This window comes from Desulfomicrobium aestuarii, assembly GCF_055385525.1.
Window position 1 is genome coordinate 905,368 of the sequence record NZ_AP042427.1, and the last position, 57,411, is coordinate 962,778.

49 protein-coding genes, 1 tRNA gene and 1 riboswitch (2 of these 51 cut by a window edge) are annotated in these 57,411 nt (G+C 61.7%); of the genes, 33 read left to right on the forward strand and 17 right to left on the reverse strand.

The genetic code is table 11. The annotated features are described in order from the left end of the window. From ACZ5AC_RS04170 to ACZ5AC_RS04230, 13 genes are all read left to right on the forward strand, one after another. Window positions 1-254, forward strand: the final stretch of a protein-coding gene (locus ACZ5AC_RS04170) for a Crp/Fnr family transcriptional regulator (protein WP_464249697.1). The gene continues 451 nt to the left of window position 1, outside the view; the window shows 254 of its 705 coding nt (coding positions 452-705); the start codon falls outside the window, past its left edge; its stop codon occupies window positions 252-254. A gap of 403 nt (window positions 255-657) precedes the next feature. Further along, window positions 658-2,106, forward strand: coding sequence for an aryl-sulfate sulfotransferase (locus ACZ5AC_RS04175; RefSeq protein ID WP_464249698.1), 1,449 nt, complete (start codon window positions 658-660; stop codon window positions 2,104-2,106). Between the two features lie 54 nt (window positions 2,107-2,160). Beyond that, window positions 2,161-2,982: a thioredoxin domain-containing protein gene (locus ACZ5AC_RS04180; protein WP_464249699.1), complete on the forward strand. Its 822-nt coding sequence runs from the start codon at window positions 2,161-2,163 to the stop codon at window positions 2,980-2,982. A 25-nt stretch (window positions 2,983-3,007) separates the two neighbouring features. After that, complete coding sequence (gene gcvH / locus ACZ5AC_RS04185) at window positions 3,008-3,394, forward strand: glycine cleavage system protein GcvH (protein WP_464249700.1); 387 nt, start codon at window positions 3,008-3,010, stop codon at window positions 3,392-3,394. A 123-nt stretch (window positions 3,395-3,517) separates the two neighbouring features. Continuing rightward, entirely contained in the window at window positions 3,518-4,930 is a 1,413-nt protein-coding gene (gene lpdA / locus ACZ5AC_RS04190; RefSeq protein ID WP_464249701.1) for a dihydrolipoyl dehydrogenase, read from the forward strand. 341 nt (window positions 4,931-5,271) lie between these two features. Then, entirely contained in the window at window positions 5,272-5,832 is a 561-nt protein-coding gene (locus ACZ5AC_RS04195; protein WP_464249702.1) for a 4Fe-4S dicluster domain-containing protein, read from the forward strand. Next, entirely contained in the window at window positions 5,825-6,709 is an 885-nt protein-coding gene (locus ACZ5AC_RS04200; RefSeq protein ID WP_464249703.1) for a CoB--CoM heterodisulfide reductase iron-sulfur subunit B family protein, read from the forward strand. The genes ACZ5AC_RS04195 and ACZ5AC_RS04200 overlap by 8 nt, the downstream gene beginning before the upstream one ends. 10 nt (window positions 6,710-6,719) lie before the next feature. Further along, window positions 6,720-8,702 carry a 4Fe-4S binding protein gene (locus ACZ5AC_RS04205; RefSeq protein ID WP_464249704.1) on the forward strand — a complete coding sequence of 661 codons (1,983 nt, stop codon included), beginning with the start codon at window positions 6,720-6,722 and terminating at the stop codon, window positions 8,700-8,702. Beyond that, on the forward strand, window positions 8,669-9,172 hold the full coding sequence (locus tag ACZ5AC_RS04210) for a hydrogenase iron-sulfur subunit (protein ID WP_028577380.1): 504 nt from the start codon (window positions 8,669-8,671) through the stop codon (window positions 9,170-9,172). The genes ACZ5AC_RS04205 and ACZ5AC_RS04210 overlap by 34 nt, the downstream gene beginning before the upstream one ends. Before the next feature lie 8 nt (window positions 9,173-9,180). After that, the gene (locus ACZ5AC_RS04215; RefSeq protein WP_464249705.1) at window positions 9,181-10,137 is read left to right on the forward strand and encodes a 4Fe-4S dicluster domain-containing protein; all 957 of its coding nucleotides are present in this window, start codon (window positions 9,181-9,183) and stop codon (window positions 10,135-10,137) included. Next, window positions 10,137-11,165 (forward strand): 4Fe-4S dicluster domain-containing protein, encoded by a 1,029-nt coding sequence (locus ACZ5AC_RS04220; protein ID WP_464249706.1) that lies wholly within the window; start codon window positions 10,137-10,139, stop codon window positions 11,163-11,165. The genes ACZ5AC_RS04215 and ACZ5AC_RS04220 overlap by 1 nt, the downstream gene beginning before the upstream one ends. Continuing rightward, on the forward strand, window positions 11,162-11,992 hold the full coding sequence (locus ACZ5AC_RS04225; RefSeq protein ID WP_464249707.1) for an FAD/NAD(P)-binding protein: 831 nt from the start codon (window positions 11,162-11,164) through the stop codon (window positions 11,990-11,992). Before ACZ5AC_RS04220 ends, ACZ5AC_RS04225 begins: the two co-directional genes overlap by 4 nt. An 8-nt stretch (window positions 11,993-12,000) precedes the next feature. Next, a complete protein-coding gene (locus ACZ5AC_RS04230) occupies window positions 12,001-12,477 on the forward strand; it encodes a ferritin-like domain-containing protein (protein ID WP_464249708.1) in 477 nt (158 codons plus the stop codon). A gap of 47 nt (window positions 12,478-12,524) precedes the next feature. Here ACZ5AC_RS04230 and ACZ5AC_RS04235 read toward each other — a convergent pair whose 3' ends face one another. From ACZ5AC_RS04235 to ribB, 5 genes are all read right to left on the reverse strand, one after another. Continuing rightward, window positions 12,525-12,881 (reverse strand): type II toxin-antitoxin system PemK/MazF family toxin, encoded by a 357-nt coding sequence (locus tag ACZ5AC_RS04235; RefSeq protein ID WP_464249709.1) that lies wholly within the window; start codon window positions 12,879-12,881, stop codon window positions 12,525-12,527. Next, window positions 12,871-13,101, reverse strand: coding sequence for an AbrB/MazE/SpoVT family DNA-binding domain-containing protein (locus ACZ5AC_RS04240; RefSeq protein WP_464249710.1), 231 nt, complete (start codon window positions 13,099-13,101; stop codon window positions 12,871-12,873). The genes ACZ5AC_RS04235 and ACZ5AC_RS04240 overlap by 11 nt, the downstream gene beginning before the upstream one ends. A gap of 288 nt (window positions 13,102-13,389) precedes the next feature. Next, window positions 13,390-14,988: an NERD domain-containing protein gene (locus ACZ5AC_RS04245; protein ID WP_464249711.1), complete on the reverse strand. Its 1,599-nt coding sequence runs from the start codon at window positions 14,986-14,988 to the stop codon at window positions 13,390-13,392. 304 nt (window positions 14,989-15,292) lie between these two features. Beyond that, the gene (gene ybaK, locus ACZ5AC_RS04250) at window positions 15,293-15,757 is read right to left on the reverse strand and encodes a Cys-tRNA(Pro) deacylase (protein WP_464249712.1); all 465 of its coding nucleotides are present in this window, start codon (window positions 15,755-15,757) and stop codon (window positions 15,293-15,295) included. Window positions 15,758-15,844: 87 nt separating this feature from the next. Then, window positions 15,845-16,501, reverse strand: a complete 657-nt coding sequence (gene ribB / locus ACZ5AC_RS04255; RefSeq protein ID WP_464249713.1) for a 3,4-dihydroxy-2-butanone-4-phosphate synthase — start codon at window positions 16,499-16,501, stop codon at window positions 15,845-15,847. A gap of 73 nt (window positions 16,502-16,574) precedes the next feature. Then, window positions 16,575-16,723, reverse strand: a riboswitch (FMN riboswitch). Window positions 16,724-16,893: 170 nt separating this feature from the next. On the opposite strand from ribB, the gene ACZ5AC_RS04260 reads away from it, so the two are divergent. From ACZ5AC_RS04260 to ACZ5AC_RS04320, 13 genes are all read left to right on the forward strand, one after another. After that, window positions 16,894-17,391, forward strand: coding sequence for a hypothetical protein (locus ACZ5AC_RS04260; protein WP_464249714.1), 498 nt, complete (start codon window positions 16,894-16,896; stop codon window positions 17,389-17,391). 194 nt (window positions 17,392-17,585) lie between these two features. Next, window positions 17,586-19,427 carry a translational GTPase TypA gene (typA, locus tag ACZ5AC_RS04265; RefSeq protein WP_464249715.1) on the forward strand — a complete coding sequence of 614 codons (1,842 nt, stop codon included), beginning with the start codon at window positions 17,586-17,588 and terminating at the stop codon, window positions 19,425-19,427. Window positions 19,428-19,429: 2 nt separating this feature from the next. Beyond that, window positions 19,430-20,812, forward strand: coding sequence for an NAD(P)/FAD-dependent oxidoreductase (locus tag ACZ5AC_RS04270; RefSeq protein ID WP_464249716.1), 1,383 nt, complete (start codon window positions 19,430-19,432; stop codon window positions 20,810-20,812). Between the two features lie 333 nt (window positions 20,813-21,145). Then, complete coding sequence (locus tag ACZ5AC_RS04275; protein WP_464249717.1) at window positions 21,146-21,448, forward strand: STAS domain-containing protein; 303 nt, start codon at window positions 21,146-21,148, stop codon at window positions 21,446-21,448. A 192-nt stretch (window positions 21,449-21,640) separates the two neighbouring features. Beyond that, window positions 21,641-24,793, forward strand: a complete 3,153-nt coding sequence (locus ACZ5AC_RS04280) for a hybrid sensor histidine kinase/response regulator (protein WP_464249718.1) — start codon at window positions 21,641-21,643, stop codon at window positions 24,791-24,793. Between the two features lie 78 nt (window positions 24,794-24,871). Continuing rightward, window positions 24,872-25,324 (forward strand): chemotaxis protein CheW, encoded by a 453-nt coding sequence (locus ACZ5AC_RS04285; RefSeq protein WP_464249719.1) that lies wholly within the window; start codon window positions 24,872-24,874, stop codon window positions 25,322-25,324. Window positions 25,325-25,343: 19 nt separating this feature from the next. Further along, a complete protein-coding gene (locus ACZ5AC_RS04290; protein ID WP_464249720.1) occupies window positions 25,344-26,423 on the forward strand; it encodes a protein-glutamate methylesterase/protein-glutamine glutaminase in 1,080 nt (359 codons plus the stop codon). 28 nt (window positions 26,424-26,451) lie between these two features. Then, window positions 26,452-27,690: a CheR family methyltransferase gene (locus tag ACZ5AC_RS04295; protein ID WP_464249721.1), complete on the forward strand. Its 1,239-nt coding sequence runs from the start codon at window positions 26,452-26,454 to the stop codon at window positions 27,688-27,690. A 15-nt stretch (window positions 27,691-27,705) separates the two neighbouring features. After that, window positions 27,706-28,536: a biotin--[acetyl-CoA-carboxylase] ligase gene (locus ACZ5AC_RS04300; RefSeq protein WP_464249722.1), complete on the forward strand. Its 831-nt coding sequence runs from the start codon at window positions 27,706-27,708 to the stop codon at window positions 28,534-28,536. Between the two features lie 35 nt (window positions 28,537-28,571). Then, on the forward strand, window positions 28,572-32,261 hold the full coding sequence (locus ACZ5AC_RS04305) for a pyruvate carboxylase (RefSeq protein ID WP_464249723.1): 3,690 nt from the start codon (window positions 28,572-28,574) through the stop codon (window positions 32,259-32,261). A gap of 163 nt (window positions 32,262-32,424) precedes the next feature. Continuing rightward, a complete protein-coding gene (locus ACZ5AC_RS04310) occupies window positions 32,425-36,018 on the forward strand; it encodes a PEP/pyruvate-binding domain-containing protein (protein WP_464249724.1) in 3,594 nt (1,197 codons plus the stop codon). Between the two features lie 33 nt (window positions 36,019-36,051). Beyond that, window positions 36,052-36,774: a M48 family metallopeptidase gene (locus ACZ5AC_RS04315; protein WP_464249725.1), complete on the forward strand. Its 723-nt coding sequence runs from the start codon at window positions 36,052-36,054 to the stop codon at window positions 36,772-36,774. Between the two features lie 36 nt (window positions 36,775-36,810). Then, on the forward strand, window positions 36,811-37,137 hold the full coding sequence (locus ACZ5AC_RS04320) for a hypothetical protein (protein WP_464249726.1): 327 nt from the start codon (window positions 36,811-36,813) through the stop codon (window positions 37,135-37,137). A gap of 431 nt (window positions 37,138-37,568) precedes the next feature. On the opposite strand, the gene ACZ5AC_RS04325 is transcribed toward ACZ5AC_RS04320, so the two are convergent. After that, a complete protein-coding gene (locus tag ACZ5AC_RS04325) occupies window positions 37,569-38,735 on the reverse strand; it encodes a M20 metallopeptidase family protein (protein WP_464249727.1) in 1,167 nt (388 codons plus the stop codon). Then, window positions 38,732-39,169 carry a GNAT family N-acetyltransferase gene (locus tag ACZ5AC_RS04330; protein WP_464249728.1) on the reverse strand — a complete coding sequence of 146 codons (438 nt, stop codon included), beginning with the start codon at window positions 39,167-39,169 and terminating at the stop codon, window positions 38,732-38,734. Before ACZ5AC_RS04330 ends, ACZ5AC_RS04325 begins: the two co-directional genes overlap by 4 nt. 199 nt (window positions 39,170-39,368) lie before the next feature. Here ACZ5AC_RS04330 and ACZ5AC_RS04335 point away from each other — a divergent pair, with 199 nt between their 5' ends. The 5 genes from ACZ5AC_RS04335 (at window position 39,369) to ACZ5AC_RS04355 (ending at window position 42,472) form a co-directional block, all read left to right on the forward strand. After that, window positions 39,369-40,550: a phosphoglycerate kinase gene (locus ACZ5AC_RS04335; protein ID WP_464249729.1), complete on the forward strand. Its 1,182-nt coding sequence runs from the start codon at window positions 39,369-39,371 to the stop codon at window positions 40,548-40,550. Then, the gene (gene tpiA, locus ACZ5AC_RS04340; RefSeq protein ID WP_464249730.1) at window positions 40,547-41,302 is read left to right on the forward strand and encodes a triose-phosphate isomerase; all 756 of its coding nucleotides are present in this window, start codon (window positions 40,547-40,549) and stop codon (window positions 41,300-41,302) included. The genes ACZ5AC_RS04335 and tpiA overlap by 4 nt, the downstream gene beginning before the upstream one ends. Before the next feature lie 18 nt (window positions 41,303-41,320). After that, window positions 41,321-41,665, forward strand: coding sequence for a preprotein translocase subunit SecG (gene secG / locus ACZ5AC_RS04345; protein WP_464249731.1), 345 nt, complete (start codon window positions 41,321-41,323; stop codon window positions 41,663-41,665). An 88-nt stretch (window positions 41,666-41,753) separates the two neighbouring features. Further along, window positions 41,754-41,838, forward strand: a tRNA-Leu gene (locus ACZ5AC_RS04350). 403 nt (window positions 41,839-42,241) lie between these two features. Then, on the forward strand, window positions 42,242-42,472 hold the full coding sequence (locus ACZ5AC_RS04355) for a DUF6538 domain-containing protein (RefSeq protein WP_464250595.1): 231 nt from the start codon (window positions 42,242-42,244) through the stop codon (window positions 42,470-42,472). A gap of 134 nt (window positions 42,473-42,606) precedes the next feature. Here the strand turns inward: ACZ5AC_RS04355 and xsc are convergent, their stop codons facing one another. The 3 genes from xsc to ACZ5AC_RS04370 all read right to left on the reverse strand — a co-directional run bounded on the left by xsc (window position 42,607) and on the right by ACZ5AC_RS04370 (window position 46,741). Beyond that, window positions 42,607-44,379 carry a sulfoacetaldehyde acetyltransferase gene (xsc, locus tag ACZ5AC_RS04360; protein WP_464249732.1) on the reverse strand — a complete coding sequence of 591 codons (1,773 nt, stop codon included), beginning with the start codon at window positions 44,377-44,379 and terminating at the stop codon, window positions 42,607-42,609. A 57-nt stretch (window positions 44,380-44,436) separates the two neighbouring features. Further along, window positions 44,437-46,200, reverse strand: a complete 1,764-nt coding sequence (locus ACZ5AC_RS04365; protein ID WP_464249733.1) for an aldehyde ferredoxin oxidoreductase family protein — start codon at window positions 46,198-46,200, stop codon at window positions 44,437-44,439. Between the two features lie 232 nt (window positions 46,201-46,432). Further along, window positions 46,433-46,741: a tripartite tricarboxylate transporter substrate-binding protein gene (locus ACZ5AC_RS04370; RefSeq protein ID WP_464249734.1), complete on the reverse strand. Its 309-nt coding sequence runs from the start codon at window positions 46,739-46,741 to the stop codon at window positions 46,433-46,435. Window positions 46,742-47,242: 501 nt separating this feature from the next. Between ACZ5AC_RS04370 and ACZ5AC_RS04375 the strand changes: the two genes are divergently transcribed. Together ACZ5AC_RS04375 and ACZ5AC_RS04380 are read left to right on the forward strand one after the other, a co-directional pair. After that, complete coding sequence (locus ACZ5AC_RS04375) at window positions 47,243-48,373, forward strand: ADP-ribosylglycohydrolase family protein (RefSeq protein ID WP_464249735.1); 1,131 nt, start codon at window positions 47,243-47,245, stop codon at window positions 48,371-48,373. A 137-nt stretch (window positions 48,374-48,510) separates the two neighbouring features. Further along, window positions 48,511-49,296 carry a class I SAM-dependent methyltransferase gene (locus tag ACZ5AC_RS04380; protein WP_464249736.1) on the forward strand — a complete coding sequence of 262 codons (786 nt, stop codon included), beginning with the start codon at window positions 48,511-48,513 and terminating at the stop codon, window positions 49,294-49,296. Between the two features lie 157 nt (window positions 49,297-49,453). On the opposite strand, the gene ACZ5AC_RS04385 is transcribed toward ACZ5AC_RS04380, so the two are convergent. The 7 genes from ACZ5AC_RS04385 to ACZ5AC_RS04415 form a co-directional block, all read right to left on the reverse strand. After that, the gene (locus tag ACZ5AC_RS04385; RefSeq protein WP_464249737.1) at window positions 49,454-52,267 is read right to left on the reverse strand and encodes an HAD-IC family P-type ATPase; all 2,814 of its coding nucleotides are present in this window, start codon (window positions 52,265-52,267) and stop codon (window positions 49,454-49,456) included. Window positions 52,268-52,322: 55 nt separating this feature from the next. Next, window positions 52,323-52,712 (reverse strand): diacylglycerol kinase, encoded by a 390-nt coding sequence (locus tag ACZ5AC_RS04390; protein ID WP_464249738.1) that lies wholly within the window; start codon window positions 52,710-52,712, stop codon window positions 52,323-52,325. Between the two features lie 64 nt (window positions 52,713-52,776). Continuing rightward, window positions 52,777-53,265 carry a phosphatase PAP2 family protein gene (locus ACZ5AC_RS04395; RefSeq protein ID WP_464249739.1) on the reverse strand — a complete coding sequence of 163 codons (489 nt, stop codon included), beginning with the start codon at window positions 53,263-53,265 and terminating at the stop codon, window positions 52,777-52,779. Window positions 53,266-53,455: 190 nt separating this feature from the next. Beyond that, on the reverse strand, window positions 53,456-54,130 hold the full coding sequence (locus ACZ5AC_RS04400; RefSeq protein ID WP_464249740.1) for a GntR family transcriptional regulator: 675 nt from the start codon (window positions 54,128-54,130) through the stop codon (window positions 53,456-53,458). 277 nt (window positions 54,131-54,407) lie between these two features. Further along, window positions 54,408-55,640: a hypothetical protein gene (locus tag ACZ5AC_RS04405; RefSeq protein WP_464249741.1), complete on the reverse strand. Its 1,233-nt coding sequence runs from the start codon at window positions 55,638-55,640 to the stop codon at window positions 54,408-54,410. 62 nt (window positions 55,641-55,702) lie between these two features. Beyond that, complete coding sequence (locus ACZ5AC_RS04410; RefSeq protein WP_464249742.1) at window positions 55,703-56,983, reverse strand: TRAP transporter large permease; 1,281 nt, start codon at window positions 56,981-56,983, stop codon at window positions 55,703-55,705. A 12-nt stretch (window positions 56,984-56,995) separates the two neighbouring features. Continuing rightward, on the reverse strand, window positions 56,996-57,411 hold the 3' portion of the coding sequence (locus ACZ5AC_RS04415) for a TRAP transporter small permease (RefSeq protein WP_464249743.1). The gene runs 85 nt beyond the window's last position; only the last 416 of its 501 coding nucleotides appear in the window; its start codon lies beyond the right edge, outside the window; it ends in the stop codon at window positions 56,996-56,998.

Consider the following 57,411-nt stretch of genomic DNA (forward strand, 5'->3'; position numbering starts at 1 on the left):
ACGACCTGCCGTCCCGCATCTGCAAGTACCTGCATCTGCGTCAGAAGGACGATATCTCGGAAAAGGCCCCCCTGGTGGTCTCTCCCGGCCTCAACCAGCAGGACCTTGCCAACCTCCTGGGCGTCCACCGGGTCACGCTGAACAAATCCCTCCGCGAACTGGAGAAGTCCGGCGTCCTTGGCCCGTATTCCCGCGACGAGGTCTACATTCTGGACAGGAAACGGTTCAATGAGTTGGTACGCCAAAACGAGTAGAGCGCGTGAGGATCGGTCTCCCCGTTTCCCGTCTTTCCGCCAGTCCGTATCATTAGATCGCTGACAGCGTCCAACGATGCCCCCTTTCGCGCCTGCGACGGGGAGGCGAAATCCCGCCGCCCCCTTCTTCGCCCCCTGTTCCGCGTCCGTCGTGGAACACGAACCCGAGTCCTCCGGTTTTTGTGCCCCAAGGGCTGCGAAAAAAGAGCCCAATGCGAGGCATCACCTCAAAACATAAGGGTTTTTCGAATGTGAGAAAAAGAACTCTTTTTTTGCCGGAGTGTAATGAACGCAACAGAAGGCCGATTCGTATCGTGAGAGAAAGCTTCTCACGACAGGATCAACACAGGCTTCCGCCGGAGCGTCCCGGCCAGTCCTACACTCAACGAAAAAGGAGTACATCATGGGTCACCCAACCATCTATCCCACCGGCGTCACGGTTTACGATCCCGAAAAGTGCTGGAACGGTCTCACCATTTTTCAGGCCCAGGAAGTGGGCGCCGTGCTCATGGACATGAACGGCCGCGAGCACAACGTCTGGAAGGGCGTGCTCGGCATGCCCAACAAGATTTTCCCCGGCGGCTACCTCATGTCCAGCCGAGGCCGCCGCGACGGCAAGTTCAGCGTCCAGGACGGCGTCGACGTGGTCCAGATCGACTGGGAAGGCAAGGTCGTCTGGAAATTCGACCAGAACGAGTTCATCGAGGACCCGGGCTATGAAGGCCGCTGGATGGCGCGCTACCATCACGATTTCCAGCGCGAGGGCAACCCTGTCGGCTACTACGCCCCTGGCATGGAGCCCAAGACCGACTCGGGCAACACCCTGGTCCTGGCCCACCGCAACGCCCGCAATTCGGACATTTCCGACAAGCTGCTCCTGGACGACCTGATCCTTGAAGTGAACTGGGAAGGCGAGATCGTCTGGGAATGGAACTGCCACGAGCATTTCGAGGAGTTCGGCTTCCGCGAGGGTCCCAAGAACACCCTGGCCCGCAACCCCAACTACCGCCCGACCAAGCCCGAGGGCATGGGCGACTGGATGCACATCAACTCCATGTCCGTCCTCGGCCCCAACAAGTGGTACGACGCGGGCGATCAGCGCTTCCACCCGGACAACATCATCGTCGACGGCCGCGAAGCCAACATCACCTTCATCATCGACAAGAAGAGCGGCAAGGTCGTCTGGAAGCTGGGCCCCGACTACGACTCCACGCCCGAGCTCAAGGCCATCGGCTGGATCATCGGCCAGCACCACTGCCACATGATCCCGGCCGGGCTGCCCGGCGCCGGCAACATCCTCATCTTCGACAACGGCGGGTGGGGCGGCTACGACGTGCCAAACCCCGGCGCCCCCACGGGCGTGAAGGCCGCCCTGCGCGACTACTCCCGGGTGCTCGAGATCGACCCAGTGGCCATGAAGATCGTCTGGCAGTACACGCCCAGCGAAGCCGGCTTCCTCTTCCCCATGGACAGCAACCGCTTCTACAGCCCCTTCATCAGCGGCATGCAGCGCCTGCCCAACGGCAACACCCTGATCACCGAGGGCTCCGACGGCCGCGTCTTCGAGGTCACGGCGGACCACAAGATCGTGTGGGAATTCATTTCTCCCTACAAGGGCAAGCACGTCCCCATGAACATGACGTACCGCGCCTACCGCGTGCCCTACGAGTGGGTTCCGCAGGTCAAGAAGCCCGTGGAGACGGCCATAAGGCCCCTGGACGTGTTCTCCTTCCGCGTTCCCGGCGCGGCGGCCCTGGGCGACCGCGCCAAGGAAGTGACCGTCGACGGCTGCGTGCCCTACGGCGGCAGCAACGCCCTGTGCGTGGCTTCCATTGAAGACGACGACAAATAACCCGGCAGCGGGGGAGGGGTCGACCTCTCCCGCGCCTCTTTCGGAGAAACGACCATGAGCATCACCCTTTACACCGCCCCCGACTGCCTGCGCTGCAAGATCGTCAAGGAGTTCCTGGCCGAACGCGGACAGGAGTACACGGCCTTCGACTTCAAGGCCGACAAGGACATCTTCAACGCCTACTACCGCGCCAACCGTTCCGCCATCTACCGTAACCCCGAGGGCGTGGAATTTCCCATTTTCGACGACGGCACGGTCATCAGGCAGGGCACGGGCGAGATCCTGGCCTACCTGCTGTCCGGCCGCGTCCTGGAAGCCTGCGTGACGCGCAGCGAATTGCTGCACGGCTGGATTTCCGGCCTCAACGTCTCGGCCTGCCCCGCAGGGCAGGAGGACAACTTCGTCACCTTGGTGCGCCTGCTGGCCAAGGGCGGCCTGACCGTGGAACTGCATGCCGACGGCCGACGCGCCGACCTCCTGAAACGCGTGCTGGACGAAGGGCACGTCAGCCGCATGGTCCTCGACGTGGTCGGCCCGGCCGGCCTGTACCCGGCCGTGGCCGGAGGCGAGCTGGCCCTCGATGACCTGAAGCAGAGCATCGCCCTGACTCGGGGGCACAAGGAACACCTGATCCGCCTTGTCGTGTCCGCCTATGCGGGAGAGGGCGGCGCCCTGGCCCGCGTCACGCCGGCCGAGGCCGCCGAGGCCGCGAAGATGGTCTTCGAGGCCTGCGGCGACCGCATGCTGCCCGTGTTCATCGAGGCGCAGCAGGTTCAGGGGCTGGAGAAGCTCGAGGACCAGGCGCTGCTGCCGTACCGCTCCAAGGTGCGCGCGACCCTGGTCAAGGCCGAGATCCGCAAGCCCGAGGCGCATTGATCTTTCCACCCAAGGAGGAACCGACATGTCCGCACTGAACTATCCCGACGACCGCCGCTACCACGCCGAACATCTCTGGGCCAAGGAGGCCGGCGACGGCTCCTTCGTCATCGGCATCACCGATTTCGCCCAGGACCAGTTGGGTGAGGTCATCTTCATCGACCTGCCCGAAGCGGGCGCGCATTTCACCCAGGGCGTGTCCTGCGCCGAGATCGAGTCGGCCAAGGTCGTGTCCCCGGCCATCATCCCCCTCTCAGGGACCGTGGTGGAAGTGAACACGGCCCTGAGCGACACGCCCGAACTGGTCAACTCCGATCCTTATGGAGCAGGCTGGCTGGTGCGCATCACGGCCGACGACCCGGCCGAAGCGTCCATCACGGCGGCGCAGTACGCGCAGCTCGTCTCGGCCTGATTCTTTCTATCACCCTCCCGGTTTCCGCGTCGGCCGCGGTTCTGTCCGGCCGGCGCGGAAACTCTCCCATGACGGGAACAGGCCCGGCCATCCGGGCGCATCGCATACGCAAAGGAGGTTGCCATGTCGCAACGCATCACCATCATCGGCGGCGGCCCGGGCGGCTACACCGCCGCATTTTCCGCGGCCAAGGCCGGGGCGCAGGTCACCCTTGTCGAAGCGGCCCACATGGGCGGGACCTGCCTGAACTGGGGCTGCATCCCGACCAAGACCCTCAAGGCCTCGGTCGAGGCCCTGGAGACGGCCCACCGCCTGGCCGAGTTCGGCATCGCGGGGGGCGGCGAGGCCCGGCCCGACATGCCGGCCATCGTGGCCCGCAAGAACAAGGTTTCGGAGATTCTGCGCGGCGGTCTGGAGAAGACCTGTGCCAAGCTCAAGGTCACGCTGCTGCGCGGCCGGGGCGAGGTCGCGAGCGCGGGCCTGGTGCGCGTGCACGGCGCGGACGGCGCGGTGCGGGAGGTGGCGGGGGACAAGGTCATCATCGCCACGGGATCGAGCACCCTCAACCTGCCGACCCTGCCCGTGGACCACACGCACATCATCACCAGCGACGACGCGTTGGAACTCAAGACCATCCCAAACCGGATGCTGGTGGTCGGCGGCGGCGTCATCGGCTGCGAGCTGGCCTTCATCTTCCAGGCCCTGGGCTCCAAGGTCACGGTGGTGGAAGGCCTGGACCGCATCCTGCCCGTCCCGTCCATCGACGCGGACCTGAGCAAGCTCATCCAGCGCGAGATGAAGAAGCGCGGCATCGGCTGCGAGCTGGCCCGCACGGCGTCCAAGGCGGAAGTGACGGCCACCGGCGTGCAGGTGACCCTCGGACCCTCCCCCTTCGTCAAGGATCTTCCCGCGTCCGCGCAGAAGGAGAGCGTGCTGGAGGCCGACGTGGTCCTGGTGGCCGTGGGGCGCGTGCCCAACACCGCGGGTCTGGGCCTGGCCGGGGCCGGGGTGGAGACGGACCAGCGCGGCTGGATCAAGGCCGACGCGCGGCTTGAAACGTCCGTGCCCGGCATCTACGCCGTGGGCGACGTGCTGGGCCCGGCGCGCATCATGCTGGCCCACGTGGCGGCGGTGGAGGGCATGGTGGCGGTGAGAAACTGCCTGGGAGCGTCAGAGCCCATGGACTACTCCACGGTCCCGGCGGCGGTCTTCACTTCGCCCGAAGTGGCCACGGTGGGCCTGACCGAGGCCCAGGCCCGCGACAAGGGTTTCAACGTGGCCTGCCCCCAGAGCAACTTCCGCGAACTGGGCAAGGCCCAGGCCATGGGCGAACTGGCGGGCGTGTTCAAGCTCGTCGTCGACGCCGACAGCGGCAGGCTGCTTGGCGCGCACCTGGCCGGAGCGCACGTCTCGGACATCATCGCCGAGCCGACCCTGGCCCTGCAGCTCGGCGCCACGGCCAAGGATCTTGCCAAGACCATCCATGCCCATCCCACCCTGGCGGAAGGAATCTTCGAGACGGCGCACCTGCTGTAGATTTCATCCAACGCCATCATTTCAGGGGCGTGTCCAGGCCGGCACGCCCCCTGAAATGGATTCCATCTTGAAAACGGCCCGTCCCGCCAGCCGAAGCGGGTTGCCGGAACAGGGCCGGGGCTGGACAAGCGCCTGTTCCGGGGACTATGGCATTGAATCTGCTTAAAAGATATCCCAAGTCCCGAAAACTGGGGAGTTATGGGGAAACTGTGTATCACTTTGGGTCATCCGCCCGTGTCGGCGGTGTGTCAAAAAGGTGCATCCGGTACACGGCCTTCCCGGGACGGGTTTCCTCTCAACCGGACGGCTCGCCGTTCCTTACCGCAAAGTTGGGTATGCCTATGCAAATCTTTAATCTCGCTGATGCCGACCAGGGCTTCATTGACGAGGTCGAAGCCCGCAGCCACCAGAACGTCAAGAACTGCTACCAGTGCGGCAACTGTACGGCCGGATGCCCGTACACCTTCGCCTACGACTACTCGGTCAGCCAGATCATGCGTCTGGTCCAGACCGGGCAGAAGGATGCTGTCCTGAAGTGCCGTTCCATCTGGCTGTGCGGCTCGTGCCAGTCCTGCACCACGCGTTGTCCGAACAAGATCGACGTGGCGCGCGTCATGGACGTCTGCCGACACATGGCCCGCGAAGAGGGTTACGCCACTGAGCGAGCCGTGAAGATTTTCGCCGACTCGTTCCTGGATTCCGTGGAGCGTCACGGCCGGGCCTACGAGCTGGGCCTCATGGCCTCGTACATGACCCGCTCGGGCCGCGTCTTCACCGACGTCGATCTCGCCCCGCAGGTGCTCATGCGCGGCAAGCTGCCGTTCAAGCCGCACCCGATCCAGGGCCGCGAGCAGGTGGCGCGCATTTTCGAGCGGTTCCGCAAAGGAGGCAAAAATGCTTAAAGTCGCGTATTATCCGGGGTGCTCCGGGCAGGGAACGTCCCTGGAATACGACACGTCCACCCGCGCCGTCTGCAAGGCCCTGGACGTGGAGCTGATGGACATCCCGGACTGGAGCTGCTGCGGTTCCTCGCCGGCCCACACCGTCAACCACGTCCTCTCCGCGGCCCTGTCGGCCCGCAACCTGGCCCAGGTCGAGACCATGGGCATGACCAAGGCCGCAACCCCCTGTCCCAGCTGCCTGACCAACCTGCGCACCGCGTCCCACAAGATGGACGACCCGGAGTTCAAGGACAAGGTCAACGCCCTGCTGGACGTGCCGTGCAGGAATTCCGTGGATACCCAGTCAGTGCTGCAGGTCCTGGCCGAGAACGTCGACCCGGAGCTCATCAAAGGCAAGGTCGTCAAACCCCTCACGGGCATCAAGATCGCCTGCTACTACGGCTGCATCATGAACCGTCCGCCCGAGGTCATGCGCTTCGACCACCACGAGAACCCCATGGCCATGGACAACCTCATGGCGCTTTTGGGAGCCGAGGTGGTGCCGTTCCCCCTGAAGGTCGAGTGCTGCGGGGCCTCCTACGGCATTCCCCGCGGGGACATCGTGGCCACGCTGTCGGGCAAGCTTCTGGACGCCTCCCGTGACGTCGGCGCCGACGCCATCGTGACCGCCTGCCCGCTGTGCCAGATGAACCTGGACCTGCGGCAGGGGCAGATCAACGACGCCCTGCGCGAGAATTTCCGGATCCCGGTTTTCTACTACACCCAGCTCCTCGGCTACGCCCTGGGGATCGACCGCGCCGAGCTCGGCTTCGAGAAGCTCTGCGTGGATCCGAGGCTCGCCCTGGGCAGGATCAAACAACCGCAGCAGGCCATGTAGGGAGGGCGCGATGCGAATTGGTGTTTTCATCTGCCATTGCGGCAGCAACATAGCCGGCACCGTGGACTGTCCCTCCGTGGCGGCCACTGCCCTGACGTACCCCGACGTGGTCTTCTCCACGGACACGATGTACGCCTGCTCCGAACCGGGCCAGGACGCCATCATCCAGGCGGTCAAGGACAAGAACCTCGACGGCGTGGTGGTGGCCTCCTGCACCCCGCGCATGCACGAGCAGACCTTCCGCCGCGCCGTGGAGCGCGCAGGCCTGAACCGCTACATGTTCGAGATGGCCAACATCCGCGAGCACGTCTCCTGGATCGGCAAGACCAAGGACCTGAACACCGGCAAGGCCGCCGAACTGGTGCGCATGGCCGTGGAAAAGCTGCGTCGCAACCGGCCCCTCATGGCCAAGCGCTTCGAGACGGTCAAACGCGTGCTCGTCATCGGCGGCGGCGTGGCCGGCATCCAGGCGGCCCTGGACTGCGCCGACGGCGGCCAGGAAGTCATCCTGGTCGAGCGCGATCAGAGCATCGGCGGCAAGATGGCCAAGCTGGACAAGACCTTCCCGACGGTCGACTGCTCGTCCTGCGTACTCGGCCCCAAGATGGTCGACATTGCCCAGCACCCCAACATCACCCTTTACACCTGCTCCGAGGTCGAGAGCGTGGGCGGCTACGTGGGCAACTTCCAGGTCACCGTCCGCAGGAAGTCCACCTACGTCGACTGGACCAAATGCACCGGCTGCGGCCTGTGCGTCGAGAAGTGCCCCAGCCGCAAGCACCCGGACCCCTTCAACGAGAATCTCTGCAACGCCCCGTCCATCAACATCCCGTTCCCCCAGGCCATCCCCAAGAAAGCGGCCATCAACGCGGCCTCCTGCCTCATGCTGACCAAGGGCAAGTGCGGGCTGTGCGCCAAGGTCTGCCCGGTCAAGTGCATCGACTTCGAGCAGAAGGACGAACTGGTCAACGTCGACGTGGGCGCCATTGTCGTGGCCACCGGCTACGACCTCTTCGACTGGCACAAGTACCCGCAGTACGGCGAGGGCCGCTACAAGGACGTCATCACGTCCCTGCAGTACGAGCGCCTTCTTTCGGCATCGGGCCCCACGGGTGGGCACATCAAGCGCCCCTCGGACGGCAAGGAGCCCAAGAACGTGGTCTTCATCCAGTGCGTGGGTTCGCGCGACAAGTCCGTGGACCGTCCGTACTGCTCGGGCTTCTGCTGCATGTACACGGCCAAGCAGGCCATCCTGACCAAGGACCACATCCCGGACTCCCAGTCCTACGTCTTCTACATGGACATCCGCTCCCCCGGTAAGCTGTACGACGAGTTCGTGCGCCGGGCCATGGAGGAGTACGGGGCGCAGTACGTGCGCGGCCGAGTGGCCATGATCTATCCCAAGGGCGACAAGCTCGTCGTGCGCGGCGCCGACACCCTGGCCGGCACGCAGGTCGAGGTCCCGGCCGACCTGGTGGTCCTGGCCGTGGGCGCCGAGTCCGCCAAGGGCGCGGTGCAGCTGGGCGAAAAGCTGCGCGTGGCCCCGGACCAGTACGGCTTCTTCGTCGAGAGCCATCCCAAGCTGAAGCCCGTCGAGACCAATACGGCCGGCGTGTTCCTGGCCGGCGCCTGCCAGGGCCCCAAGGACATCCCGGCTTCGGTCGGACAGGGCAGCGCCGCCGCGTCCAAGGTCCTGGGTCTGTTGTCCAAGGCCATGCTGGAGTCCGACCCGGCGGTCTCGCGCGTCAACCCGGCCCGCTGCGTGGGCTGCGGCAAGTGCATCCAGACCTGCCCCTTCGGCGCCATCAAGGAAATCCAGGACCGCTTCGGCAACCCCAAGGCCGAGGTCATCGACACGGTCTGCCAGGGCTGCGGCATCTGCACCGTGACCTGCCCGCAGGGCGCCATCCAGCTTGAACACTTCACAGACAACCAGATCCTCGCGGAGGTGAATGCCTTATGCCCGCCCAAGATGTTCGCGAACTTCGAATAGTAGGCTTCCTGTGTAACTGGTGCTCCTACGGCGGCGCGGACACGGCGGGAGTGGGGCGGTTCACGCAGCCCACGGACCTGCGCATCATCCGCGTCCCCTGTTCGGGCCGCATCGACCCGCTCTTCATCGTCCGCGCCCTCATGAACGGGGCCGACGGCGTGCTGGTCTCGGGCTGCCATCCCCGCGACTGCCATTACGCCGAGGGCAACTTCTACGCCCGGCGCAGACTGGAGATGCTCAAGCGCTTCCTGCCCATCACGGGCATCGACGAACGCCGCTTCGAGTACACCTGGGTCTCGGCTTCGGAAGGGCAGCGCTGGCAGCACGTGGTCACGGAGTTCACCCGCCGCATCCACGAACTCGGCCCCGCGCCGAGCTTCAACCCGAAAAGCGACGTGGACTGGAACGCTCTGGCCGTGAAGGCCAGCCAGGGGCAGGGATGTCCCTGTCACGGTTCGATTCAAGCATAGGAGGACACATGTCCCAATTGGATGATCTCAAGACAGCCATCAAGAGCCGGCTCGGCGATCTCGAGTGCGTCATCGGCTGGGAGCAGGGCTACGACCCGCTCCACGCCACGCCGCTCTTCATCCGCTCCGAGGCCGATCTGGACAGGCTCATCATAGGCCCCCTGGCCGTGCACAATCTGGCCACCTACCTGACGGGCTGGAAGGGCAAGAAGGTCGGCGTCGTCGTCAAGGGATGCGACAGCAAGAGCGTGATCGAGCTCCTGAACGAAAAGCTCGTGAGCCGCGACGACGTCGTCATCTTCGGCCTGTGCTGCGACGGCGTGGTCAGCCAGCGCAAGATCCGCAAGGCCCTGCCCGCCGATCCGGGCTTCGTCGAGTCCGTGGAGATCGGCGCCGACTCCCTCAAGGTCACCGTGGCCGGCCAGGCCGCGACCCTCAGGCTTGCAGACGTGCAGGCCGACAAATGTCTCGTCTGCGACACTCCCGACGCCATTGTCTCGGACTTCCTCATCGGCAAGGCGCACACCCCGGCCCCGGCCCCGAGCCTGAAGTGCCAGGACGAGTTCGAGGCCAAGTCCGACGCCGAGAAGTTCGCCTTCTGGCAGGAGACCATGGGCCGCTGCATCCGCTGCTACGCCTGCCGCAACGCCTGCCCCATGTGCGTCTGCCGCGACTACTGCATCGCGACCAGCCGCGAACCCCTGTGGGTCAGCCAGGAGAACCTGCCGTCCGAGAACATGATGTTCCAGATGATCCACGTGTCCCATCTGGCCGGGCGCTGCACCGAGTGCGGCGAGTGCGAGCGGGCCTGTCCCGTGGACATCCCGCTCATGCTCCTGCGGCGCTACATGAACAAGCAGGTCAAGGACGTGTTCCAGCACGAGGCCGGCAAGGCCCTTGATCAGACACCGCCGCTCCTGACCTTCAAGGTCGAGGAAGAGCGCATCAACGAGCGAGGCTGGTAATGGAAAAATTCATCACCAAGGAAAACCTGAACCGCCTGGCCGCGGAACTGGCCGCCACCTGCCGCGTGCTGGCGCCCGTGGCGGACTGCGGCACCGTGACCTTCCGCCGCTTCCAGCCGGGCATGGTCATGGACCTGCACTCCCGCATGGCCGCCGTGTCCCCCAAGGCCGCGACGTTCCCGCAGACCGAGACCCTGCTGGTGGTCAAGCGCGAAATCCCCGAGAAAAAGCCGGAGATCATCGAGACCCTGCCCGAGGGCAAGAACGTCGTCATCGGCTGCCGGCCCTGCGGGGCGCGCGGCAAGCTGATCTTCGACCCGGTCTACGAGACCGACAAGATCAAGGACCCGTACTACCTGCAGCGCCGCCGCAACACGGTCTTCATCTCCCTGGCCTGCGACCGCCCCGAGACGACCTGCTTCTGCCACAGCGTGGGCAGCGGCCCGGCCGACCCGAGCGGCTCCGACGTGCTCCTGACCCTGGTGGGCGAGGGCTACGTGGCCCGCTCCGTCACGCCGGAGGGCGAGGAGATCATGAAGATGGCCCTGTTCGTCGACGCCGGCGACAAGGGCAAGGAGGCCGACGCCAAGAACGCCAAGGCGCGCGAGCTGATGGGCGAGGCCCACGACTACGCGTCGGCCCCGGCCAAGCTCCTGGCGCGCTTCGACGACATGGACTTCTGGCTGGCCCAGTCGGCCAAGTGCATCTCCTGCGGGGCCTGCACCTACATGTGCCCGACCTGCTACTGCTTCAACATCACGGACGACGACCTGGGCCTCTCCAGCCAGCGCATCCGCACCTGGGACAACTGCATGTCCCACACCTTCACCCTGGAAGGCAGCGGCCACAACCCGCGCTCGACCAAGGCCCATCGTCTGAAGAACCGCGTCGGGCACAAGTTCAGCTACTACCCGGACCTGCACAAGGGCGTCATCGCCTGCTGCGGGTGCGGCCGATGCATCAAGCAGTGCCCCGCCGGAGTCGATATCCGGCAGATCGTCAACGCCGCACAGGAGTACGCCGAATGAACGCCAATCCCTATCTCCCGGACATGGCCACCATCGTCGAGGTGATCCAGGAGACGCACAACATCAAGACCTTCCGCATCGTGCTCAACAACGAGCAGCGCATGAAGGACTTCACATTCCGGCCCGGCCAGGTGGGGCAGCTCTCGGTCTTCGGCGTGGGCGAGTCGACCTTCGTCATCAACTCCTCCCCGACCCGCAAGGACTACCTGCAGTTCAGCGTCATGCGCGTCGGCGAGGTGACCACCCGCCTGCACCAATTGCAGCCCGGCGACCAGATCGGCGTGCGCGCCCCCCTGGGCAACTCCTTCCCCGTAGAGGACCTCAAGGGCAAGAACATCGTCTTCGTCGGCGGCGGCATCGGCATGGCGCCCCTGCGGACCCTGTTCACCTACATGCTAGACAACCGCAAGGATTACAAAGAGATAACGCTTCTCTACGGCGCGCGCAGCCCGGCCGACCTGACCTACAAGGCCGAACTGCCCGAGTGGACGAGCCGCAAGGACGTCAACACCGTCCTGACCATCGACAACCCGTCCGAAGGCTGGGAGCACAAGGTGGGGCTCATTCCCAACGTGCTGCTGGAGATAAACCCCAAGCCCAAGAACACCGTGGCCATCACCTGCGGACCGCCCATCATGATCAAGTTCACCCTGCAGGCCCTCAAGAAACTGGGCTTCGAGGACCAGAACATCATCACCACGCTGGAAAAGCGCATGAAGTGCGGCGTGGGCATCTGCGGCCGCTGCAACATCGGCACGAAGTACGTCTGCATCGACGGCCCCGTCTTCACCTACGCCCAGCTCAAAGAGCTGCCTTCGGAACTCTAGGAGGTTTTATGGCTGGAATATTCAAGGCGACGGACATCCTCCTGGCCGCCCAGGAAGTCGAGACCAGGGGCGAGGTCTTCTACAATCGCCTGGTCGAGACCACGACGGAACCCAAGCTCAAGGAACTGTTCAGCTTCCTGGCTGGGGAAGAGACCAAGCACCGCGAGATCTTCGCCAAGCTCTACGAGCGCGTGGGCGAGGTGGAACTCCCGGCCTGGGCCGAGGAGGACGAGTATGTGGACTACCTGAAGTTTCTCCTCGACTCCCACACGCTCTTCCGCCTGGGCGACGTGGAACACCTGAAGCAGTTCATGGGCACGGCGGTGGAGGCCATCGAAACGGCCATGGGCTTCGAGAAGGACACGATCCTCTTCTTCGTGGAGATGCAGGAGTTCGTGCCCGAAGGGGAAAAGAAATACATCAAGGCCTGCATCGACGAGGAGCGCTCTCACCTGCGCCTCCTGGCGAGCATGCTGCGCAAGTAAACGGCTTTCTCCTCCTTGCGGGGCTCCCGGGCGAAAGTCCGGGGGCCCTATTTTTTTGGCGGGTCAGGGCACGTCAAGGCGGCCGAGAGCATGGCCCGCACCGCGGATTCATCCCGGCCCGACAACCGGCCCAGGGTCCCGCGCACGAGCCGAAGATCCAGAGTAAAGAGCTTGAGGCGCACTTTTGACGGGGCGGGCAGGCCGGCGGATTCGAGGTCCAGGATGGGGCAGTCGCATGCCCATGGGGCATTGGCCAGCGAGGTGATCATGGCCATGACGGCGTGTCCGCTTGGCGCGTTGAAGATGTCTGAATCCGAAAGCACCAGGGCGGGTCTGTTCTTGACGGCCATCCGGTCCGTGAAGGGGAAAGGGACGCGAACCACGTCGAATCGCTCACAGATCACGGTACGCCTCCTCGTCTTCGGCGCAGTTCCATTCGGAAAGCCCGGCCTCCACAGCGCTCAGGTACTCCACGTCAAGGGGCGCGACCTTGCGGACTCTGGCCACACCGTCACGGTTCACCTCCCACACGATGGCGTCTCCCGGGTGGACGCCGAGAGCGTCTCGAACAGCCTGGGGAATCGTGGTTTGCCCCTTGGACGTTATTTTTGCGATGGCGAGCATTAGGCCTCCCTGGCTAAATCAATGCTGTCCTTTAAGGTTGTAAAGTAAGGATGGCCTTTCTTTCTGTCAATGGAACGGGGTACGCGGTCGCCTTATCGGGCGGGAATGCGGAGCCGAGAGTGCTCACGAACAGGAAATCGTGTTGCCATGCGGCTACGCATAAACTTCGACGTGGAGCATGAACCGCCGCACACGGAATCGTGAGCACGGGGAGGACCGGGCGCCTCTGGGTCCGGCGGCCTTTATGGTCGGATGGCGTTCCGCAAGTCCGCAGCGATGCGGCCCCCTCTAGAATTCGAGCCGGCCCGTGTCGCCGAGAAAGCTGACCGTGGTCTGCCGGCGTCTGCCGTTGTCAACGAGGACCACGGAGTAGCAGCCCTTGGGCAGGACGATGTCGAGGGCCTTGCGGGGTTTGGTTTCGTAAGGGCCGAAACGCTTCGACGTCTGGTCGTTGGTCAGCACCAGGGTCGTGGTCCTGGCGGTGACGATGGTCAGGATTCCTTCGGCGGGATTGAGCCTTTTTGGTTCTGCGGGCGCGGCCTGGGTTTGCGTCCCGGCCGTGGCGTTCGCGTCGCCGATCGGGTCGTTGGCGGCAGGTTCGCGGTCGGGTTCGGATGGCGATGGAGATGCGTGGGATTCCTGGGCATCGGTGTCGACGCCCTGGACAGGGTCGGATGCTTGCGGGAGCTGGCTTCCCGGTTCCAGGACTTGAGCTTCGGCGGGGCCGGGGGCTTTATCTGCGACCTGCGTCGCTGACGATGACCGTGTCGTCAGGGGAGGAGTCGCGGTCGGTGCGGCAGGGGCCAGGGCGACCTCCGCGGTCTCCAGCGTGGCGTTGTCAGCGACCGCCGCGGCCTGGTTGGGAGCCGGCCTGTCCTGGTCGAACAGTCCGGCCTGATAGGCCAGCAGGGAGGAGCCGGCGGCGACGATCACGCAGACCGTGGCAACGGCCGTGGTCGACGTCCGGGGCAGAGCGGGGAGGGACGGTTCCGCCGTGTTGCCCGGTGCGTACAGGCGGCCGCATCGCGGGCACTCGTCGGGGAACAGTGCTGCTTCCAGGTCGCTCGGCGTATGCCGGCATTTGCTGCAGGCCGGGCGCGGCGTCGTGGCGTCGGAAAGGTCGTCGTCCATGCCGTCGCGCGCGTCGAGATGCGTGGCCTCGACGTCCGCCGTCCTGAAGCGCACCAGGGGCGCGAGCTTGTCGGTCAGCTGCATGACCTTTTCGCTCGACAGCGGGCTCTCGTGTTCGAGGATCATGCGCACGAGGGCCGAGGCCTGGGCGATCATCACGCCGCGCACGAGGCGCCCGGTCTCGACGCTTCCTCGGCTGAAGCACAGCACGGGGCAGACCTGGACGGAACCGGAATTTTCAAGGTCCAGGCGGCGCAGCAGTGCGCGGGACTGACGCCAGCTCCTGCCGATGAGGTCCCCCAGGAACGGCCATCCGTTCAGCCTCAGCGATTCGCGGACCTCCGTGATTCTGCCGATGTTCGCCCTGTCCGTGATGAGGAAGAAACCGCCCGGGCCGACAACGGCGTGGTCGATGCGCACGCCGTCGAACTCCAGGCCGTGGAAGACATGGTACCCTTCGGGCAGGAGACGCAGCGTTCTGGCCGCGATGCGGTTGGCGCGGGCCGCAGCTTCGGCTCCGGAGAGACGCAGGGCCAGGGTCAGGCCGAGCTCTTCGAAGCGAAGCAGCAGGAAAACGAAGAAAACGGCGAAGAACGCCGTGATGATGTAGCTGCCATGCAGGAATGCATGCAAACCCGCAGATGCGAGGGCGAAGAGGAAGAGCAGGGGCAGGGCGATGCGCAGAAGAATATCCTTGCGCCCTGTACAGGTTGCGGCGATGTCGTCTCGTCCCTGGCTACCGTAGATGTATGCCATTGCGTCCCGGGATGTCGTCCGTATTTTCGACTTTGAACCTTGGTTGCTTAAGCATTGATGGCGGGAAAAAGTCAAGGGAAATGCTTGTCAGACAATTCGCGCAGTTTTTCATGCAGTGTCCCGCATGGTATGGGCATGTCGGACATGAGGAAGGTGAAGGTCTTTCGGACGGCGCGGGCCTGCGGATCAGACAGGGCCGACGGAATGCGGTCGGCAATCCATTCATGCCGGTGTCGGGACAGAGCGGTTTAGCGCAAGCGCTTGCGGACAGCGGCGCTGCAGGCTGAACTTTGTGGATGGGGGGTTATTGCCGCAGTTCGGCGAAGATCCCGCCGGTCAGCCGCGCCAGGTCGGCCGGGGCGAGTTCGATCTCCAGTCCGCGGCGACCGGCGCTGACGTGCATGGTCGGGAGGGGCTGCGCCGATGTGTCGATGAAGGTGCGCAGGCGCTTCCTCTGCCCCAGGGGGCTGACGCCGCCCAGGACGTAGCCCGTGGTCCGCTCGACCAGGGCCTTGTCGGCCATGGCCGCCTTCTTGGACCCGGCGGCCTTGGCCAGATGCTTGAGGCCGAGCATGGCTTCCACGGGGATGACGGCCACGACGAGCTCGCCGCCGAGGTCCGCGACCAGGGTCTTGAAGACCCGCTCGGGATCGACGTTCAGCTTTTCCGCGGCTTCCAGGCCGTAGGAGGCGCAGGACGGGTCGTGTTCGTACTCGTGGACGGTGAAGGCGATTTTCGCTTTTTTGGCGGCGTTGATGGCGGGAGTCATGGCTGTTCGCGTACAGAGCGGCCGCTCAAAAGTCCAGGCCGGCCATGAGCGCCGCGGAGCGCCGGCAAGGGCTCCGCGGCGGTTGGGTCAGACGGCGGCCCGGGCCGCGTCCTGGATGTACTCCTTGAGATCGTCGATGGTCACCACCGGCAGGTCGTGCCGACGCCCGAACTCCCGGATCTGGGGCATGCGGGCCATGGTTCCGTCCTCGTTGGTCAGCTCGCAGAGCACGCCGTAGGGCTTCAGGCCCGCCAGGCGCATGAGGTCCACCGTGGCTTCGGTGTGCCCTTCGCGTTCCAGCACCCCGCCCGGTCTGGCCCGCAGCGGAAAGATGTGGCCGGGGCGGTTCAGGTCGCCGGGCCGGGCGTCGTCGGCGATGGCTGCCTGGACCGTGCGTACGCGGTCGGCGGCGGACACGCCCGTGGTCACGCCTTCGGCGGCCTCGATGGAGACGGTGAAGGCCGTCTGGTAGCGGCTGGAGTTGGTGCCGACCATGGGGGGCAGATCCAGGGCCCGGACCTTTTCGTCGGGCAGGCAGAGGCAGACGATGCCGCTGCACTCGCGGATGAGCATGGCCATCTGGGAAGTGGTCAGGGACTCGGCCGCGAAGATGAGGTCGCCCTCGTTCTCGCGGTTCTCGTTGTCCGTGACCAGCACCCCCCGGCCTGCGCGCAGGGCCTGGAGGGCGCGCTCCACGCGGTCGCGGGAGGGGGTGCCGTCGAAAGTGGGGGAGGTCTGATTCACGTTGCTCTCCTTGGAAATTGGGCGTGAACCAGGGCGCGGCCGGAAAGAACCGCCCGCGCACGCGGACGGCGGCCGTCTTTCTCTTCCATCCGGACTGTGACCGTCGGCTCCGGCTTCTCACCGGATCTGCTGACCTCCCGGACCTCCGGGAGCGCTCGCGGGCTCCCCGCGCACGCGCGGGACACCGCCGGTGGGGACTTCCACCCCGCCCTGAGAAGCGCGCATCATGCGTGCGGACGCCGCCGCTGTCAACGACGCCGTCGGTCCGGGCGGTACCTCAAACTCCGGCGTTGCCTACCGGAAGGGAAGGGGTTAGGGTCGTCAGACATGCTTTCGCCACAAGGTCATGCCTTGTGGCTTTTTTTTCCACACCGCATCTTAAAGGATATGTCATGAGCGAGAATCAGATACAGGCCGGCAGTTCCGTCGAATCACTCTGCAAGAAATGCAAGACCGTCACGGACCACCATGTGGTGGCCATGCTGGGCGACAAGATCGCCAAGGTCGAGTGCAAGGTCTGCCGCGCCCGCCACTCCTACGCGTCCCCCAAGGCCGAGGCCAAGGCCCAGGCCGCGCCCCGGGTGAGAAGCGGCGCGACCGGGACCGTCAAGGACGCCCCCCAGGCCGCCGCGCCCAAGGCCGCAAGCCCCCGCAAATCGACCGCGGCCGCAAGCAGGCAGGCCCAGGCCCAGGCAGAGCAGTGGGAGAAACTGGTGGGGTCGTGTCCCTCGCCCCTGAGCTACGGCATGGACCGCACCTTCCGGTCCGGCGACGTCATCGACCACCCCGTCTTCGGGGCAGGCTACGTGCAGAAGCTGATGAAGCCCAACACCATCGAGGTCATGTTCAAGGATGCCGTGCGCAACCTGCGCTGCGGCAAGCTTTCCTAGCTCTTCGCGGAGTTTCCGCAGCCCGGCTCCCCCGGCCGCACGTCGGTCCGGCCGAACCCGCTTTGCCCGATTTTCCCATCTTGACGGCGCACGAAAACTGCGCGTAGTGGAAAAATAGTGTCGTGCGTCGTGCGCACGGCACGGCACCGGCTTCGTTCAGGGAGCCGTTTTTTATGTCCACCAGAGGAAAAACAATGCCCAATATGCAGAATAACGACCGCATCAGAAACATCGCCATCATCGCCCACGTCGACCACGGCAAGACCACCCTGGTCGACGCCATGTTCCGCCAGTCCGGAGTGTTCCGGGACAACCAGTCCATGGACGAGCGCGTCATGGATTCCATGGACCTGGAGCGCGAGCGCGGCATCACCATCGCCGCCAAGAACTGCTCCGTGCGCTGGAAGGACGTGAAGATCAACATCGTCGACACCCCCGGCCACGCCGATTTCGGCGGCGAGGTGGAGCGGGCCCTGTCCATGGTCGACGGCGCGGTGCTGCTGGTGGACTCCTCCGAAGGCCCGCTGCCCCAGACCCGCTTCGTGCTGAAGAAGGCCCTGGACGCGAGCCTGCCCATCCTCGTGGTCGTCAACAAGATCGACCGCGCCGACGCGCGCCCTCAGGAGGTCCTGGACGAGGTCTACGACCTGTTCATCGATCTCGGCGCCGACGAGGACCAGCTCGAATTTCCGGTTCTCTACGCCGTCGGCCGCGACGGCGTGGCCTCCCCGGTCCTGGAGGAGCGCGGCGAGAACCTGCAGTGCCTCTTCGACCTGATACTTGATCGCATCCCCGGGCCCCGCTTCGACCCGGCCGCGCCCTTCCAGATGCTCGTCTCGGATCTGGGCTACTCGGACTACCTGGGCCGCCTGGTCATAGGCAAGATCAAGGCCGGCACCCTGGAGGACAAGACGGACCTCCTGTGCATGACCGAGGCGGGCCAGACCGCCTTCCGGCCGTCCAAGATCCAGGCCTACGAGGGCCTGCAGCTGGCCGAGCAGAAATCCGTGGAGATGGGCGACATCGTGGTCCTGGCGGGCCTGGACAAGGTCTCCATCGGCGACACCATCTGCCTCAAGGAGTCCCCGGTGCGCCTGAAGCGCATCGACGTGGACGAACCGACCGTGTCCATGCGCTTTACCATCAACACTTCCCCTTTCGCCGGCCGCGAGGGCAAGATCGTGCAGTCCCGCAAGATCAAGGACCGCCTGGAGAAGGAGGCCCTGACCAACGTGGCCATCCAGGTCGAGGAGAGCGAGGACAAGGACTCCATGATCGTCAAGGGCCGCGGCGAGTTCCAGCTGGCCATCATCATCGAGACCATGCGCCGCGAGGGCTTCGAGCTGGGCGTGGGCCGTCCCGAGGTCATCTACAAGAAGGACGGCGGCAAGCTCCTTGAACCCCTGGAGCACGTCTACGTGGACTGCGACGAGGCCTTCATGGGCGTGGTCACGGAGAAGCTGTCCATCCGCCGCGGCAAGCTCCTGAACCTCGTCAACAACGGCAGCGGCCGCGTGCGCATGGAGTTCTCGGTGCCGTCGCGCGCGCTCATCGGCTACCGCGACGAGTTCCTGACCGACACCAAGGGCACGGGCATCATGAACTCCCTGTTCGACGGCTACGGCGAGTACCGCGGGGACTTCCCGACCCGCTTCTCGGGTTCCATCGTCTCGGACCGCCAGGGCCAGGCCGTGCCCTACGCCATCTTCAACCTCGAGCCGCGCGGCCGCATGTTCGTCCAGCCTAACGATGCGGTCTACGAGGGCATGATCGTCGGCGAGCACAACAGGGACAACGACATCGACGTCAACCCCTGCAAGGAGAAGAAGCTGACAAACCTCCGCGCGTCGGGCAAGGACGAGGCCATCATCCTCACGCCGGTGCTGCCCATGACCCTGGAGAAGGCTCTCAATTTCATCCGCGACGACGAGATGGTCGAGGTCACCCCCCAGAACATCCGCCTGCGCAAGGTCGAGCTCTCGGCCCAGAAGCGCCACACCATGTCCGTGAAAAAGAAGAAGGTCGACGGGAAATAGCCATGAACAAAGTCCATGACGTCATCATCGTCGGCGGCGGCCCCGCCGGCCTGTTCGCCGCCTATCACCTGGCCGAGCATTCCGGCCTGGACGTGCTCCTCATCGAGAAGGGCAAGGCGTCCCTGAAGCGCAACTGCCCCCTGGTGGGCGAGCAGGACTGCATCCATTGCAAGCCCTGCAACATCCTGTCCGGAATGGGCGGCGCCGGCCTTTTCTCCGACGGCAAGCTCAACTTCATCCACAAGCTGGGCAAGACCGACCTGACCCAGTTCATGAGCGTGGGCAAGGCCACGGCGCTCATCGAGGAGACCGAAGCCATCTTCAACCGCTTCGGCATGGACGGCAAGGTCTACCCGACCAACATCGAGGAGGCCAAGTCCATCCGCAAGGAGGCCCGCAAGTTCGGCATCGACCTGCTGGTCATCAAGCAGAAGCACCTCGGCAGCGACAACCTGCCCGGCCACATCACGGGCATGGTCGAGTACATCCAGTCCAAGGGAGTGACCGTGCGCACCAAGGAGGATGTCCGCGACATCCTCGTCGAGGACGGCCGCGTGCGCGGGGTGGTCACGGACAAGGGAGAGCACTTCGCCGAGAACGTCATCCTGGCCCCGGGCCGGGTGGGCGCCGAGTGGGTCGGGCAGCTCGTGCAGCGCCACGGCCTGGCCGTGACCCAGCGCGGCATCGAGGTCGGCGTGCGCGTGGAGGTCCACAACGAGATCATGCAGGACCTCTGCTCCATCATCTACGACCCGACCTTCTTCATCCGCACCTCCAAGTACGACGACCTGACCCGCACCTTCTGCACCAACTACGGCGGGTTCATCGCCCAAGAGAACTACCAGGACTTCGTGTGCGTCAACGGCCACGCCTACATGGACAAGAAGAGCGAGAACACCAACTTCGCCTTCCTGTCCAAGGTGGTCCTGAACGAGCCGGTCACGGACAACCAGGCCTACGGCGAGTCCATCGGCCGCCTGGCGACCCTCATCGGCGGCGGCAAGCCCATCCTGCAGCGTTTCGGCGACCTGAAGCGCGGCCGGCGGTCCACCTGGAACCGCATCCGCAACAGCTACATCGAGCCGACGCTCAAAAAGGTGGTCTGCGGCGACATCGCCATGGCCCTGCCCGAGCGCATCCTGACCAACCTGGTGGAGGGCCTGGAGAAGCTCAACCTCGTGGTGCCCGGCGTGGCCAACGACGAGACGCTGCTCTACGCGCCGGAGATCAAGTTCTTCGCCACCCAGGTGGACTGCGGCGAGAACCTGGAGACGGCCATTCCCGGGCTCTACGTTGCGGGCGACGGACCCGGCGTGGCCGGAAACATCGTTTCGGCGGCGGCCACGGGGCTCATCCCGGCCAAGAGCATCCTGGCCGGAAAATAGCGCACCGGGAATGCGGCGCGCATGGGACTGCGACGGGCGTTTCCGACGGCATGGCGGAACCGCCCGTTTTTTCTTGGCGGGGCAGGGCGCCTGCATCGGCTTCCGTGGAGGCGACAAGCAAAGTTTTGCTTTATTTCCGGGCAATAAAGAGTGTACGGTAATATTGTCTGACAGCCCCGTACGGATTTTGCGTCGCCGCGGTGCCCGCCGTGTGCGGCAATTTTGGCGCAACACGCGCATTTTGTTGCAAAAATTTGCCGCTCGTGTAAATTGATATCCTCGGCGGCAGCGTGTAGGACACAGAAAACCCGGATTTTTTCATCAGGAGAGATCATGTCCGCAATTACCCGTGAAGGAAGCACCGTGACAATCATCCCGGACCGGGACCTCGTGTCCACGATGGTGCCGGATTTCAAGCACGAACTGAGCACCGTGCTCGACGAGTCCCCCCAGGTTCTGCGCCTGGACCTGTCCGGGACGGCCATGATGGACTCCATCGGCATCGGCGTGGTCATCGCCACCCACAATTCCATGAAGAAGAAGGGCGGCCGGCTCGTCATATGCGGGGCCTCGGAAAACATCGTGAAGCTGTTCAAGTCCATGCGCCTCGACCAGCATCTCAATCTCGGCTCGTAGCCGTGATCCGGGCATCCTCCCCAGGCTTCCACGCCGGGGACGGGGGCGGATCTGCGGTTTTTTTCGGATGGGTTCCCCGGGAGGACGGCGCCCGGGGCGTCTGCATGGGTACTGAAGGTTGCCGCGGCGGAAGCCCCAACATGAAATCTACACGGAGTTCGCACGATGATGATGGATGACGAAACTCTACAAATGTACGTGGAAGAAGCCACCGAACATCTCGGGGACATCGAGAACGATCTCCTGGCCATCGAGCAGTCCGGGGCGGACATCGATGTCGAGCTGGTCAACAAGGTCTTTCGCGCGGCGCATTCCATCAAGGGTGGGGCCGGATTTCTGGGGCTGATCAAGATCAAGGACCTGGGTCACAAGATCGAGAACGTGCTGGACATGGTGCGCAACCGCGAGCTCGTGCCCGACCCGGAAGTGGTCAACATCGTCCTGCTGGCCTTCGACAAGCTCCGGGACATGATCGTCAACGTGGCCGAGAGCGAGGACGCATACATCGACGACCACATCGCGGCCCTCACGGCGGCCACCTCGGCCAACCTCAAGGGCGAGGAGAAGGCCTCCGTCGACCGCCGGGTGGAGATCAAGGACGGCCGCGGCAGGGTCGTCTTCGAGGTTCCGGAGTTCGACCTGCTGCAGAACCGCAAGGGCGGGAAGAATCTCTACCTGCTGGAGTTCGACCTCATCCATGACGTGCAGCGCAAGGAAAAGACCATTTTCGACATCCTCAAATGCATGGACTCCACCGGCGTCGTGCTGGACCTGAAGGTCGACTTCGAGGCCGTCGGGACCCTTGAGGACGACGGCTTCTCCAACCGCATCCCGCTTTTCGTCCTCTTCGGCTCCATCATCGAGGACGACATCATGCCGGCCCTGCTGGACCTGGCAAGCGAGTTCATCCTGCCCCTGAAGTTCGAGCCGGCCACTGCCCCGGCGCCCGAGGCCGATTTTGCCCGGGAACTGCTGGAGTCGACCCCGGCGGCGCCTGAAGAGGACAGGACCGACTCCCTGGTTTCGGAAATCTTCAACGGTGCGAACCTGGCCGAAGCCCTGGGCGGAACCGAGGTCGCCGCAGCGCCGCCGGCCCCGAAGGCCGCCCCGGCGCCGCAGCCCGAGCCCAAGCCGGAGCCGCGTCCCGTTTCCGAGGAAGACCGCAGGAACGACGCAAAGGCGCCCAAGTCCGCCATCACCCAGCCCGACACCCTGCGCGTGCACGTGAGCCTCCTGGAGGACCTCATGAACCTGGCCGGCGAGCTGGTCCTGAGCCGCAACCAGCTCATGCAGGCCATCTCCTCGGCCGCCCTGCACCAGATCGAGGTGGCCGGGCAGCGCATAGACCTGGTCACGTCCGAGCTGCAGGAAACCATCATGCTGACCCGCATGCAGACCGTGGGCAACATCTTCAACAAGTTCCCGCGCGTGGTCCGCGACCTGGCCCGCAACCTGGGCAAGGAGATCGACCTGCAGCTCGAAGGCAACGACGTCGAGCTGGACAAGACCATCATCGAGGGCCTGGGCGACCCCCTGACCCATCTGGTGCGCAACTCCGCGGACCACGGCATCGAGCCGCCTGACGAGCGCGTCCTGGCCGGCAAGCCGGCCATGGGCACCATCGTCCTCAAGGCCTACCACGAGGCGGGCCAGGTCATCATCGAGATCGTCGACGACGGCCGGGGCCTGAACACCGACAAGATCGTGGAAAAGGCCCTCTCGCGCGGGCTCATCTCGCCCGACCAGGCCAAGTCCATGTCCGACAAGGAGAAGGCCAACCTCATCTTCCTGCCGGGCCTGTCCACGGCCGAGCAGGTCACCGACGTGTCGGGCCGCGGCGTGGGCATGGACGTGGTCAAGTCCAACCTCGACCAGCTCGGCGGCCAGGTGGACATCGAGACCGCCCGCGGCAAGGGCACGACCATCCGCATCAAGCTGCCCCTGACCCTGGCCATCATCCCGAGCCTGCTGGTCTCGGTCGGCCAGGAACGCTACGCCATCCCGCAGGTCAACGTGGACGAGCTGCTGCGCATCCCCGTGGACCAGATCACGGAGCGGATCGAGATGGTCGGCGACGCCGAGGTCCTGCTCCTGCGCGGCGAACTCATCCCGATGCTGTATCTTTCCAATGTGCTCGGGCTCGACGGTTCGGCCTGCACCACCTCGTCCATGGTCGGCGAACTCCTGCGCGGCGGGAAGAGCGCCGGTCAGATGCAGGAGGCGGGCTGCACCATGGCCGACGTGAACCTGGTCGTGGTCTCGGCCGGGCAGTTCCGCTACGGCCTGGTGGTGGACCAGCTCCACGACTCCGTCGAGATCGTGGTCAAGCCCCTGGGACGGCACTTCAAGGAATGTCAGGGCTACGCCGGCGCGACCATCATGGGCGACGGCCATGTGGCCCTCATCCTCGACGTGGCGGGCCTCGGCCGCCTGGGCGACCTGAGCCTGACGGGCGTGCGCGAACGCGGCGCCCTGGCCGCCAAGGAAGCCGAGACGGTCAAGACCCAGGACAAGCTGTCCCTCTTCGTCTTCCGCAACACGCCCGAGGAATACTGCGCCGTGCCGCTGGACCTCGTGGCCCGCGTGGAGCTCATAGACGCCCGCGAGATCGAGGAGGTCGGCGGCCGCAGGGTCATCAAGTACCGCGGCGGCACGCTGCCCGTCTTCTCCCTGGATCAGGCCACGACGGTCCATCACCTCGACCTGACGGGCGAACTCATCGTCATCGTCTTCCTCATGGCCGGCCACGAGATCGGCCTTCTGGCCAAGCCGCCGGTGGACGCCATCGAGACCGAGGTGACCGTCGACACGTTCACCCTGAAGCAGCCGGGCATCAGCGGTTCCGCCGTCATCGGCGAGAACACGACCCTCATCGTCGACATCTACGAGCTGATCCAGGCGGTCCAGCCCGAATGGTTCGCCGTGCGCGGCAGCATCGAGGTGGCCGACGACGCAGGGGAAGTGGGCGTGCCGCATCTGCTCCTGGTCGAGGACTCTGACTTCTTCCGCAACCAGGTCCGCAAGTTCATCGAGGACGACGGGTACACCGTTGACACGGCCGAGGACGGCCTGGTGGCCTGGGGCATGCTCGACGCCGAGCCGCAGAAGTACGACCTGGTCGTGACGGACATCGAGATGCCCAACATGGACGGCTTCACCCTGGCCCAGACCATCCGCCAGGACAAGCGCTTCTCGCTCACGCCCATCATCGCCCTGACCTCCCTGGCCGGCGACGAGGACGTGGCCCGGGGCAAGGCCGTGGGCATCGACGACTACCAGGTCAAGCTCGACAAGGAGCGCCTGCTGCAGACCATCTACGAATGGCTGAAGCGGTACGCCTCCTGATCTGACGGCGTTCCGGAGTACGGACAACTTTACCCAAGGTGCATGTTCGATGCCCGATGTTCTGACAAGGAGACTAGCATGAAACAGCAGGCCGAAAAGACGGGTCCCCTGCAGCTGTCCTGCTTCTACGTGGGCTCGGCCCTGTGCGGGATCGACATCAATCTCATCCAGGAAATGAACCGGCAGATGGAGATGACCAAGGTGCCCCAGGCGCCGTCCTATGTGCTGGGCATCATGAACCTGCGCGGCCGCATCGTGACCATCATCGACCTGGGCCGCAAGCTGGGCCTGGCGCCGTCGAAGATGACCGAAACCAGCCGCATCATCATCGTCAATTCACGCGACGAGAACATCGGCCTGCTGGTGGACCGCATCACCGACGTGGTCACCGACAAGTGGGAGCATGTGGAGCCGACCCCTTCGAACATCAAGGGGCTCAAGGGCCGCTACTTCCAGGGCGTGCTCAAGACGGCCCGGGACCTCGTGGCCGTCCTCGACGTCGAGGAAGTGCTGGCCGACGATCAGGGCTGACATCTTTTAAGGAGAATGGATGAATCTTCGTGTTCTGGTCGTCGATGACACGATCATGTACCGCAAGGTGGTGGGGGACATCCTGGCCGAGATGCCGGGGGTCGAGGTCGTGGGCACGGCCAACAACGGACGGATCGCGCTGACCCGCATCGCCTCCCTCAAACCCGACCTCATCACCCTCGACGTGGAGATGCCGGTCATGGACGGCCTGGAGACCCTGCAGGAGATCCAGAAAAACCACCCGGATGTGGGCGCGATCATGCTCTCCTCCTGGACCAAGCGCGGCAGCGACATCACCATGAAGGCACTTGAGCTGGGCGCCTTCGACTTCATCCCCAAGCCCGACGCCGACGCCATGCAGGCCAACGTGCAGTTGCTCAAAGGAGCGCTGCTGCCGCGCGTCAAGGCCTTCGCCAAACGCTTGGAACTGAAGCTCCTGCTCAAGCAGACGGTCCGGCCCTCGGGCGCCGCGTCGCCCGCGGCGCCGAAGCCCACCGTGACCACGGCCGCGCCGTCCAGGCGCACGGGCAAGTCCAAGGCCGTGGCCATCGGCATCTCCACCGGCGGTCCCAACGCCCTGACCAAGATGCTGCCGCAGCTGCCGAGGCTCGGCGTACCGATCTTCATCGTCCAGCACATGCCGCCGGTCTTCACCAAGTCCTTGGCCGAGAGCCTCGACGCCAAGTGCCAGTACGAGGTGCGGGAGGCCGAGCACAACGAGACCGTCCGCCCCGACGTGATCTACATCGCGCCCGGCGGGAAGCACATGCGCGTGGCGGCGGGGCAGGGCGGGACCAAGGTCATCCAGATCACCGACGACCCGCCCGAGAACAACTGCAAGCCGGCCGTGGACTACATGTTCCGCTCCGTGGCCCGTGAGTACGGCGCCCTGTCCACGGGCGTGATCATGACCGGCATGGGCGGCGACGGGACGCTGGGGCTTCGGGTGCTGAAGAGCTTCGGAGCCGTGACCATCGGCCAGGACGAGGAGTCCTGCGTGGTCTACGGCATGCCCAAGACGGCGGCGGACGCCGGGGTCGTGGACGTGGTCGCCCCCCTGCAGTCCATCGCCTCCGAGATCGTGCGCACCGTGCGCTAGAGGCGTGCATTTCAACAATGGCGGCAACATGAGTTCCATCACCGCAGAAGAATTCGGCCTGTTGGCCAAGTACATCCACTCCATCTGCGGCGTGGCCCTGGACTCGACCAAGACCTACCTGATCGAGACGCGGCTCAAGTCCATGATGCAGCAGTACGTCTGCGCCTCCTACATGGACCTCTACAACAAGGTGAAGGCCGACCGTAGCGGGAACATGGAGAAGGAGGTCGTCAATGCCATCACGACCAACGAGACCCTCTTCTTCCGCGACGCGTCGCCCTTCGAACTGTTCAAGCACAAGATTCTGCCCGACCTCATCGACGCCCGGTCCAAGGCCAACCCCGGACGGCCCGTGCCCATCCGCATCTGGAGCGCGGCCTGCTCCACCGGGCAGGAGGTCTACAGCATCGCCATCGCCCTGCGCGAGGCCCTGGGCAACCTGAACAACTTCCAGATCTCCATCCTCGGCACGGACATCTCCGACGAGGCCGTGACCCGCGCCAGCTACGGCAAATACAACAAGTTCGAGATCGAGCGCGGCCTCCCGGCCCAGACCCTGAACCGTTACTTCACCCTCATGGGCGACGGCTGGAAGATCAAGGACGAGATCCGGGCCATGGCCGTGTTCAAGAAGTTCAACCTGATGAAGCCCTTCACGGGCCTTGGCCGCTTCGACGTGGTCTTCTGCCGCAACGTGGCCATCTATTTCACGCCCATGGACAAGAAGCTGGTCTTCGAGAAGATCGCCGACGTGCTGGAGCCCGACGGCTCTCTCGTCATCGGCTCGACGGAGTCCCTGACGGGGGTGACCGAGGCCTTCGAACCGAGGCGCTACATGCGCGCCATCTTCTACCAGCCGGCCGGGGCGCCTGCGGGCAGATTCGTCGCGGGTGTCCAGCCGCCGTCACCGACCCTCGTTCCGCGTCCGGTTCCAGCGCCCCCCCCCGCGGCCCCCGCCGCCCCTGCCCGCCCCATGGGACCGCCCAGGGCCGCGGCCGTGGTGGCCCCTGCTGCCTCGCGGCCCGCGCCGCCGTCCGCGCCGCCGATTGTGCCCCCGCGCCCCGAACCGCCCCGTCCGGCTGCGCCCGCACCGACGGTCATGGCGGCGGCGCCGATGGAACCCGAACCCGAGGCGCCGGGGGAAGCCGCCCCGTCCACCCCGCGCCGCGCACCGGTCCGCAGCCAGCCCGCCCAGGTCTACAGGGCCGGGGACAAGTCGGACCTCAAACGTCTGCTCATGCAGAAAAAGCAGAAGGCCACGTCCTAGGACTCATCTCGATCCATGCCCATCCTCTGGTCCCCTGAGATTCCCGGCGTGACGGAAGCGTTTTCCGCACGTCACCCGGATGCGTCCCTGCTCGCCGGTGAGGGCGAACTGGCCTCGTCCCGGCCGTCCGAACGCTTCTGGCTCAGCGGTCCGTGCTCGTCCGTGCTCGACGTGGCCATGCACCTGGCCCGCCGCGGCGAGCTGGACGTCTGGGACTCGGTCCTGGCCACCCGCCAGTGGTCCGGGCGCGGACAGCTGCGCCGCAACTGGGTTTCGGAGCAGGGCAACCTCTTCGCCGCCTGGCGCCTTCCCGCCTCCCCGGACCCGTGGCAGAACATGGTTTCCATCCTCACGGGGTGGGTCCTGTGCCTGGGCCTGGCCGAGCTCGGGGCGCCCGTGCGCCTCAAATGGCCGAACGATATTCTGCTGCACGGCCGCAAGGTCGGCGGCATCCTCATCGAGGAGCGGGGTGACGTGCTGCTGGCCGGAATCGGGCTCAATCTCGCCACGTGTCCGGACGACGCGGCCATGCGGCGCGACCGGGCCTGCGAGGCAACCGTTCTGGGAGACCTGATGGCGGGGATGTCCATTTTTGGGCTCTGGTTACGGCTTGTGAATTCTGGACGGGTTCGGTACAGTCGTGAACTTTCTGATTCGACTCCTCTGGAGTTTTCCCAGTCAGTTGAGAGGGTTCTGGCCTATCTCGGGGCCGTGGTGCACGTGTCGGACAATCGATCATCGGTTTGCGGCGTGTTCACGGGAGTGAGCCCGGATGGGGGCATTGTCCTCGACGCGCAGGGCGGACGGCGGACGCTGCATTCGGGTTCGCTGCGACCGCAGGAGTGATCAAAAAAGCAAATTCCATGTGCACGGAGAGAGATATGTCTTTGCATCCCCGCAGTTTTGAAGCGATTGCCCGGGAGATCCGGGGCAAGAAGATCCTTGTGGCCAACCGCGGCATTCCGGCGCGGCGCATCGTCCGCTCCATCAAGGAAGTGTTCCAGGCCGTACCCATGATCACGGCCACGGACGTGGACAAGACCGCGCCCTTCACCTCCGGCGCCCAGGAGCTGCTGCATCTCGGGGAGAACCCGAGGGCCTATCTGGACATCGACAAGATCATCGCCATGGCCAAGGCCAGGGGCGTTGCGGCCATCCACCCCGGCTGGGGCTTCGCCTCCGAGGACGACTCCTTCCCGTCCAAGTGCGCCGAGGCGGGCATCCTCTTCATCGGGCCCACGTCCGAGGCCATGCGCCTGCTGGGCAACAAGGTGCAGGTCCGCACCCTGGCCCAGAAGCTGGGCATCCCGGTCGTGCCGGGCTCCGAAGGGGCCGTGTCCGTGGAAGAGGCCAAGAAGGTGGCGGGGGAGATCGGCCTGCCGGTCATGCTCAAGGCCGAGGGCGGCGGCGGAGGCCGCGGCATCTATGAAGTTTTCAGCCAGGACCAGCTGGCCGACGCCTTCGTCAAGGCCTCGACCCTGGCCCAGGCGTCCTTCGGCAACCCGCGCCTCTACGTCGAGCGGCTGCTGACCTCCGTGCGCCACATCGAGATTCAGGTCATCGCCGACAAGTACGGCAACGTCTTCGCCTTCGACGAGCGCGACTGCACCGTGCAGCGCAACCACCAGAAGCTCGTCGAGATCACGCCGTCGCCGTGGACGGGCATGACCCAGGAGCTGCGCGACCAGCTCAAGGCCTACTCGCGTCAGCTGGTGCAGGCCGTGGGCTACCACTCCCTGTGCACGGTGGAGTTCCTAGTGGACTCCAAGGGCGAGGCCTACCTCATCGAGGTCAACACCCGCCTGCAGGTCGAACACGGCATCACCGAGTGCCGCTACGGCATCGACCTCGTCGAGGAGCAGATCGCCGTGGCCTTCGGGGCCGAACTGCGCCTGAACGACGAGAACTGCACCCCGAAAAGCCACGCCATCCAGGTCCGCGTCAACTGCGAGGACCCGCAGCACAACTTCTCGCCCAACGCGGGGCGCATCACGCGCTACATGTCGCCGGGCGGACCCGGCGTGCGCGTGGACTCCTGCGTTTGCGGCGGCTACGAGTTCCCGGCCCAGTACGACTCGGCCGCGTCCCTGCTCATCGCCTACGGCCCGCAGTGGAACAAGGTCCTGGGCATCATGGAGCGGGCCCTGGGCGAATACATCATCGGCGGCATCAAGACGACCATCCCGTTCCACCGCCAGATCATCGCCCACCCGCGCTTCCGCAGCGGCGACTACGACACCAAGTTCGTGGCCAGCGCCCCTGAGCTCATGGTCTACTTGGACAAGGAGTCCGAGGCGGTTCGCCTGTCGCGCCTGGTGGCGGAGATTTCGGCCCACGGGTACAACCCGCACGTCAAGCTCGGCGAGTACCGCACGCGCGAAGGCAAGCGCATGGACCCCTTCAAGCCGTCCCTGCCGTCCATCGAGCCCGAATACTATGAGTACCCGTACCCGCGCGGCGACCGCGACGCCATCCTGAGCTACATCCGCGATTCGGGCCACGTCCATTTCTCGGACACGACGACGCGCGACATCACGCAGTCCAACTCCGGCAACCGCTTCCGCCTGGCCGAGGACCGCATCATCGGGCCCTACCTCGACAACTGCGGGTTCTTCTCCCTGGAGAACGGCGGCGGCGCGCACTTCCACGTGGCCATGCTCGCGAACATGACCTACCCCTTCTCCGAGGCGCGCGAGTGGAACGAGTTCGCGCCCAAGACCCTGAAGCAGCTGCTCATCCGCTCGACCAACGTGCTCGGCTACAAGCCGGTGCCGCGCAACATCATGCGCCGCACGGGCGAGATGATCTGCGAGCATTACGACGTGGTGCGCTGCTTCGACTTCCTGAACCACATCGAGAACATGCGGCCGTTCGCGGAAGTTGCGCTCAACGCAAAGGGCAACATCTGGGAACCGGCCATCTCCCTGTCCTTCGCCAAGGGCTTCGACGTGCCGCACTACCTGGGCGTGGTGCAGGAGATCATCGACATGAACGCCCAGGTCCTGGGCTGCTCCAAGAAGCAGGCCGAGAAGAAGTTCATCCTGGGCCTGAAGGACATGGCCGGCGTCTGCCCGCCGGTCTTCATGACCGAACTGGTCACGGCCATTCGCAAGGCCTACCCGGACCTGATCGTCCATTTCCACCGCCACTGCACCGACGGCCTGTTCGTGCCGTCCGTGGCCGCTGCGGCCAAGGCCGGGGCGCACATCGTGGACACGGGCATCGGCGCGGCCGTGCGCTGGTACGGCCAGGGCGAGGTCCTGTCCACGGCGGCCTACATCGAGGAACTGGGCCTCAAGACCAACCTGAACAAGGAGATGATCCGCACCACGGGCTTCGTGCTCAAGCAGATCATGCCCTATTACGACCGCTACACGGCCCCGTACTTCCAGGGCGTGGACTACGACGTCATCGAACACGGCATGCCGGGCGGGGCGACGTCGTCGTCGCAGGAAGGGGCCATGAAGCAGGGCTACATCCACCTGCTGCCCTTCATGCTCAAGTTCCTGGCCGGCATCCGCAAGATCGTACGCTACCACGACGTGACGCCGGGATCGCAGATCACCTGGAACACGGCCTTCCTGGCCGTGACCGGCGCCTACAAGCGCGGCGGACGCAGGGGGCTGCGCAAGCTTCTGTCCGTCCTGGACCAGGTCGTGACCATGCCCGAGGAGAGCCTGCCCGAGGAGATCCGGGCCGAGCGCCTGAAGATCTACCAGGATTCCAACGACGCCTTCCGCGACCTGCTCCTGGGAAAGTTCGGCCGTCTGCCCCTGGGCTTCCCGCCGGACTGGGTCTACGAGTCGGCCTTCGGGGCCGATTGGAAGGAGGCCATCGAACGGCGCACCGAATGCTCCCCGCTGTCCACTCTGCAGGATGTGGACATCGCCAAGGAGCAGCAGAGCCTGTCCGAGCACATCGGGCGCATGCCCACGGAAGAGGAGCTGCTCATGTACCTGAGCCAGCCCGGCGACGCTCTGAACACCATCAAGTTCGTGACCAGGTACGGGGACTGCAACCGCCTGCCCCTCAATGTCTGGTTCGAGGGCATCCGCGCCGGCGAGGAATTCATGTTCAAGGATTCCAGTGGCAAGCACCATGTCTTGGCCATGCAGCACGTCTCCAGGCCAGACGACCACGGCATGAGCCTGGTCTCCTACACCCTCGACTCCGAGTCCTTCAGCCAGCAGGTCAAGGTAGCCGAGGCCGTGGGCCAGGCCGAGACGGGGCTGGAGATGGCCGACCCGCGCGACCCGTACCAGGTGGGCTCGCCGTCCAGCGGCGACCTGTGGGTGGTGCACGTCAAGCCCGGCGACATGGTGAAAAAGGGCGAGGAGCTCTTCAACATCTCCATCATGAAGCAGGAGAAGTCCGTGCTCGCGCCGGTAGACGGCATGGTCGAGCGGGTGCTCAAGTTCGCCGACTACCAGGAAGACAAGAAGATGGTCCCGGTCAAGGAAGGGGAGCTGCTGGTCAAGCTCGTGCCCGCGCCCCGCAAATGCCCGACCTGCTCAGCGCCGGTCACCAGGGACGACTTCAAGTTCTGTCCGGGGTGTGGACAAAAGGTGTAAGACAGGCCTTCGGGCCTGTCCTTTTGCTGTCAAGAACTTTTGTATATCATTTTTTCGTGTCATGAGGGGTCGACGTTGTTGACGAGCCGTCTTGTCGGCTGTACCCCATGCCCAGTTTTTTGCGGGCTTGAATGTGATCGAATCGCGCACGAAGGAGGCGAAGATGGCTGAGAGCGAGAAGAAGGGTTCCAAGAAGAAAGCCGATGCGTCGGATAAAGGCACGCCGTCCGCGGAGCAGTTGGAGCTGATTCAGAAGCAGCTCATCCTGACCGGCAAGGACATCGTGACCATTGGCGAGGAGGCGGAGCTTTTGGTCGGCGGCAAGAACTACAACACCGCCATCATCAGCACCATCGAGGGGATCCGCGCCCCGCAGTTCAGGGCCGTTTCCTCCATCGCCTTCCATAAGCTTCTCGACGAGACCAAGGTCAACGCCGCCCTGGTCCGCAGCACCGTGGACAGGGCCTACGACACCACGGACTGGAGCGACGCCGAGATCAACAAGGACTCCGAGTTCCTCCAGAAATTCGTCCGCAAGATCGCCCTCGACGTGAAGGAAGCCGCCAAGAAGCAGGAAGGAACCCTCATCCGTCTGCGCTCCTTCATCAACAACGTCGTCGAGGGCTTCGCCGTCTCCCCTGAGGGCATCGACCAGCTGCGCAAGCGCTCGGTCCTCGTGCAGGTGGCCATTCTTTCCGTCGACCTGCCCAAGGAAGTGGCCGACGCCGTGCGCGGCGCCTACCTCGACATCTGCAAGGAAGCGGGCCTGGAGAACGAGCCCGTGGCCGTGCGCTCCTCGGCCGCCGGCGAGGACAGCCGCAAGAAGGCCTTCGCCGGCCTGCAGGACACCTACCTCAATATCGTGGGCGAGAACTATGTGGTCCAGGCCTATCACTGGGACTGCGCCTCGGCCTACAACCTGCGCTCCATGACCTACCGCCGCGAGGCCATCCTCGACGCCGTGGCCAAGGCCGAGCAGACGGGCGACGACTCCATCGCCATCAAGGCCAAGCAGGAATGGGCCATCGAGAACACGTCCCTTTCCGTCTGCATCATGCGCATGATCAACCCGGTCATCTCGGGCACGGCCTTCTCTGCCGACACCTCCACGGGCTGCCGCGGCACGTCCCGCAAGGATCTCGTGTCCATCGACGCAAGCTACGGCCTTGGCGAAGCCGTGGTCAGCGGCCTGGTCACCCCCGACAAATTCTATGTCTTTCAGCGTGAGGACGGTCAGGAGATCGTCATCCGCTACATGGGCTGCAAGGACAAGCGCATCGTCTACAAGGAATCCGGCCGCGGCACCAAGGTCGAGGCCGTGCCCGAAGACATGGCATTCCGCTGGTCCCTGTCCCTGGCCCAGGCCGAATCCGTGGCCAAGGGTGTGCGCTGCATCAGCAAGGGCTACGGCGGCATGATCATGGACTCGGAGTTCTGCATCGACCAGTGGGACCGCCTGTGGTTCGTGCAGGCCCGCCCCGAGACCCGCTGGAACGAAGAGCTGGATCACCACCCGCACACGATTTTCATGCGCCGCAAGGAAGTGGACCCCGAAGCCGCCAAACATGCCGAAGTGCTCCTTGAGGGCAACGGCGCGTCCCGCGGCGCGGGTCAGGGCCAGGTACGCTACCTGCGCTCGGCCCTGGAACTGAACAAGATCAACAAAGGCAACGTCCTGGCGGCCGAGCGCACGGACCCGGACATGGTGCCGGGCATGCGCATCGCCTCGGCCATCATGGCTGACGCCGGCGGCGACACCAGCCACGCGGCCATCACCTCCCGCGAGCTGGGCATCCCGGCCGTCATCGGCATCAAGCGCCTGGAGAAGCTGCGTACCCTGGACGGCCAGGACGTGACCGTGGACGGCTCGCGCGGCAAGGTCTACCGGGGCCTGCTGCCACTGGTCGATGTGGGCGGCGAGATCGACGTCAGCGAACTGCCGGCCACCAAGACCAAGGTCGGTCTCATCCTGGCCGACGTGGGCCAGTCCCTCTTCCTGTCGCGTCTGCGCGACGTGCCCGATTTCGAGGTGGGCCTGCTGCGCGCCGAGTTCATGCTCGGCAACATCGGCGTCCATCCCCTGGCCCTGGAGGCCTACGACCTGGGCACCCTGGAGAGCGTGGTCACCGAGAAGCTCACGATCCTCGAGAACGACCTGACCAAGATCGTGTCCGAGCAGATGGCCGCCGGCATCATTTCCCTGGACATCAAGCTGCGCAGCTACGTGGGCATCGTCACGGGCCTGGGCCGCAAGATGGAGGAGCTGACCGAGCGCGAGGGCGCCAAGGGCACCGACGAGGTCCTGGCCATCCACCGGCAGTTGCGCGAACTGGACAAGAAGCTCGACGAGCACTTGGAGTTCGCCACCCAGCGTTTCGAGGTCCTGAAGACCTCCCATGACCTGAAGGACCACGTTGCCGTCATCATGGGCTACGCCGACGAACTGGAGACCCTGGGCTCCGACCCGCAGTCCCAGCGCCGCCGCCACGAGATTCAGGACTCCATCGGCCGCGACGTGGCGCGCATCGAGAAGGACCCGGTCATTGTCGCCACCCTGGAGAAGATCTCCGCCATGCGCGAGGACGTGGCCAAGAAGGTCGGCCTACAGCAGGAGATGGACACGGTCCGCACCCTGCCGGAGAAGATCCGCGAGATCCTCAAGGCCCGCGGCTACCGCAGCGGCAAGGAACTGTACATCCAGTCCCTGGCCCAGGGCCTGGCCCTCTTCGCCATGGCCTTCCACGGCAAGACAATCGTCTACCGCACCACGGACTACAAGACCAACGAGTACCGCAACCTTTTGGGCGGCCTGCTGTTCGAGGGGCATGAGGACAACCCCATGCTCGGTTTCCGCGGCGTGTCGCGCAACATCCACGACTGGGAGCTTGAGGCCTTCAAGCTGGCCCGCGGCGCCTTCGGCGGGGCGAACCTGCACCTCATGCTGCCCTTCGTGCGCACCCTCGAAGAGGTCCGCTCCATGAAGCGCTACCTCCAGCAGGTGCACCACATCCAGTCCGGCGACAACGGCCTGAAGATCATCGTCATGTCCGAGATCCCGAGCAACGCCGTGCTGGCCAAGGAATTCATCAAGGAAGTCGACGGGTTCTCCATCGGCTCCAACGACATGACCCAGCTGGTGCTCGGAACCGACCGCGACAACGCGCGTTTGCGCCACATCTACGACGAGGAGGACCCGGCGGTTGTCTGGGCCATCCTGACGACCATCTTCACGGGCCAGAAGTTCGGCAAGAAGGTCGGCTTCTGCGGCCAAGGCGTGTCCAACTCCAAGATCATCCGCGGTCTGGTGTGCATCGCCGGCATCGTTTCCGCCTCGGTCGTGCCGGACACCTACCAGCAGACTAAGTTCGACATCGCCGAGGTCGAGTCCGAGAACATCCCGCTCTCGGGCCTGGGCGCGTGGCTCACGGAACAACACCTGGAGCGCCTGCACATGCTCCTGGCCGAGAACCGCTACGAGCACATCCTCAAGAAGAACACCTCCGGCCCGGACCTCATGGACTGGTACGAAGGCGAGCTGGCCCGCCTGCACGAGCAGCTGCAGTCCAACCTCGGCACCGTCAAGGAGGACTTCTACCGTCAGGAGCTGGCCTCCTTCCGCAGCATCTTCCACAAGCCGGTCATCTACTCCAACTGGGACTGGCAGACTACGGTCAGGGATGCCCTGCATCAGGCCGGGTTCGTCGACTTCGAGGAGCAGGAGAAGGCCCTGGCGGAACAACGGACCAAAACCTGGTAAGCGGAGGGCGGCGAAAGCCGCCCTTTTTCGTCCATGCAGTGGAATTCCATCCCCGTCACCGTGACCCGCAACCCCCGGGCGCGCAAGGTCTGGCTCAAGATGCGCTCCTGCCGGGGGATCGAGGTCGTCCTGCCGTACAGGGTCTCGGCGGCAGAAGTGCCGTCGATTCTCGAACGGCACAAATCCTGGCTCATGGAGCGGCTGGCCGACCTCGAAACCCGGGGCCAGGCGCCTGGGCAGAACCCCTTGCCGGATACGGTCGAACTCGCGTTCCTTGATCGCAAGTTTTGCGTTGCCTACGGCGAAGGCGTCCGGCCCGAACTGCATGTCGCGGATTCGCAGCTGCGCGTGCTGCTTCCCCGGGGCGAAGCCGGTGCCGGGGCGCTGTTGCTGCAGATGTGGCTGGCCGACCTGGGCAAGTGCCATCTCGTCCCGTTTTGCCGGGAGCTTGCGCAACTGCATGGGGTGACCATTTCGGGCGTCCGGGTGCGGAACCAGGCCGGGCGCTGGGGCAGCTGTTCGGCGCGGGGCGGCATCAGCCTCAACGCCAAGCTCCTTTTTCTGCCCCGGCCCCTGGCGCGCAACATCGTGCTCCACGAGCTCTGCCACGTGGCGCACCGCAACCACGGACCGGCCTTCAAGGCCGCGCTGCGGGAACTCGACCCGCAAGCGGATCTGCACGAGGAGTTGATCAGGACCGCCTGGGCCGACCTTCCGGCCTGGACCAAGTGGCGCAAGGCGGACCTAGGCTTATGAAAACCCGGCTATGAACCCTGGAAAAACGGAGGAACGATGCGGAAGATCATGATCGCGCTCCTGCTGGCCGGCCTTTTCGGCTGCACGCAGGAAGCCCAGAACCAGTTGGGGCGCTCCATCCAGAACTGGACCGGGACCAACGGCGTCCTGGAGGTGTTCTCCGGGGACAAGCTCGTCCATCGCTTCATCAAGATCGACAAGCTGTCCACGGCCTACGGCACCTCGGACCGCCAGGCCCGGGGCTACCGCTTCGGCTACGGCGTGGCCGACACGGATTTCGACGGCAAGGTCGGGCCGGGCGAGAAGAAGGTGTACTTCGAGGTCGCGGAGTTCGCGACGTACGTGTTTTACGAGCAGCCCTGACAGAGAGGTTCGGCTGTCCGGTCGAGCTTCCGGCGGTCTTCATTCAGGAGGGAAAAGCGGGGGGCGTGACGGGGCGGCCGCGTACCGGTCGGTCTGCGGCAAGGTCCGTCGAAACTTCCTCGCGGGCCTCGTAATGCTTTCCGGCCTTGATCGTCGTACAGAGGGCGGCGCGTTGTCCGGGCCGCGGCCGGAAAGCAAACGATGCCTGGATCGGTCGGACAGTCGACGGCCCTCGCCGCAGACCGCCCGACACGCTCGGGGTTTGGGCTTTGAGCGGGAGAATGGAAAGGCAGGAAAAGTTTGCAGGCCTCTGGGTGCCCCCTCTTTTGTGGTTGGCCGTCAGTGGATTTCTGCCGCATTTTTCCGGCGTCATTCCCGCGAAGGCGGGAATCCATGATTTTCGACCTGCAGCGACAGGGAAAACGCGCGGCTCACCCCCGATCCAAGGCCAGGGCGGCCAGGGCCGCCATACCCCAGGGCAGACAGTCCTCGTCCAGGCAGAAGCACGAGCTGTGCAGCCCGCCCCGGCCGTCGGCGGCGCAGGGGCCGCAGCCCATGAAGACGAAGCAGCCGGGCACCTTAAGTTGGTAATGAGAGAAATCCTCTCCGGCCATGACCGGATCGATGTTCCCCTCCACCTTTTCCGACATCTCCCCGAGAACCCGTGCGGCTTTCGTCGCGGCGGCAGGGTCGTTGTCGACCACGGGGAAGCCCCGCAGGTAGTCGAAGTCGGCCTGCACGCCCATGCCTGCGGCCACGGCGTCCGTCATGGCGCGCATGGCCCCTTCGATCATGTCGCCCATCGATGATGAGAGCGTGCGTACCGTGCCCTGCAGGAAGGCTGTTTCCGGGATGATGTTGTAGCCCGTGCCGGCGTCGAGGCGCGTCACGCTGAGCACGGCCCGCTCGCCCGGAGGCACCCGGCGCGAGACGATGGTGTTGAACTGGGTCACCAGGTGGCAGGCGGCCAGGACCGGGTCGACGCACTGGTGCGGGGCCGAGGCGTGGCCGCCCTTGCCACGCAGGGTCACGCCGAAGACGTCGGGCCGGGCCATGAGGGGGCCGGGGCGGGTGCCGAACCAGCCCGTGGGTTTGCCGGGCCAGACGTGCAGGCCGTAGACCTCGCGCACGCCGTCCAGGCATCCGGCCTCGACCATGAACCTCGCCCCGCCGGGCTGGTTCTCCTCGTTGGGTTGAAAGAGAAATCGCACGCCTGTCGGCAGCCGGTCCCGCAGGTTCGTAAGCAGGGCGGCCGCGCCCAGGAGCATGGCCGTGTGCGCGTCGTGACCGCAGACGTGGGCCTGCCCCGGAATCTGCGAGGCGAAGTCGAGCCCCGTCTCCTCCTGCACGGGCAGGGCGTCCATGTCGGCCCTCAGGGCGACCATCCCGTCCGAGGCGCCGTCCGGCCCGCGCAGATCGGCCACGATGCCTCCGCCGACGTTCTCCCGTACGTCCAGGCCGAGCCTGTTCAGTTCGCGCAGGACCAGGGCCCTGGTTTGGGGAAGGTCCGCGCCGATCTCGGGATGCCGGTGCAGCTCGCGCCGGATGGCGCGTACGTGGTCAAGGCGCTGCCTGCTCTCGTTCAGAATGGTCTTCATCGCCCGCCTCCCGTCGTCATCCGGGACACGACCCCGATGTCCGTGCGCCAGTTCCACCCGATCCGTTCCCAGAATTTCCGCCCGTCCTCGTTGTCCGTGAAGAGGAAGGCGTGGGCCTTGTCCAGGCCGGCCTCGGCCAGGGCGCCCAGGGCGCTGTCGATCAGCATGCGGCCGATGCCGCGGCGCCTGTAGCCTTCGTGCACGCAGAGGTGGTGCAGGTAGCCGCGCCGGCCGTCGTGGCCAGCCAGGACCGTACCCGCCAGGGCATCGCCGGACCAGGCGCACTGGCTCAGGCCCGGGTTGCGCAGCAGGTAGCCGCGCATGTGCTCGGGCCCGTCGGCGGCGGACAGGCCGATGCCCGGCGTGCCCTGCCACAGGGCGAGGGCGGCGGGGTAGTCGTTCATGGTCATGGGGGCGATGCGCGGTGCGGTCATGCTGCGATCCTTGGGATGACGTTGCGGAAAACCGGGACCATGGCATTGTGCGTGCTTTGCGTTCCGGGATCAAGGGGTGCTGGCCGGATTCCATGCCGATGGGGGCGGGGCATTGTCATTCCCGCGCCATTCCAGTAGATAAGCGGATGTTTGTACACGCCTTAGACAACCAACTCCGCAGCCCATGGAGGCAGATCATATGCGATTTCTGGACGAACTGAACGTCAGCGGCAAACGCGTTCTCATGCGCGTCGATTACAACGTCCCCCTGAAGGGCGAGACCATCACCGACGACAACCGCATCAGGCAGAGCCTGCCGACCCTGCAGATGGCCCTGGACGGCGGCGCATCCCTGGTGATCTGCTCCCATCTTGGCCGGCCCAAGGGCGCCCCGGACGCCCAGTTCTCCCTCAAGCCCGTGGCCGCGCGCCTGGCCGAGCTGCTGGGGCGCGAAGTGAAGATGGCTCCGGACTGCATCGGGCCCGAGGTCAGGGCCATGGCCGACGCCCTGAAGCCGGGCGAGGTCCTGCTCCTCGAAAACCTGCGCTTCCATCCCGGCGAGACCAAGAACGACCCCGACTTCAGCCGCGAGCTGGCCGGCCTCGGCCAGGTCTACGTCAACGACGCCTTTGGCGCGTCCCACCGGGCCCACGCCTCGGTGGTCGGCGTGACTGAGTTCATCGCCGACTGCTGCGGCGGTCTGCTCCTGAAGAAGGAATGGCAGTACCTGGGCGAGGCCCTGAAGGACCCCGAGCGGCCCTTCGTGGCCATCATCGGCGGCGCCAAGGTTTCCTCCAAGCTCGGCATCCTGAAGGCCCTCATGAACCAGGTGGATTCCATGATCGTCGGCGGCGCCATGGCCAACACCTTCCGCAAGGCCCAGGGCTTCGAGGTCGGCACCTCCCTGGTCGAGGACGACCTGCTCGAGGAGGCCATGGCCATCATGGTCGAAGCCCGCGAGAAGGGCGTCAAGTTCTACCTGCCCGTGGACTTCATCCTCGGCACCGACCCCAAGGGCGGCATCGCCTCGGGCGTGAAGACCTACCAGGACATCCCCCAGGATGAGATGATCCTCGACACGGGTCCGGCCTCCCACACCCTGTTCGCCGAGGTCATCAAGGACGCGAAGACCGTCATCTGGAACGGCCCCATGGGCGCCTTCGAGAACCCGGCCTTTGCACAGGGCTCCATCAACCTCTGCCGCGTGGTGGCCGCCATCCCGGCCATGACCATCCTCGGCGGCGGCGACACCAACGTCATCGTGGAACAGACCAGGCTGACCGAGAAGTTCTCCTTCATCTCGACCGGCGGCGGCTCGTTCCTGGAATTCCTCGAAGGCAAGGAGCTGCCGGCCTTCACCGCCCTGGAGAAGAAGTCATGAAGAAGCTCATGGCCGCCAACTGGAAGATGTACAAGACCGTGGCCGACGGCGAGGCCACGGCCGCGGAACTGGTCAAGCTGCTGGACGGGCGTCTGCCCGCGGACCGGGAGGTCCTGGTCTGCCCGTCCTTCACCATGCTTTCGGCCGTGGCCCCCATCCTTTCCAAGACCCCTGGCTGCAGCGCCGGAGCCCAGAACTTCTACCCTGCCGGGCAGGGAGCCTTCACGGGCGAGATCGCCCCGGAGCAGCTGCTGGACCTGGGCTGTGTCTACGCCCTGGCCGGCCACTCCGAGCGCAGGCACGTCCTGGGAGAGGGTGACGAACTTGTCGGGCGGAAGGTGACCTTCGGCCTGGGAGCGGGCCTGCGGATGATCCTGTGCATCGGTGAGACCATCGAGGAGCGCAGGGCAGGGCAGGTCGAGGCGGTACTCGCGCGGCAGTTGGAGAAGGGCCTGGATGGCGTGCTCGGCACGGCCACGGCCGATAACCTGGCAGTGGCCTATGAGCCGGTCTGGGCCATCGGCACGGGCGAAGTCGCCGGACCGGCCGAGATTCTGGCCGCCCATGCCTTTGTGCGCGAAAAACTCATGGCTCTGCTGCCCACCCAGGGAGCAGCCGTGCGCATCCTCTACGGCGGTTCCGTCAAGCCCGACAACGCCGGAACCATCATCCGCCTTGACAATGTGGACGGTGTGCTGGTAGGCGGCGCAAGTCTCAAAGCCGACAGCTTCAGCCAGATCGTTCTGGCTTAAATATTTAGGAGGAATCCCTTGAACGCCCTGATAATCACCATTCACGTCATTGCCTGTGTCACCCTTGTTGTCCTCGTCCTGCTGCAGTCCGGCAAAGAGGGCATGGGAGTCATCTTCGGCGGTGGCGGCGGGTCCCTGTTCGGGGCCACGGGCGCTGGAGGCCTGCTCGGCAAACTGACCGCCGGCGCGGCGACCGTGTTCTTCCTGACCTCCATGGTTTTCACGTACGTCAGCACCCAGCAGCACGTGGCTCCCAAGGAGTCCATCGTCATCGACATGCCCGTGACACAGACCCCGGCCACCCAGGAAGCCGCCCCCGCGGCCCCGGCCGAGCAGCCTGCCGCTCCGGAGCAGAAACAGTAAAAAAAGTACTGGACAAACCGTAGAGGCATGGCTAAAGACTGCTTCTCCGGTTTGCGGGATGAAGTTTCGCAAATCTGATAGGTTAGATGTCGAAGTGGTGGAATTGGTAGACACGCTATCTTGAGGGGGTAGTGGGGTATCCCGTGGGGGTTCGAGTCCCCCCTTCGACACCAAAGGCTAAGATAAGCCGCTGAAGTATAACAACTTTGGCGGCTTTTTCTTTTGGTGCGCCCGGCAGGGCGCACCCACTTGGAGGTGAAAGTCCTCTGCGCACCCGACAGGGGGAAGCGTTAGCCGGACGGCAAGGGTGTCCACCGCGAGGTGGAATCTGAAGGAAGCCGCAGGCAAAACCCTGGCTCGACGAACAGAAACCGCATATGAGGCGGCCGCGCTGGATAAGAAGGCCATTATCTTCAAAGTCCGATACCTGTACGGAAGGCGCGGACGTAGATGCGGCGGGCATAAGGGGGAAGGTGGGTGTGCTTTACCCGGGGAGATCTGGGCGTTTGCCATGTGCTACCGGCGTCGAGAGGCGCGGGGATGAGCGCCTCGAAGGCGGTAGGCATGAAAACGGGCATGGTTTCAGGCGGGGCGATTGATAGTCGTAATGGTCATGGCGGTAGAACTCGGAAGCGGGGAAGGTCGTACTTTGGATATATCGTTGAACGGGGAAGTTCATTGCACTTCAGAATCAGTGTTCCTAAACAGTTACGGCAAGTCATGGGAAAAGCGGAGATTCGATTGTCACTAGGCGCGATAGTGACCTGCCGGGAAACTTCGGACCACTCAATTCTTGAGGGTTTCTAATTTTTTGCGAAATAACTCGATATCTTTTCAAATCTGGGGATAATATAAGAAAAAACCCCCGCCGAAACAATGGCGAGGGTCGTTGATGCAGCACGGCCACGCGACGATATGCGTGGCCGTGCTGTTTTGAGGGCTTACTTCTGGGGCTTCATGTCCTTCTTGTCGATACCGGCGACTTTGACGGGCTTCTTCATTGCATCGCGGCGGAAGGGTTCGCCGAGTTCCTGGTTGAGGATGACTTCGATGAAGGTGGTCTTCTTGTTTTCCATCTGGTCTTTGATGGCCGTGGCCAGAGCTTCGCTCAGCGCCTCAGGGGTAGTGACCTGGACGCCCTTCATGCCGCAGGCCTCGGCAATCTTGGCGTAGCTGACTCCCTTGTCCTGCTCGGTGCCGACGAAGTTGTCATCGAACCAGAGCGTGGAGTTGCGCTTTTCGGCGCCCCACTGGAAGTTCCGGAATACGATCTGGGTGATGGCCGGCCACCAATCGCGACCGCAGGTGGTCATTTCGTTCATCGAGATGCCGTAGGCGCCGTCACCGGCGAAGCCGATAACCGGGGTGTCCGGGCAGGCGATCTTGGCCCCGAGAATGGCCGGGAAGCCGTAGCCGCAGGGGCCGAACAGGCCGGGGGCCAGGTATTTACGCCCTTCCTCGAAGGTCGGGTAGGCGTTGCCGATGGCGCAGTTGTTGCCGATGTCGGAAGAGATGATGGCGTTCTTGGGCAGCACCTTCATGATCGCACGCCACGCCATTCTGACGGACATGAGATGCGGGTCCTTCAGCCTTGCGCGTTCGTTCCAGGTGGTGCCCGGATCGTCCGCCTCGTGGTCCATCTTGGCCAGCTCGGCCGCCCACTGTTCCTTGGACTTCTTGATCAGCGCTTCGCGTTCCTTGCGGCCGGCGTCTCCAGCGTTCGGGGCCAGGGCGGCCAGGATGCGCTGGGCCACGGTCGCTGCGTCACCCTGGATGCCAACGGCGACAGGCTTGGTCAGGCCGATGCGGTCGGCGTTGATGTCGACCTGGATGATCTTGGCGTTCTTGGGCCAGTAGTCGATGCCGTAGCCGGGCAGGGTGGAGAAGGGATTGAGTCGGTTGCCCAGTGCCAGAACCACATCGGCCTTGGAGATCAGTTCCATGGCCGCCTTGGAGCCGTTGTAGCCCAGGGGGCCGACGGACAGCGGGTGCGAGCCGGGGAAGGCGTCGTTGTGCTGGTATCCGCAGCAGACCGGGGCGCTCAGGCGTTCGGCCAGGGCCTTCGAAGCCTCGATAGCGTTGCCGATGACCACGCCGGCGCCGTTGACGATGACCGGGAATTTTGCGCCGGACAGCAGCTTGGCCGCTTCGGCGATGGCATCATCGCCGCCGGCGGGGCGCTCAAAGCGGACGATCTGGGGCAGCTCGATATCCACGACCTGGGTGAACATGTCGCGGGGAATATTGATCTGGGCAGGCGCGCTGCCGCGGAAGGCCTTTAGGATCACTCTATTGAGGACTTCGGCCACGCGGGAGGGGTCGCGGACTTCTTCCTGATAGCAGACCATGTCCTGGAACAGGGCCATTTGCGGGATTTCCTGGAATCCGCCTTGGCCGATGGTCTTGTTGGCAGCCTGAGGGGTGATCAGCAGCAGCGGGGTGTGGTTCCAGTAGGCGGTCTTCACCGGGGTCACGAAGTTGGTGATGCCGGGGCCGTTTTGTGCGACGATCATGCACATTTTGCCGGAGGCGCGGGTGAAGCCGTCAGCCATCATGCCGGCGTTGCACTCATGGGCGACGTCCCAGAAGGTGATGCCGGCCTTGGGAAACAGATCCGAGATCGGCATGAAAGCGGAGCCGATGATGCCGAATGCGTGTTCGATGCCGTGCATCTGAAGGACTTTGACGAATGCCTCTTCCGTAGTCATTTTCATGATATTCTCCTTATTGTTCTGAAGTTAAAGTAAATTTCTATAATAATTGTTTTTCCGCTAATCTGGGTTGCCATTTTTACCATGCCAGTTTCTGGCGTGGTAATATTCGGAAACCATTGTTTTCACTTCTTCCGAAGTTATGGCGTTTCCTGTCTCAGGCAAAGAATGAGTAGTCAGCGCCACTGGCAAATGGTCATCCATCGGTTGTAAACCTTCCCGTATATTGAACCTGCGTACGTTATCTTTTACTTCCGAAGCCAAGGCGATCATATCCTCTTCCTTCAGTTCCAGACCAGTTAGAGCCTTCGTGATGGTTGCCAGTTCATTCCATTGGTACATATCACGGTAGAAACGGCAAAGGATAAGCATATCAAAATAGGTCAGTCGGTCTTCCCATATTTTGAACACTGCTGCTTTTCCTTTGGTGGCTTTAGGATCAACCATGCCCGACAGTTCAGGTTTGTAAAATGTCGCCCGAAGATGGCAGGCGCCTCTGTCCGAAGTGGCATAGGCTAGGGCCATGCCTTTGAGTACTCTGGGATCGTAGCCAGCTGGTTCGAGGCCCTTAACATGGACGGCCATGTCTTCCATGTCCCAAGCTTGCGCCGCATGACGGATGCCTTGAGCCAGTAATGCGCCGATTCCGCGCACAGCGGCTATATCACGAAGCAGTTCAGCCACGCCTTCTACATCTCCGTAATCAAGTTTCAGGTCGATGCGGCCTTGTCGCGAGGCCTCTATAGTCAGTGCGGCTAGGTTTCCTGCGCTGATAGTGTCCATGCCCAGTCGATCACAGAGGTCGTTCAGGTAGATGATGTCTTCAATATCACGAATTTCGCAAAGCCCGCCGAAAGCGTAAATTGTCTCGTACTCGGGGCCTTCTACGGTCAAACCAGCATGGGGGCCGACTTTGACTGTGGACAGCCTGCCGCAAGCCATGAGGCATTTCGCACAGGCCTTGGGTTTGACATCGCATCGAGTATGCAATGCTGAGCTATTGATGGCGTCTCTATGTTCCACACGGCCTTTCTGCCAACAGCGCGACGGAAAAGCGCCGACTTCGTTGAGAAGATCAACCAACCCTGTGGTGCCGACTTTTTTGTATCCTTGTACGCCCTTGTCTTCCTTGGAACGGACAGTGATGGACTTGGTGAAATCTCTGAGTAATTCTGGAAAGGCAATTTTTCTGCGTGCCTGACCGCGGAAAGCCAATGCCTTGACCTGTTTTGAGCCAAGGACGGCTCCAGTGCCAGTGCGTCCTGCGCTTCGCCAATAGTCGTTTTCGATGACCGAGAAGCGTACCATGTTCTCTGCAGCCGGGCCTATGACCACGGGGCCACATTTTTCTCCGTATAAGTCCGCAATTCTGGCCCTCACGGCATCTTCAGTTGCATAAGTCTCCAGTCCCCACATATCATGAGCGGGATGAATGTGCACGTCCGTATCGCTGATATCAATCCAGACCGGTACTTTGGCTCTTCCCTTGATAATGACAATATCATAACCTGCTGCATCAATGAATTCGGGAGCGTGTCCGCCACTGTAAGATTCAGCATAGAGGTTGGTTTGTGGCGATTTTGTGAAGACGCCATATCGTGATGAGCCCCATACAGAGCAGCCAGTGATGGGGCCTGTTGTGAAGATGACAATGTTATCTGGCCCAAGTGGATCAGTCTCTGCTGGGATTTCCTTCAGCATGAAGTGAGTGGCCAGTCCTTTTCCTCCCAGAGTATGGCTTAGCAGTTCATCGGAAATGATGAAGACTTCATATGTTTCTGTGGTCAAATCGATGCGTAATCCACGGTTATAAAATCCGTTCATGGCCTGTCCTTGTTAAAATATCTTGTTTATAAATTAAAAATTTTATAGAATATAGAACTTTATAAAAAATATTTTACTTAATAATCTTAATTTTTTTATAAAAATAACTAATGTTAAAACGTTGTATTTAAATAGAGATTCATGCCGACATCTTAAAAAAATGGAAAATAATGCTCTGCAAGATCGTTTAAACATCAAATGTTTAGGCGATCTTGCAGAGAAAAGTTAATAATTATTTTTGAACTAAATTTCTCAAAACTTCCCCGTACATGTCGAATTCTTTGTCAAAGAACGTTTTAAATTGTTCTGGCCCCATCCAAGCTGCGCTAGTGCTTATTTTGTCAAGCTCTGCAGCAAATTCAGGACTCTCGACAATTTCTTTTACGACCGAAGCGAGCTTATCCATGGCTTCTTGCGGTAAGCCTTTTGGAGCGATCAATCCCTGCCAGTGAGAAATGTCGCTATCAAAGCCCATTTCTTTAGTTGTGGGAAAGTTTAAATTGCTTGAACGTTTTTCCGCAAACTGTGACCTGCCCGGCACTTTTCAGACCAGTCGAAATTTGAGATTAATTTACCTTCAATCATGATGGAGCAGATGAAAACCGGACGATTTTCCGAAGAGCAAATGGTCGGCGTCCCGCGCGGACCTGAACGCAGGCCGGTGGTTTAGGCAGTTATTCAATTATACTAGATAGATTTATTTTTCAGCAATTGTTCACGATGCGGCCCGGATTCTGACGGCAGTTATCGATTCGTCCTGGCGTGGGGCTTCTTCGGTAGTCGACGTTAGTCCTTTAACGGTATGGAGATTTTTTGGGGCCGGTTTCGATTGTTGTACCAGCGGTTTCATTACCTTCGCCAGTCGTCCTGGCTGGCTTTATCCGTGGCGTTTCTGGCCGAAAGCTGGGCTGCTGTCCAGCGACGCCCGGCCATGCTGACAACGGATGCGGTCCGGTAGGAAAAGGTCATGCCCAGAACGGTCAGTATTTCCTGATCTAGCCGCTTTTCCTCTTGCGCAGAAAGGGGAAGAAGGAGGGCCCCCATGGAACCAATGCCACCAAGTCACGGCCTTGTGCCATCCATATCCCTGCAGCGAGCATCGGCGGCCCTCGCCTCACTCTTTGTCGGTGACTCCCTGGCGATGCCGGTGCACTGGTACTATAACACCGCCGATATCGAGCGTGCCTTTCCCGGTGGTATCAAAAAGTTTGAAGCTGCGCCGGAATTCCACCCGTCATCGATCATGTCGCTTCATTCCACCCGGCGTGGAGGCCGGTCGGGGCGGGGGCAGGGCCTGCCGGACTCTCCTGAGATTATCGGCGAAGTTATCCTCAAAGGTCGGCAGCATCTGTGGGGCCAGGCCAACCGACACTATCACCATGGGATGCAGGCGGGTGACAACACTCTCAATGCCCACTGTGCACGTGTGCTGATGCGTTCCACCATCGCGAACGACGGCCGCTACAGTCGCGACCATTTTCTGCAGTCCTACATCGAGTTCATGACCGCCGATCCGCCCGCGCACCGGGACACCTACGCCGAATCATACCACCGTGGCTTCTTTGCCAACCTTGTCGCCGGAAAGTCCCCGCATCAGTGCGGCGCCCGTACTCATGACACCCCATCCATGGGCGGGTTGGTCAGCATCGGCCCTTTGGCCATCAATGCTCTGCTGCACGGGACTGCATTGGTCGCAGTGCAGGCGAACTGCCGTGATCATCTCTGCCTGACCCATCCCGATGAGGCATTGGCCCGTATCTGTGACGGGTACGTCGCTCTCATTGCCGGCCTGCTTCTGCGCAAGGAAGATGAACCGCCGGACAGGCATCTGCTGGTGGCAGCCCAGACAACCATGGGTATCGATCTTGCGCGCTTGGTGGAACGTACTCGGTCGGACCGGGAAATCGTCGGCGGGAGGTATTCCACCGCATGTTATATCAGCGACTCCTGGCCCAGCCTACTTTACCTGGCGTACAAATACCGGAGTGACCTCAAGGCCGCCCTGTTGGCCAACACCAATCTCGGTGGCGAAAACGCTCATCGCGGCGCGGTACTTGGAGGCATTGTCAGCCTGGCATGCGGTAGTACTGTTGAGGACTGGTTTGAACAACTCGTGGACCATCAGGCTATTCAATCGGAAATTGCGGCGTTGCTTTCCCTCATTGCTGCATGACAAAGCTTTGAATGCATTCTTTTTTTTATGTTTCTGCGAGTGTCTCCGCCACATTCATCGACGGTCCGGTATCAATGCTTTTTGACGGGGGTCTGTAGTTGCGCTTTATATTCAACAGGCAAGATAGGGGCGGTATCATGGCCGACATAACTGATTATGAGGCGCAGGCACGCGCCGCCATGTATCTGACCGCTGAGTGGGGGGATTATCTTCCTCAGGCAAACCCCATGATGGCAAGCTGGCTATCGCGAATTGTTGGGTCACATCCGACAATTCAATTTTATCGAGAGGTCACCGCTTTCGCAGGCCCGTATATGAAAGAAGGTGATGCTGTTCTTGATATTGGTTCTGCGACCGGAAGGCTTCTTTTCGAATTGTCAAAGTCGCCTGTGAGTTTTTCTTCATTGACCGGGTGTGAGTTGAGCAAGCAATTCTCTGATTATGCGAGAGCCATCCTTTTAGGAGAACGGCCGCATAAAGATATTTGTCTCCTTACAGATTCCCATAGTGTTCTTCAAGTTGAGGCGTTTCCCTATGCTGTTTTTGCTCCAGTGAGAGACGTTTGTGCCACGCAAAGACTATCAATAGTCAATGAGAATATTGATGCTTTTGTCAAGAAACGGAAAAAATTCGATACTGTGTTCTGTCTGAACGTCATTGATCGCCATCCAAGTCCAAAATCTCTGGCAAAGGCTTTAAGAAGTCTTGTTTCGCCCTCTGGTGTTTTGTGCGTTGTTTGTTCGTTCGACTGGCGAACCAACATTTCGTCGAAAAAAGAACACGTAGAATCCCTTGATGATCTGTTTGATTGCAGTTCATGGACAAGACTTGCGGTCAAAGAGATCGACTATGTCATCGCGCAACACGGGCACCATGTCCACGCCTACCGTGCGCAGGCTGGACTATTCCGGCCTGCGCCTTGATCCTTAATATCCTGTAGCCCTATCTTGCTTCCTAGGGATCATGCGTGCCTTCACATAAAGAAACCTGTGAAAAAGCAATGCAACACAAACTAGGATTTTTGAGGTTCGCGTAACAAAATCAATTTTTCAAAGTGGGCGGAAGAAGTGTCGGCACCGGTTATCCGGCCTTCTCTGCGCCCGTGTTTTCGCCTGCACGCATTCGATTTCTGACCCACTTGTCAAATGATATCACCGGGAGCACCGTTGCCCCGACCGCCGTGGCAAACAGCCAGCCCCGGCCGTCAATCGGCGCGGAGTTGAAAAGCGTCTGCAGTGGCGGCAGATAGATGAAGCATGTCTGGAGCACGAGCAGGGCCCCAATGCCTATGAATATCGTCGGGTTGCTGAAAAAGCCCTGGGTAAAGAGCGAGGAGTTCAGGGATCGGCAGTTGAGCAGGTAAAAAATCTGCGTGAAGGTGATGCTTGTCACGCAGAGGGTCTGCGCTTCGGCGAGGGCCAGGGCATGCCGGGCGCTGGTCACCGGCGCCGGGCCGGCAATTCGATAGTACTCCCAGAGGAACAGCCCGCAAGCGCCTGCCGCCATGAGGATACCGACAATAATCAGGCGGGTCACGATGAAGCCCGAAAACACAGGTTCGTCGGGAGAGCGCGGAAGTCGCCGCATGGCGTTCGGTTCGAGCACTTCAAAGGCCAGGGGGATGGACAGGGTCACGCTTGCCACCAGATTGATCCACAGGGTTTGGCTGGGGGACATGGCCAAAAGGAGTTCATTGACGCCATCAACCTGAACTGTCGGGAAGAAAAACATGGCAACCGACAGGGTGCAGGCCAGGCCGAGGTTGGCGGGCAGCATAAAGGCCAGGGACTTGATGAGATTGTCATAGACCCGGCGTCCTTCCTCCACCGCCGCGGTGATGGACGCGAAGTTGTCGTCCATGAGCACGACCTTGGCCGCTTCCTTCGATACCGCCGTACCGGTTATGCCCATGGCGATGCCGATGTCGGCACGCTTGAGGGCCGGCGCGTCATTGACGCCGTCGCCGGTCATGGCAATGACATGGCGCTGTGCCTGCAGGGCCTCGACAAGCTGGAGCTTGTGCTCCGGGGCCACCCTCGCAAAGACGTTCGTACTCATGGCCGCGTCCTGCATCTGCTTTTCGGAGAGGCCGTCCAGGTCACGGCCCGACATCGCGCTTTGCCCTTGGGGCAGAAGACCGAGTTGTCGCCCGATGGCCTCGGCGGTCACAGGATGGTCGCCGGTGATCATTTTCACGGTGATCCCGGCTTGTTGGCAGACTCTGATGGCATCCATCGCCTCGGTTCTGGGCGGGTCGATCATGCAGAGCAAACCTGCAAACTGCAAACCCGCCCGGACGGATTCCGGGTCGATCTGCTTCGCGGCGACGTTTTCCTTGCGTGCAAAGGCGATGACCCTCATTCCCTGGCGGGCATAAGTGGCCATGGCCTCATTGATTCGTCGTAATTCAGCCTCGGTCGGGGTGCAGCGCTCAAGGACAGTTTCCGGGGCGCCCTTCAGGAGGATGTGGTTTTCCCCGTCAATCGTGTTCAGGGTGGCCATGAATTTACTGTCCGACTCGAACGGGATGACGTCCAGGCGGACATGGGCACTGCGAAGATCCTGGCTCGAAAGGCCCGCTTTTTCGGCGGCGGCAACCAGCGCGGCCTCGGTTGGGTCGCCGGTGATGGTCCAGATGTTTTGTTCAAGACGCACTACGGCATCATTGCAGAGGATGGCTGTGGTGAGCAGGTCATGCAGGGCCGCCGGGAGTTCCGTCAGGCGGACGCCGTCGCGTTCGATTTCCCCGTCCGGGGCATAGCCGATGCCGGAAAATCGGTATTCCTGTCCGCCCAGCCATGCCACCTGCACCGTCATCTCGTTGCGGGTCAGAGTGCCGGTTTTGTCGGAACAGATGACGGTGGTGGATCCAAGGGTTTCCACCGCCGGGAGGTGCCGGACGACCGCATGCCTGTCGGCCATGCGCCGTACGCCTATGGCGAGGCAGATGGTGATTACCGCCGGCAGACCTTCAGGGATGGCCGCCACCGCGAGAGAAACGGCAACCATGAGGGAATCGCCGAGAGGGGCATCCTTGACCCAGATGCCGAAACTGATGAGGACGGCTACGACTACGACTACGGCGACGGTAATGCCATTGCTGACTTTGGCCAACTGACGGGTCAGCGGAGTCTCCATCTGCCCGGTCTGGTTGAGCAGGGCGTTGATGCGGCCCAGTTCCGTCGCGCCGCCGGTCGCGACCACAACGCCGGTGGCCGTGCCCTGAAGAACAAGCGTACCGCTGTAGGCCATGCCGAACCTGTCGCCAAGAGGCGAATCCTGGGCAACGGCATCGCTTCTCTTTGCCACGGGCAGCGACTCGCCGGTGAGGGCGGCTTCTTCGACCAGAAGGTTCTTGACCCTGATCAGACGCAGATCTGCGGGAACCTTGTCGCCACTCTGCAAGGTCACAAGGTCGCCAGGGACCAGGCTTTCGGCAGGAACTGCGATAGACTCTCCGTTCCGCAGCGTTGTCGCAAATTCCGGCACCATGGAGGCAAGGGCCTCGATGGCCTTGCCTGCTCGATATTCTTGTATAAATCCGATAATGGCGTTGACGATTACCGCGCCGAAAACCACCAGGGAATCGGTGATTTTCTGCAATGCGACCGCCAATGCGCCAGCCGAGATCAGGAGCCAGCCAATCGGGTTGTTGATTTGACGCCAAAAGATCAGCCAGAGGCTGTCGTTCCCCTTGCGAAGGAGCGAGTTGGCGCCATATTTTTGCAGCCGCTCTGCCGCTTCGCGGTCATTCAAGCCGCCCAGGCTTGTCGCCAACTCGGACATGACGTCCTGCACTGATGAGGAGTGCCACGACATACTGTTCGGTTTTCTTGCGTTATCTTGCATCGTTAAGCATCTCCAGCAATATTGGTGTACTTCTTGACGTGGCATGGGACAGGACCAAAGACTGCTGCCAGGGCCTGGATTGGCTACCGGTCAAGACTCCCTATGTGTGGAACATATTCCAGAAGTTCGTGATTTCAACAACGAGCACAACGACCCAGAGAAGAATGGCGATACCTGTGGCCGCTGCAGATATATCCTTGATGACTTTTATTTTTTCGTTTTCATTTGTTTCGATGAAATCACACAGCGCCTCTATGGCGCTGTTGAACATTTCAGCGATGATAACGAGGCTGGTGGCCGCCATAATGAGAAACAAATCGACCCATTGTCGGAAAAAAAAGCAGACCAGGAGCATGAAGAGAGAAAGATATATCTTGTAGGCGACACTGAAATCATAACGGATGGCATAGCGCAGGCCGGAAAGACATACCTTGATCTTCCGAATCGGGTGGTAACCATATTTTCCTTGCCCGGGAAACTTGTTTCGCACGGTTATCACTCCATTTTTGACAATCTTTATATTGGATGATGCTGAATCGTGGTGAGCAAAGATGCTATTTTGTCTGGGCCCATGGAAGGATGGGTGCGATCAAATATGTCGCTGACACAATGATAGCGGCCAACAACATTCCTGCCAATACATCGGAAACATAATGGACCTGCAGGTAGATGCGCGAATATCCGACAATGCCGACGAGCAACAGGCTCAAGATGGCGACAAGGTTTGCCCAGACTGGCGGCAGGGCCTGGAATGCGATCAACGCGACCGACATGAAAAAGGCGGTGGCCTGGGCTGTATGAGCGCTCGGAAATGACCAGTCAGAGGGCATGGCCACCAAGAGGTCTGTTGTGGACGGGCGCGGTCGGCGAAACATCAATTTCGCCATATGCACTGAGAGAATGGTGGCAGACACGTTCACGACAATCAAAATCACGTGTCCGGATTTCCCGGCCCAAAGCAGCAACAAACAAAGCAGCACAGAGAGCGGCAAAAGAAGATACAGCGAGCCAAGCCAGGTGATAGTCGTAAAAAATAGATCCATATTTTGATGATTCAGATACTGCTGTTATGGAAGTCCTGAAAGCTGCCGGAAGGAAGTATTATTATTTCAATTTAAAAATAAAGTGATCATTATGGCTGATTTTGACTTGAATATAACAAAAATACAGATTTTGATGGGGTGTTTTGCAATACAATATTTGAAGTGCGCCTTGATGGGGGGTGATTCGTGTCTATGCTTGCTTATGTATATCTGACTTGTCGACACCGTATCGCATCATTCGCCTTCCAGCATCTATGTAGTGTTCTCGAAGGCACTTTTCAATGGCGACAGGGTCTTTTCTCTGTAATACTTCAACAATCACTTTGTGCCGTTGGTAAACTTCTTTTGTTGTAAATATATCTCGCCAGTATTTAAACAACAAAAATTTCGAAACACCCCTGCAAGACCTCCTAGAAAGTTCGACTATAAGGGAATTATCAGTCTTAGAAAATAAGATATCATGAAACTGGTTGTCTAAAGTCGCTAACTGTTCTCTGTTTTCACCGTTTTCAGCAAGATACTTCATCTGATCTAAAACGCTTCGTAATTTTGAAAAATCCTCTTCAGTGAACTCGGTGATTGTTGAGGCTACAACAGCCCCCTCTAGAACGCCACCGATAAAATAAGAATCTTGTATTTCTTTTGCAGTTAATGCTGCGATGAACTTTCCTCGCTGGGGGATAGAGACAATAAGTCCGTCTTGGACTAGCATTTGCAAAGCTTCACGAATTGGAGCACGGCTGATTGACAGCTTTGAGGCGAGATGCACTTCGTTGACTTTGTCTCCTGGGTTAAGTTCGCCTTCGAGAATTGCCTGTTTAATGTATTCTGATATTTGTACACTGTACGTTTTGATGTCGGTCATAGATTTTAGCGTCTCAATTATTTGATTTTTACGTCTTCAATTTTTTTATTTCAGAATTTCCAGTCCGTCTATAGCTTAAATTTCAATGATTATGATTTTTTGTGTTTGAATGCTGTATTGCCGAAATCTTCATGAACGAAAGTCATAGGCGCGGTATGCTGTCAAATTTCTAACAAATTATTATTTCTGTCCAGCGCTTAGAAGAGGTTTTGATGTTGCAAAAAATTAAACATCATAGTGAATATCAATGATTGCCAACAGCTAGTTATCGCTAGTCTTAGCGCTGTAAATAACTATTGAGAGTCAATACATCGAATTCAAAACGTTCCGCAAGCAATTCACGAGCTGAATTTACTTTGGATGCCAAAATGGTGGATGCCAATTTGATAATTCTGATGTATGTTTCCGCATCTTCGCAAGTAAAAAATGGGATTTTCCATTTGCGGATATAATTCTCTGTCACGATCATCGAGAGCACGGCAGCTGTTCCGGGCATGAGGCCTCCGCCTGCAACGACGTCATGCATTTCCGAACTCATATAGGTCACGCCACCAGCATCTTGGCTTACAACGACGGCAAGTTCAGCGATAAGCTCAACCTTGTGTGTGGCTCGAGTTTCCGAAGCCAGTTTGTTGCCGATTTCTACGATGCGCTGAGCCAGGGTCTGTGTTGCCGCGGTCATTTCTCCTCTGCCACGGGGATACGCTGTGTCGAAGCTCAAGAACGGCTGTTGGGCAACTTTGGCGCCGGCACAGAGCGCATCATAGACTATGGTATTGTCAACATCGCCATTTGCACGTATCAGGAAATGATTGTCTACGATCTCTTTGCAGATTGCAGGGACGTACGCTTTGCTTTCGACGATAATGGTCGGCAGCCTGTCCATTCCCAACTTACGCATGACTCTGCCCTTTTCGCCAAGCATGATATTGCCTTCCAGGTCCTCGTCTGGTCCAATCCCTCCATCATTTGCATTGACCACGGCCAAGACAGATGCTTGGAAGCCCTCAATATTTAGGCGAGCACCCATGTATGCCCCAATATGTCCTGGTATGTCTTCCATTCCGTAGACCATATGATTCGGGTAAGCCTTCCGGAAGGTATCCATGGCCGCTAGGCAGCAAGCAGCTTGGAACGCGACAGGTACTTCCAGTACGCCTTGGCCGTATATGCGACCAAAGACCTTGAACGCTACGGCCTGGCTGTACACGCAGTCAAGTCCGACAGCTCTAGCGAGCAGTTCAGCCTCCCACGGAGTCACGCCTCTTCTGGCTTTCGCGACCCCAACACCGCCGCCGTTAGTCCTGACCCGTATCTCGCCCGTTTCGATATTGCCCAAGGCAACCTCGATGGTGGTGTTAACGGGGTAGGAAGTCTTGAGAAGTTCGAGGGCTACCGCGAATCCGGCGGAATCATCCTGTACGAATCCTTGATGGCTATGGACATGTCCCACTCCGGCGTGGCCGGAAACGGCAAACAGGCTGTCTTGTTCGAGCGGCGGTATCTTCATGGTAGGATGGGGGTCCCGCCGAGGCGCTATCGGGGTGGCGTCGGCGGGACGGTTATTTGTCCTCAAAGCCCAGGTAGCCAGAGGGATATCTGAGGAATGAAAACGATGAATAACAACGCAATTGTCATAGCGAGCAAGAAGGGCAAAACTGCAATACTCAGTTTTTCGATGCTGATGTTGCCGATGCTGCAACCCACAAAGAGATTCACGCCCACTGGCGGGGTGAGGAAGCCCATGGAGGCGCAGATGATCATGACTATGCCGAAGTGGATCGGGTCCATGCCGAAATGCTTGACAACCGGCAACAGGAGCGGAGTCAGGATGAGAATGTTGGCCAGCGCGTCCATGAAAGTACCCATGATGAGAAGGAAGACCAGAATGATGGGGAGGAGGACATATTTGTTGTCAGAAATGCTTACCAAAAATTTTACAAGCATATCCGGAACGTTATAAAATAGCAAAATCTGCCCCAAAGCTGTAGCAGTTGCTACAACAAGAAATATGGAAGCAGTTGTTAATGCGGTTCCTTTAAGAATATCTCCAAATTTTTTCAGGTTGAGTGTTCGCAAAACAAGTCCTTCAGCTAAAAGTGAATATATGACAGCAACAACTCCGGCTTCAGTCGGAGTTGTTATGCCGCCGTAAATTCCGCCAAGAACAATTATCGGTACCATGAGGGCGACAATGGCATCCTTGAAGGCTTTTACAATCTCTTTCAGCGAGGCTCTGCTTCCAGTTCCAGTATATCCATAACGCTTAGACAGTATATAGCTACAGATCATGAGGCTAATGCCAACAAAAATTCCAGGAATAACTCCAGCGATAAACAAATCTCCGACAGAAACTCCAGCAGTGGTTCCATAGATGATCAGTGGAACACTTGGCGGAATTATGACGCCAAGACATCCAGCAGCTGTATTTACAGCGGTGGAGAATGACTTGCTGTACCCTTCTTTTTCCATGGATGGTACCATGATGCCGCCGACTGCAGCCACTGTTGCTGGAGAAGAACCGGAAAGTGCACCATAGAACATGGAAGTCAATACCGAAATATGAGCCATTCCACCAGTGATGTGACCGACAAGGCTTTTCGAGACGGTCAGCAAGCGTTGAGCCATGCTGCCCTTCTGCATGATCTCTCCCGCCATGATGAAGAACGGCACGGCCATAAGGGGAAAGACGTCCAGTGATGTTACCATTTTTTGAATGATAAACTCGTAAGGGAGCATGCCTCCCGCCCATATACCGATTATTACGCTCAGACCGATGGACACTCCGATGTTGACACTGAGCAGGAGAAAGATCGCTAATGAGACAAAAATTAGGATAATTGCCATTTCCATAAAGTATCCCTATTATTTTAAGCACATGGCTGCAAAATCGATTTCCCCGCGGAAGATGGCCAGCAGTCGCTGAAAAGTTCGAAGAGCCATCAGGCCGAGGCCAACAGGAACACTTAAGAATACCCAGGCCATCGGAATTTCCAGAGCCGGAGTTTTTTGGCCGGTGCTCCCCAGGAACAGAACCATCTGGGTCCCCCAGACAGCGGCGCAGATGCAGAAAAGCATCGTGAAGACGTAAGCGATGATTGTGACGTACTTGGCTACGGTCGGACCGAACATGATTCGCGCCACCGTCACCTCGAGATGCCTGTCGCGCTGCGTGGCATAGCTGCAACCGACGTACACCGACCATATGAAAAGGTAACGCGCCAGTTCTTCGGTCCAATCAAGTGAACTTTGCAGAACGTACCGTCGGAAGACTTGGACAG

Bases quoted from the DNA above. Each gene is read 5' to 3' on its own strand.
- ACZ5AC_RS04175 (WP_464249698.1), top strand. From the start codon at position 658: ATGGGTCACCCAACCATCTATCCCACCGGCGTCACGGTTTACGATCCC.
- ACZ5AC_RS04180 (WP_464249699.1), top strand. From the start codon at position 2,161: ATGAGCATCACCCTTTACACCGCCCCCGACTGCCTGCGCTGCAAGATC.
- gcvH (WP_464249700.1), top strand. From the start codon at position 3,008: ATGTCCGCACTGAACTATCCCGACGACCGCCGCTACCACGCCGAACAT.
- lpdA (WP_464249701.1), top strand. From the start codon at position 3,518: ATGTCGCAACGCATCACCATCATCGGCGGCGGCCCGGGCGGCTACACC.
- ACZ5AC_RS04195 (WP_464249702.1), top strand. From the start codon at position 5,272: ATGCAAATCTTTAATCTCGCTGATGCCGACCAGGGCTTCATTGACGAG.
- ACZ5AC_RS04200 (WP_464249703.1), top strand. From the start codon at position 5,825: ATGCTTAAAGTCGCGTATTATCCGGGGTGCTCCGGGCAGGGAACGTCC.
- ACZ5AC_RS04205 (WP_464249704.1), top strand. From the start codon at position 6,720: ATGCGAATTGGTGTTTTCATCTGCCATTGCGGCAGCAACATAGCCGGC.
- ACZ5AC_RS04210 (WP_028577380.1), top strand. From the start codon at position 8,669: ATGCCCGCCCAAGATGTTCGCGAACTTCGAATAGTAGGCTTCCTGTGT.
- ACZ5AC_RS04215 (WP_464249705.1), top strand. From the start codon at position 9,181: ATGTCCCAATTGGATGATCTCAAGACAGCCATCAAGAGCCGGCTCGGC.
- ACZ5AC_RS04220 (WP_464249706.1), top strand. From the start codon at position 10,137: ATGGAAAAATTCATCACCAAGGAAAACCTGAACCGCCTGGCCGCGGAA.
- ACZ5AC_RS04225 (WP_464249707.1), top strand. From the start codon at position 11,162: ATGAACGCCAATCCCTATCTCCCGGACATGGCCACCATCGTCGAGGTG.
- ACZ5AC_RS04230 (WP_464249708.1), top strand. From the start codon at position 12,001: ATGGCTGGAATATTCAAGGCGACGGACATCCTCCTGGCCGCCCAGGAA.
- ACZ5AC_RS04240 (WP_464249710.1), bottom strand. From the start codon at position 13,101: ATGCTCGCCATCGCAAAAATAACGTCCAAGGGGCAAACCACGATTCCC.
- ACZ5AC_RS04245 (WP_464249711.1), bottom strand. From the start codon at position 14,988: ATGGCATACATCTACGGTAGCCAGGGACGAGACGACATCGCCGCAACC.
- ybaK (WP_464249712.1), bottom strand. From the start codon at position 15,757: ATGACTCCCGCCATCAACGCCGCCAAAAAAGCGAAAATCGCCTTCACC.
- ACZ5AC_RS04260 (WP_464249714.1), top strand. From the start codon at position 16,894: ATGAGCGAGAATCAGATACAGGCCGGCAGTTCCGTCGAATCACTCTGC.
- typA (WP_464249715.1), top strand. From the start codon at position 17,586: ATGCCCAATATGCAGAATAACGACCGCATCAGAAACATCGCCATCATC.
- ACZ5AC_RS04270 (WP_464249716.1), top strand. From the start codon at position 19,430: ATGAACAAAGTCCATGACGTCATCATCGTCGGCGGCGGCCCCGCCGGC.
- ACZ5AC_RS04275 (WP_464249717.1), top strand. From the start codon at position 21,146: ATGTCCGCAATTACCCGTGAAGGAAGCACCGTGACAATCATCCCGGAC.
- ACZ5AC_RS04280 (WP_464249718.1), top strand. From the start codon at position 21,641: ATGTACGTGGAAGAAGCCACCGAACATCTCGGGGACATCGAGAACGAT.
- ACZ5AC_RS04285 (WP_464249719.1), top strand. From the start codon at position 24,872: ATGAAACAGCAGGCCGAAAAGACGGGTCCCCTGCAGCTGTCCTGCTTC.
- ACZ5AC_RS04290 (WP_464249720.1), top strand. From the start codon at position 25,344: ATGAATCTTCGTGTTCTGGTCGTCGATGACACGATCATGTACCGCAAG.
- ACZ5AC_RS04295 (WP_464249721.1), top strand. From the start codon at position 26,452: ATGAGTTCCATCACCGCAGAAGAATTCGGCCTGTTGGCCAAGTACATC.
- ACZ5AC_RS04300 (WP_464249722.1), top strand. From the start codon at position 27,706: ATGCCCATCCTCTGGTCCCCTGAGATTCCCGGCGTGACGGAAGCGTTT.
- ACZ5AC_RS04305 (WP_464249723.1), top strand. From the start codon at position 28,572: ATGTCTTTGCATCCCCGCAGTTTTGAAGCGATTGCCCGGGAGATCCGG.
- ACZ5AC_RS04310 (WP_464249724.1), top strand. From the start codon at position 32,425: ATGGCTGAGAGCGAGAAGAAGGGTTCCAAGAAGAAAGCCGATGCGTCG.
- ACZ5AC_RS04315 (WP_464249725.1), top strand. From the start codon at position 36,052: ATGCAGTGGAATTCCATCCCCGTCACCGTGACCCGCAACCCCCGGGCG.
- ACZ5AC_RS04320 (WP_464249726.1), top strand. From the start codon at position 36,811: ATGCGGAAGATCATGATCGCGCTCCTGCTGGCCGGCCTTTTCGGCTGC.
- ACZ5AC_RS04325 (WP_464249727.1), bottom strand. From the start codon at position 38,735: ATGAAGACCATTCTGAACGAGAGCAGGCAGCGCCTTGACCACGTACGC.
- ACZ5AC_RS04330 (WP_464249728.1), bottom strand. From the start codon at position 39,169: ATGACCGCACCGCGCATCGCCCCCATGACCATGAACGACTACCCCGCC.
- ACZ5AC_RS04335 (WP_464249729.1), top strand. From the start codon at position 39,369: ATGCGATTTCTGGACGAACTGAACGTCAGCGGCAAACGCGTTCTCATG.
- tpiA (WP_464249730.1), top strand. From the start codon at position 40,547: ATGAAGAAGCTCATGGCCGCCAACTGGAAGATGTACAAGACCGTGGCC.
- ACZ5AC_RS04355 (WP_464250595.1), top strand. From the start codon at position 42,242: ATGGTTTCAGGCGGGGCGATTGATAGTCGTAATGGTCATGGCGGTAGA.
- xsc (WP_464249732.1), bottom strand. From the start codon at position 44,379: ATGAAAATGACTACGGAAGAGGCATTCGTCAAAGTCCTTCAGATGCAC.
- ACZ5AC_RS04365 (WP_464249733.1), bottom strand. From the start codon at position 46,200: ATGAACGGATTTTATAACCGTGGATTACGCATCGATTTGACCACAGAA.
- ACZ5AC_RS04375 (WP_464249735.1), top strand. From the start codon at position 47,243: ATGGAACCAATGCCACCAAGTCACGGCCTTGTGCCATCCATATCCCTG.
- ACZ5AC_RS04380 (WP_464249736.1), top strand. From the start codon at position 48,511: ATGGCCGACATAACTGATTATGAGGCGCAGGCACGCGCCGCCATGTAT.
- ACZ5AC_RS04385 (WP_464249737.1), bottom strand. From the start codon at position 52,267: ATGCCACGTCAAGAAGTACACCAATATTGCTGGAGATGCTTAACGATG.
- ACZ5AC_RS04395 (WP_464249739.1), bottom strand. From the start codon at position 53,265: ATGGATCTATTTTTTACGACTATCACCTGGCTTGGCTCGCTGTATCTT.
- ACZ5AC_RS04400 (WP_464249740.1), bottom strand. From the start codon at position 54,130: ATGACCGACATCAAAACGTACAGTGTACAAATATCAGAATACATTAAA.
- ACZ5AC_RS04405 (WP_464249741.1), bottom strand. From the start codon at position 55,640: ATGAAGATACCGCCGCTCGAACAAGACAGCCTGTTTGCCGTTTCCGGC.
- ACZ5AC_RS04410 (WP_464249742.1), bottom strand. From the start codon at position 56,983: ATGGAAATGGCAATTATCCTAATTTTTGTCTCATTAGCGATCTTTCTC.